Source organism: Gordonia jinghuaiqii (assembly GCF_014041935.1).
GTDB classification, from domain to species: domain Bacteria; phylum Actinomycetota; class Actinomycetes; order Mycobacteriales; family Mycobacteriaceae; genus Gordonia; species Gordonia jinghuaiqii.
This window is the reverse complement of sequence record NZ_CP059491.1, coordinates 692,059-749,729: the sequence shown is the minus strand read 5'-3', so window position 1 is coordinate 749,729 and position 57,671 is coordinate 692,059. Positions and strand designations below refer to the sequence as shown.

The window sequence follows — 57,671 nt, the reverse complement described above, 5'->3', positions numbered from 1 at the left end:
CGCCCGCGTGATCTACTCCGACGGCCTCGAGATCGGACCGCAGGCGCATGTCACCCCGATCGGCGCCGGCTGCCGGGTGTGCGAGCGGACCAACTGCGCGCAGCGCGCGTTCCCCGCGGTCGGCGCGTCGTTGAGCATCGACGAACACAGCAGCAGCGTCTCGCCGTACATGAGTCTCACCGAAAATCGTTGAGCTGCAGGTCCTCCTGCGTCAGCGCCGGCACTCGTCACGAGCGGGGATACCGCGCAGCCGGTTGTCCAACCAGGTCGCGGTGTCCGGGAAACCGGCGAACGCGCCCGACACATGCTCGGTCGGGTACTCGCGGTAGATCGCCGTCGCACCGAGCTCGCACTGCTGGTGGAAGAGTGCGCGCGCCTGCGACGCCGGAACCCACCACTCGTAGTGTCCCTGGTAGATGAGCAGCGGCATGGTTGCTGCGAGGTCGTGCATCGAGGTGACCTCGAAGAGCCGATCGGCGACCGGGGAATGGAACGGATCGGGATCGTTCGACAGCACCTGCGTCGGCAGGTGTGAGATCCCGACGTTGCCCATGTCGTCGGTGCACATGTTGCGCAACTCCGACGTGGCGAGCCAGCCCGCGAGATGATTGGCCATCCCGAGTACTTCCGGCCGCTCCCGTGCCACCCCGAGGATCGCCGAATGGAACACCCCGGACGCGAGGTTGGCGTTCATTGCCCCGGCGATGGCACGGAAGTTCGCCGGAACGCCGCCGACGGCCGCGCCGACGAAGCGATCCGCGATGTCCGGTGCGTAACTGCCGGCGAGTTTGGCCGCCCCGTGGGTGGCGATCGCGCCACCGGAATAACCGACCATCGCGATGGGCCCTCGGGCGAGTTCGGTCGGGTCGAGCCGGGCGGCGGCGCGCACCGCGTCCAGGATGACGTGAGCTCCGACGTACGGTTCGGCGTAAGCCATCCGGGGACCGGTGTGATCGGGCACGATCACGGCATAACCACGATCGAGCGCCAGCTGGGTCATCGGCGGGATCAGGTCGGTCTCGTTGGTGTTGTTGGTGAAGCCGTGTGCGTAGGTGAAGCCAGTCGTGCACTTGGTGCCCAGTGCGACGATCGGCGAGTTGTTGATGAGGATCGGGCGCGCTCCGGGGCCCGTCCACGCCTTGCGCGGGAGCAGCAGCGTGGCGGTACCGAACATCGGACCACCGGTGGCGTCGACGGTGCGGAACTTGACCTGACGAGCCGAACGCAACGGGACGAAAACCAGCTGCTGGGCCGTCCCGGTGACCCTGCGCGTGGTCAGCACCTCTCCCGGCGTGCGCTTGGCCAGCCCGGCGGGCCAGTGGTCGAAGAACCGGTCGCCACTGGGCGAGGGCATGATCGCCTCGCGCAGTTCCTGCAGCTCATGGGTGGCGCCGGCGATCCGCGAACGTTCGGGGATGCGCTGGAGCTTCTTGATCGGCGGAGGCGGGATGACAGCGTCGAGGTCTTTCGGGAGCTGCGACGGCACCTCTGCCAGATTGGGCGGCTCGGCGCGCGCCGTCCCGACACCCACGCTTCCGGTCGGATCGATCCCCGTCGTGCTCATCACCGTCGCCACGACGACGCCGGCGATCATCGCCGCGCGCAGCATCGATCGCCGCATTACACCCCTGGTCGGCATCGCCAACCCCCCCTAATCCCATCGGTGAACTCCCGGTCGTCTGTCCCCCGACAGCCCACCGCAGCAGTTCACGCCAACCGCGAACCCCGGCTAATGCTAAACGGCCGCGCCCATCTGTGCGTCCGCGATTCGCCGCAGCGGCCCCTTTTTCGTTGCCGCGACCGGCAGACGAATGAGTCGGATGGCGATAAATCACAGTTGAGTCTCGAGCGGAACACCATCAGTGCGGCATCACTGCCCGACCTGGTCATATGTCCTACTGTCGCGACAGAGCGCACGCGACGACGCGTACGCAGCGCGCGAAGGAATCCGAGGACGAGAACCTCGCACCGCAGGCGACGCGGAATCGCCGTCCACCGCCTGCCGTCGGTCATGATCTGCGTCCTGCTCGCGCTGCCACTCGGCGTCGTGTCCGCCGGGCACGCATCCGCCGACCCGCCCAACATGATGCCGCTGCCGCCGCCGGTGGCCGAGGCCGTCGACCACGCAGTTCCGCCGCCGCCGATCCCCCGTCTGCGAACCATCCCGCCGCGGGCACGCGCAGCCGGATTCGACCACCGCACAATGGAACTGCGGGAGGCGATGCTGCCCTCCCCCACCGGGGACCCGATGTTCGACCGGTGGCCGGCCGACCTGGAGGCACGCGCACCCGGAGAGGTGATCGCCACCCGCGACGTCACCGGCGCCGCCGGACCGGTGGTGACGGTCCCACTTCGTTCGGCGACACTGATCAAGTTCCGCAGCACCGACGCCACGGATGCGGCGATCTACGGCACCGCCACGTTGCTGATCCCGCGCCGGGCCTCCCGGTCCCCGATGCCGCTGCTGGTGAACAACCTGCCCATCGACTCACTCGGCGCCGCCTGTACTCCCGGTTACACACTGGCGCACGGATTCTCGATAGCCACGGGGATCACCGATCTGATCCCGCCGACCACGCAGTTCGCCCTCGCCGACGGCCACGCAGTCCTGATCCCCGACCATCAGGGGCCGCGCATGGCCTACGCCGAGCCGGTCCTGGCCGGGCACGTCGTGCTCGACGCCATCCGCGCCGCGGTGCAGCTGAAGTCACCGACGTTGGGCCGCAGCCGAATTGCGCTGACCGGTTACTCCGGTGGCGCGATCGCCACACACGGGGCGTCGAAGCTCATCGGCGAGTACGCCCCGGAGCTGACCGGCCGGGTCGTCGGCGCCGCACTCGGTGGCGTGCCCGCAGACTTCCGGATGCTGGTCGGCAGCATGAACGCCAACCTGGCCACGGGCCTGTTCCACGCGGCCACGTTCGGCATCGCCCGCGAGCGGACCGAGATCCTACCGCTGGCGAACCGGCCGGCACGCTGGCTGGCGACCTCGCCGCTGAAGAACGTGTGCGTGATCCCGGAAGCGTTGGCAGGCGGGACCTTTCTGCCGATGCAGCTGATGTCGAAGGATCCCGACCCGTTCCGCTCGCCGGTCGCCGAGCGCATCTACGAGATCACCCGGATGTCGGACCGCACGTCCGCGATTCCCCTGCTGATCTACCAGGGAACCCACGAGTGGTGGATCCCCGCGGCCGGCGCCCGCGCGCTCTACCGCCAGCAGTGCGCCCGCGGCGCGAACGCCGCGTACCGCGAGATCTTCGGCGAGCACGTCACCGGCGCTCTCCTCGGTTTCCCGGTGGCACTCGAATGGTTGAATCGCCGCTTGAACGGCGAACCGGCGGCCAGCGAGTGTCCTCGCTGACCGCCGGGAAGTGAGACTGCGAAAGCCGGAGACCGTCAGTAGACGAGAACGCGGAGGTTCTCGGCGACGCAGGCAGGCTTGGCCTCGCCCTCGATCTCGACGGTGTTGGTCACGACCATGCTGACGCCCTTGGGTGTCTCCTCGATGGAGGTGATCACCGCGTTGGACCGGATGCGTGCGCCCACCTTGACCGGGTTGGGGAAGCGCAGCTTGTTCATGCCGTAGTTGAGGACGAGCTTGGGGCCCTCCACGGTGAAGATCCGGCCTGCGAGCATCGGCAGCAGCGACACGGTCAGGTAGCCGTGGGCGATGGTCGTGCCGAACGGACCCGACTTCGCGCGTTCGGGGTCGACGTGAATCCACTGGTGATCGCCGGTGGCGTCGGCGAACGCATTCACCCGCTCCTGCGTGATCTCCAGCCACTCACCGGAGCCGAGGTCTTCCCCGATCGCGGCCTTCAACTCGTCGACACTCGTGAACGTCCGTGTGGTATCCGTCATAGTCCGCGTAGTCTACCGTGGGCCCATGAGCACACCTCGCGTCACACCGGGTGGTCTACGGGAGCTCGGACCGTTCAACTTCGTCTTCGCACGCGGCGCGGCTCGGGTGATGGGCGTCGACGACGCCCACATCTTCTCCACCCTCGGCCGGGCGAAGGGACTCTTCCGCGGCTGGCTGCACTTCAGTGCCCGCCTGATGCCCTTCGGTACCTTGTCGCGCAAGGACTCCGAGATGATCATCATCCGCGTGGCACACCTGCGCGGTTGCGACTACGAGCTCGACCACCACCGCCGCCTCGGACGGCGCGCCGGCATCGCCGACGCGGAATTCGAACGCATTCTGGAAGGCCCCGACGCCGGGTGGGGTGACCGGGAGCGCGCGATCCTGCGGGCCGTCGACGAGCTCGTCGAGAACAAGGACATCTCCGACATCGCCTGGGCCGGGATCGCCCGGCACCTCGACGAGCGCAAGCTCATCGGTTTCACCCTGCTCGTCGGCCAGTACGACAGCCTGGCCACCACCATTTCCACGCTGCGCATCCAGCGCGATACGCGCGCCTAGACCGGAGGAAGCGATGGAGTCGGTCGCGCAGCGCCTGATGCATAACGCGCACTTCGCCGAGATCTACGAGCATCTGTGGCGGCCCACCTTCACCCGGCTGTTCAGCCTCGGCGGTCGTGCCACCGAGGACTTCGACCGCGCGCTGCGCGCCTACCTCGCCCGACCAGGTGAACGTTCCGTTCTCGATGTCGCCTGCGGCCCAGGGAATTACACGCGCCGCATCGCCGACGGCCTGACCGGTGACGGCCGATGCGTCGGGCTGGACTTCTCCGCACCCATGCTCACCCGGGCGGTTCGCAGCAACAACGTCGACCGCGCCGCGTTCATCCGAGGTGACGCGCACGCGATCCCGTTCGGCGACAACACCTTCGACGCCGTCACCTGCCTCGCGGCACTCTACCTCATCCCCGACCCCCTGCCCGTCGTCGACGAACTGGTGCGGGTGGCCAAGCCGGGCGGCGAGATCGTCGTGTTCACCTCGGTGGCCACCGAGGTGACATCCCTGCCGGGCGTCCGGCGGATCGTGGGGATGAGCGGATTCCGCATCTTCGGCGCCCACGAGATCGTCGACCGCCTGCGGGCCGCAGGGGTCGTCGACATCGAGCAGAGCATCACCGGTCACGGCCAGTACGTGCTGGCTCGAAAACCCCGTTGATCGCACCTGGTAGGTGCGGCCGGCCGTGCCCGAATCCCTGACGGCGCTACCGGATCGCAACGCCATCGACGGTTCGGCCGCATCCCTGCGCCGGCACCGTGGTCAGACTTCGGCAGAGACGCTCCGACGGCCGTCTACGTCTCTCAGTACGACCAGGTCCGGGTTGAGCTCATCCACCGACTTCACCCCGAGCAGTTGCATCGTGGCCACGAACTCCTTCCTCATCAGTTCGATGGAACGGTCGACACCAGCTTCGCCGCCCGCCATCAACCCATACAGATAGGACCTGCCGATCCAGACTCCGCGAGCACCCAGCGCGACTGCCGCGGCGACGTCTGAACCCGACCTGAAGCCGCCGTCCACATAAACCTCTGCGCGCTCACCAACCCGGCGAACGGTGTCCGAGAGCTGTTCGAGTGGAGTGGCGGCACGATCGAGCTGTCGGCCCCCGTGGTTGGACAGCACGACGGCGTCAGCGCCTGCATCTACGACCATTGCCGCGTCTTCAGCGTGCTGGACACCCTTCACCACCAGCGAGCCCGACCAGATGTCGCGAAGCCACGCCACGTCGGCAACCGTCGACGACGGGTCGAAGATGAGGTTGGTGAGTTCCGCCGGCGAGCCGTCGAAGTGCGAGAGCGATGCGAATTCCAATGGTTCGGTGGTGAGGAAATTGAGCCACCAGTGCGGATGCCGAGCCCCGTCCACGACAGTGCGGAGAGTGAGCGAGGGCGGAATTGTCATGCCATTGCGCTGATCCCGTCGGCGAGAACCACCAACCGGCGTGTCGACGGTCAGAACCAGCGTGTCACAGCCCGTCTCGGCCGCGCGCGCCACGAAGTCCGCGCTCGCGGCCCGGTCCTTCCACAGGAACAACTGAAACCACCGGCGCGTCTCGGGAGACGCTGCTTCGAGGGCCTCCAGGCTGGTGGTGCCCATGGTCGACAGCACGTAGGGCAGGCCTGCCCGGCCTGCAGCCCTGGCCACCGCCGGTTCGCCGCTGTGGTGCATCATCCTCGTGTAACCGGTGGGTGCCAGTACCACGGGCAGTTCGGCGGGACTACCCAACATCGTCGTGGTCGTATCCACGCGAGAAACGTCGCGGAGCACATTCGGCCTGAACTCGATCCGCTCGAGCGCCGCACGGCTCCGCTTGAGTGCGACCTCGTCTTCAGCACCACCATCCGTGTAGTCGAATACAGCTCTGGGAGTCCGCTTCTTGGCGACCGTGCGCAAATCGTCGACCGACGTCGCCTTCCTGAGGCGACGCGCAGTCGCGGAGAGTTGCACCGGCGGCGGCTGCAGTAGGGGTTTGAACTCAGACCAGCGGGGAAAACGCCTCTTGACCATGCAGCGATTCTGCATGCAGAATGCAGAGAGGTCAACCCTCGCTGGCCGGCAACTCGACCAGACGTTTCGGAAGGTGTGCGATGCCACTCGTCCCTGTAGAGCAGCCCGCTTCATTGTCGGAGATCGCGTACACGCAGATCCGGACGAGTTTGTTGCGGGGCGAACTCGCAGAACAGAAGTCGATCAGTGTGGTCGCCCTCTCCGCGCAGTTACAGATGAGCAGGAGCCCTGTAGCCACGGCGGTCGTACGCCTGGTCAACGAAGGCCTGCTGGTACAGAACCCAAACGGTAGTGCCGCGGTACGCACGCTCGACAAGGACGAGCTCCTCGACGCCCTGCAGGTTAGAGCAACCTTGGAAGGACTGGCCGCGGAGCTGGCGTGCCCGTTGCTCGACGACGGCACGATCGACGAGTTGGATGAGATCCACTCCGAGTTCAGCCGTGCAGTGAAAGCACATGATGCGCGCACCGCCCGGATTGCCGACCTGACCTTTCATCAGTCCATCCAAAGAGCTTCGGGGAGCGCGGTTCTCGACGAGCATCTGTCCCGGCTTCAGGCTCAGGTACTCCTCACCACCTACACCGAGTCCTGGGCCGTGAGTGGACCACCGGCACTTGTGGAGCACGCTGCAGTTCTCGAAGCGCTCCGCAACGGCCGTGCAGCCGATTCGGCCAGGCTGGCCACAGAGCATGTCCTCGCTGCCCGGTCCCGCGTCAGCCGGACGTGGAACAAGTGACGCACTGACGCGCGCGGCGCGTGGTCATCGGGGCGTTGGAATGTACACCGGACCCCGTGCGGCGACGCGTGCCGTCACCTCGGCGATCTCGTCGTAGTCCGGAGTGTCTCGCAACGCCTCCTGCCCCGGATAACCCAGCGCTGCGGTGACTGCGGGGTTCAGGAAGTAGGCTCCCGCAATCATCCGTGTGACCATGTCGAAAGCCGGCTGACCAAGCCCCCGGATGGCGCCCAGGGGATCAGCAGGCGCATCAGCCGGCAGCTCCGCGAGGGTGTTCAGAAATGTCTCACTCAGGTCGTCCCGTGCTCGCAACGCGCGTGGAATCAGTTCGGTCACAATGCCGGCCTCGGTGGCTGACGGCATACCGAGGTCCTTGTCTGACGGGATCAAAGTATCCGCAACCCAGGCCAATTGCGCTCGAACATCATCGATGGTGATCATTTTCTCAGCCTCTTCCCTACGACCTCAGGCCCCGATACCGAACTTCTGCGAACTGGCGGTCTTGATCGCAGCTTCCGTGCTGCGCAGCGCAAGCGCGGCGACCGTGCCGGTCGGATTGACAGCGCCCGACGTCGGCATCACACTTCCGTCCATCACGAACAGGTTCGGCACGTCATGGGATCGCCCGTATCCATCCACAACCGATGACTGCGGATTCTCTCCCATCCGAACCGTACCCAGCAGGTGCCAGCCGGTCTCCCGCACGATCGGCGACACCAACGTCTCATAGGCACCCGCCTCGCGCATCGACTGTTCCGCCAGCGCGTGGTTGAAATCGAGTAGAGCGCGTGTGTTCTCGGAGGCCCGATAGGTGACCTTCGGGGCGGCGAGCCCACTCCCGTCGACCAACTCCGGGTCGAGAGTGACGGCATTCGATTCGTCGGGAAGATCCTCCGCGAGGATCGCCCAGTAGGCTGAGTGCGCAAAGCGGCGTTGCACCTCTTTGTGGAAGTCCGGCCCCCAGGCTCCGGCCCCACCCCAGGGGAAGGACCCGGTGGTGTTGAGCGGTCCACCTGTACCCATGAGCTGCCATTTCGCACCTCGAAGAAATCCGCGACCGGGTTGCGTCTCGGCGAATTCCAGGGAATAGGCCCGCTGCCCGAAGGGGCCCTGCCAGTTCTCGAAAGCCTCGTCGAACAGCCCGACGACGGTGCTGTAAGGGTGCATCATCAGATTCTTCCCGACCAGACCTGACGAGTTCGCCAGACCGTCAGGATGGGTCTTGCTTGCCGAGGCGAGCAGGAGTCGCGGTGTGCCGATGCCGTTCGCAGCGAGGACCACCGTGCGTCCGCCGACGAAATGGTTGGCCCCGGTGGCGAGGTCGACGTAGGTGACGCCGGTTGCCAGCCCACGCGAGTCCGTCTCGACCCGTAGCACGCGTGCCCTCTGACGGAGTGTCACACCGAGTTTCAGCGCAGACGGCCAGTGCGTGCGGTCAACCGACGCCTTGGCGCCGTCGAAACAGCCCCACATACAACTCGCCCGACGAACACACGGCTCGAGCGCGCCGTGTCGCACCGTGGCGATCGAGTTGGACCCAGGCCACCAGTGCCATCCCAGCCTGTCGTGGGCTGCGGCAAACCGTCGCTCGAGGTCACCGAGTGGGAACGGGGGCAGTGGGATGTCGAACCCCTCGGGGAATGCGGGATCGTCCGGGACCCCCGACACGGAGAAGTCATGCTCGACGCGTGCATAGAACGGTGCCAGTTCCTCGTACGTCAGCGGCCAGTCAGCCGCGACACCGTCGAGCGTCTTGACCCGGAAATCACTGGGCTTCAGTCGGTGCCAAGCGGCGGCGTAGAGAATCGAACTGCCGCCGACACCGTTCCACATCAGTGGCGCCACCTCGGACTCGGAATCGTTCACCGGGTAATCGCTGACGGCTCGACGCTTGTTCGGATTCCAGGAGAAGTGCTTGTCCTTCGTGAGCTCGAACTCAGGCTCGGCACTTCGGATCGTCGTGTAGTCGGGATACTCACCCTGTTCGAGACATAAGACCGAGTACCCGCTCTCGGCAAACCTCTTCGCGGCCACTGCACCACTCGGTCCCGAACCGACTATCACGACGTCGTAGGTGTCTGCGGATGATTCCAAGAGATTCACAGTGTCTCCAATAAGGGGCCGTGTCATGGGGCTGGAGGGGTCGCGAGACCTGGTCGCGCGGATGTAACCGCCGTCACCATATTGTGCATGCAGCACGCATTCGGTGTCAACGTTCGCGCGGAGCCACCGTTTGCACCCAACGGATTCAGCACCTAAGTAGCTGCAATTAGCCATTTTTCACGACCACATGGCAATACGCCCGTTGAGGTGGGTCAACCTCTGAAATCGGGCAATGCCGTGAGATGAATCCCCGCTGCCGTCGCAGAAACTGGACTTCAAGTCTGCATGCAGCATACGATCCAGAAATGGCTACCGATCGTCCGGCAAGAAACACTGTTGTCATCGTCGACCACCCTTTCGGCGACGTCGAAGCGGAGCGCGAGGTGGCAACCCGTCACGGCTACGAACTTCACGTCCACCAATGTGCGAGCGAATCCGAAGTCATTGAAGCAGTACGCGACTCGAAGGTTGCACTGGTCAATCAGGCACCCATGACCCGCCAGGCGATCGCAGCCATGGCGAGCGGCGGAACTATTGTTCGATACGGTGTGGGCTACGACAATGTCGATGTCTCCGCGGCCGTCGAGCACGGCGTGGCAGTCGCGAATGTCCCCGATTATGGCAGCGGGACGGTGGCAGACCACGCCGCAACTCTCCTGCTGACGATGCTGCGCAAGGTACCCGAGTACGACGACGCAGTCCGCACGCGTGGCTGGATTGCTCAGTCCGAGGTCGGCAGGGTGCGTGACTTCACCGTTGCAACCATAGGCATGCTCGGTTTCGGACGAATCGGTCGCGCACTTCATACACGTCTTGCGCCATTCGGTTTCGAGATCATCGTCCACGACCCGGCCGCCGACGAGGAGCAGTTGCGGGACTTGGGCATTGGCCTCGTCAGCTTCTCGGAACTGCTCGAGAGAAGCAATGCGATATCGCTGCATTTGCCACTCACTACCGATACCCACCACATCATCGACGAACGATCACTGCGCCTGATGGCGCCCGACGCAGTCCTGGTCAATACCGCGCGCGGCCCCCTGGTCGACTCGGCCGCCCTCGCTCAGGCGCTCAATTCCGGCACCCTGGGCGGCGCCGCACTTGACGTCTTCGAGAGCGAGCCCCTACCCAGCGACTCTCCACTGCGTACCGCACCTCGTCTCCTACTGACACCGCACACTGCCTTCTACTCCGACCAGTCACTCACCCGCCTTCAGGAATTGGCTGCAGACGAAGTCGGTCGCGCATTGCGCGCCGAACCCCTCCGTTGCAGAGTCGCGTGAACCAGTAAGGACCCAACCGGGTAGTAGGTGGTCAGCCGGCTGACGTCAGCTACGTCAGCCGGCTGATCACCGTACGTCAAGTGCGTTGTGATCAGTCAGTCCAGAAACGCCTCCGCCGCGGCCGTTGACACCGCCGCGTCGACGACACAGCGTCGCGCTCGCTGACTAACCAGATTCCTGGACAGCACGCTCTTCGTAGGGCCACACCGAACGCTTACGCAAGTTCCGTACCGCCGGACCAGTTCCTCCCTGTTCCGCAGCAACACCTCCGGGTGGTGTCGAATCACGTTGTGCCACCACACTGAGTCCGGACGGTCCGACCGGGAATGCTTCAGAGAAACCCTGTATGCCGCCCAGTGCGTCGAGCAGGTCGCGCTCGTCAGCCTGTAGCGATCGATTATCTGGGTCCCTCAGCAGAGCATGCACAATCGCAACGGCACGACGTCGAGGTATACCGAAGTCACTGATGAGGTCGTCGGGAGGCCCGCCGAAGGGCAACCAGTCCCTGAACAATCGACACAGCTCCCGCTCATATGTATCCATGCAACCAGCCACTACTCGGGACGTTCTCGGCGATCATCAGTGAATTTCGATCAGCAGGTCTCCGGGTGTGACCTGGGTGACCGATCCGATTGCCAGTCGCGCGACTTTGCCCGCGACCGGAGCGGTGATCGCGGCTTCCATCTTCATCGCCTCGATGGTGCCGATGGTGGCGCCCACGGCAACGTCGTCGCCGACGTCCACCGACAACGAGACGACACCGGCGAACGGTGCGCCCACGTGGTGGGGGTTGGATCGATCGGCCTTCTCCGCCGAGGCGACGGTGGAGTCGATGGCGTGGTCACGCACGGCGATCGGGCGTAGTTGACCGTTGAGCACACACATCACGGTGCGCATCCCGTGCTCGTCGGGTTCGCTGATCGCTTCGAGTCCGATCATCAACTCCACACCCGGTTCGAGTTCCACGCGATCTTCCTCGCCGTAACGCAGACCATAAAAGAACTGGTTCGCCGACAACCGGGAGGTGTCACCGTAGATCTCGTAGTGTTCCTCGAATTCCTTGGTGGGACCGGGGAACAACAGATGATTGAGCCGTACCTGACGGTCCTTGCCCGGCTTGTCGAGGATCGCCTCGTCATCGGCCGAGAGTTCGACCACCTCGGGCGCCGGTGCACGCCCCTCCAGTGCGAGGGTGCGCAGTGGTTCGGGCCATCCGCCGGGCGGGTCGCCGAGTTCGCCACGCAGGAACCCGATCACCGAGTCCGGGATGTCGTAGGAACCCGGGTCGGCAGCGAAGTCCGAGGCGGTGATCCCGCGGCCGACCAGCGCCAACGCCAGATCACCGACGACCTTCGACGACGGCGTCACCTTCACCAGGCGACCCAGCATCGCATCGGCGGCGGCGTAGGCCTGCTCGACGGCCTCGAACCGGTTACCCAGCCCCAACGAGATGGCCTGTTGCCGCAGATTCGACAACTGCCCGCCGGGGATCTCGTGGGAATACACCCGCCCGGTCGGGGCCGGTAGCCCGGACTCGAACGGCGCGTACACCTTTCGCAACGCCTCCCAATACGGTTCGAGGTCACACACCCGCGCCAGCTCCAGGCCGCTGTCACGCTCGGTGTGGGCGGTCGCGGCCACGATCGCCGACAACGGCGGCTGACTCGTCGTGCCGGCCAGTGCCGCACTCGCCCCGTCGACGGCATCGGCACCGGCCTGCCACGCCGCCATATAGGTGGCGAGCTGCCCGCCCGGGGTGTCATGGGTGTGGACATGGATCGGCAGATCGAAGTTGGCGCGCAACGCCGTAACCAGCGTGGCCGCCGCCGGAGCCCGCAACAACCCGGCCATGTCCTTGATCGCGATGATGTGCGCACCGGCGTCGACGATCTGCTCGGCCAGACGCAGATAGTAGTCGAGGGTGTAGAGATCCTCGGCCGGGTCCGACAGATCACCGGTGTAGCTCATCGCCACCTCGGCCACCGCGCTACCGGTCTCACCGACCGCGTCGATCGCCGGGCGCATCGCATCAACATTGTTCAGCGCGTCGAAGATCCGGAAGATGTCGATACCGGTCGCCGCAGCTTCCTCGACAAACGCCGTCGTCACCTTGGTGGGATACGGGGTGTACCCGACGGTGTTGGCGCCGCGCAGCAACATCTGCAGACAGATGTTGGGAATCGCCTCGCGCAGCTGCGCCAACCGATCCCACGGATCTTCCTTCAAAAAACGCAGCGCCACATCATAGGTGGCACCACCCCAACACTCGACCGACAACAACTGCGGGGTCAACGCCGCCACATACGGGGCGACGTTGAGCAACCCGTTGGTACGCACCCGCGTCGCCAGCAACGACTGATGGGCATCACGGAAAGTGGTGTCGGTGATCCCCAACCGCGGGGACTCCCGCAGATCCCGGGCAAACCCCTGTGGCCCCAACGCCAGCAGCCGCTGCCGCGAACCCTCGGCCGGCGAGGCGAGCACCGACCGCTCCACCAGGGGCAGCTTGTCGCGCGGGTACGCCCTCGTCGGACGCTCACCGTGAGGCTTGTTGACCGTGACATCAGCCAGAAACGACAAGATCTTGCTGCCACGATCGGCCGACGAGCGTGAGGTCAACAACTCCGGGCGTTCATCGATGAACGACGTCGTCACCCGCCCGGCCCGAAAATCCGGGTCATCGAGCACCGCCTGCAAGAACGGAATGTTGGTCGCCACACCACGAATCCGGAACTCCGCCACCGCCCGCCGGGCACGACGCACCGCGGTCGGGAAATCCCGTCCCCGACACGTCAACTTGACCAGCATCGAATCGAAGTGACCACTGACCTCCGCACCCAGATTCGCCCCACCATCCAGACGCACACCGGCACCACCCGGGCTGCGGTAGGCGGTGATGCGCCCGACATCCGGACGGAAACCGTTCGACGGATCCTCAGTGGTGATACGGCACTGCAACGCCGCCCCCCGAATCCGGATCGCGTCCTGACTCAACCCCAGATCGGCCAGCGACTCACCCGCCGCGATCCGCAACTGCGAACTCACCAGGTCCACATCGGTGATCTCCTCGGTCACCGTGTGCTCGACCTGGATACGCGGATTCATCTCGATGAACACATGCCGACCCTGCTCATCGAGCAAGAACTCCACCGTGCCCGCACACGAATACCCGATATGGCGAGCGAAGGCCACCGCATCGGCACAAATCTGCTCACGCAACTCCTCCGACAGATTCGGGGCCGGCGCCAACTCGATCACCTTCTGATGCCGACGCTGCAAACTGCAATCACGCTCATAGAGATGGATCACCTCGCCGTGGGTGTCGGCAAGGATCTGCACCTCGATATGACGCGGATTGATCACCGCCTGCTCCAAGAACACCGTGGCATCACCAAACGCCGCCTCGGCCTCCCGAGACGCCGCCGCGATCGCCTCGGCCAGATCCGCACGCTCGGCCACCCGCCGCATACCCCGGCCACCACCACCGGCCACCGCCTTCACAAACACCGGGAACTGCATGTCCTCCGCAGCGGCGAGCAACTCATCGTGATCAGCCGACGGCTCCGAAGACGCCAGCACCGGAATACCCGCCGCCTTCGCCGCGGCCACCGCAGTCGCCTTGTTACCGGTCATCTCCAAAATCTCGGCACTCGGCCCGACGAAAGTGATACCCGCCTCCGCACACGCGGCAGCCAAACCCTGATTCTCCGACAGAAAGCCATACCCCGGATAGATCGCATCAGCACCACACCGCACCGCGGCACCGACCACCTCCTCCACCGACAGATAAGCGCGCACCGGATGACCAGGCAACCCGATCTGATACGACTCATCAGCCTTCAACCGATGCACCGAATTGCGGTCCTCATAAGGAAACACCGCAACCGTTCGAGCGCCGAGCTCGTAGGCGGCACGAAAAGCACGAATCGCGATCTCGCCGCGGTTGGCGACCAGGACCTTCTCGAACATCTGGTGTCTCTCTTCTCTCAGCGGTTCAACCGCCGATGCGGCCGGTCTTCGAGATCGCTACGGGCCCTCCTCAGACGACGAGTTCGTCGTCAGGCGGGGATGTACACGGACTTCGTCTCCAGAAATTCACGAAGACCGTGCGCTCCGAATTCACGACCGTTCCCGGAGTGCTTGTACCCACCGAATGGAGCTCGATTGTCGAGGGGCGCACCGTTGATGTGGACCATGCCGGTCCGTAGACGACGCGCGAGATCCCATGCCCGATCTTCGCTGGCGGAGTACACCTTTCCGGACAGGCCATACTCGGAGTCGTTGGCCATGGCAACAGCCGAGTCCTCGTCGGTGTAACCGGCAACGACCAGGACCGGCCCGAACACTTCCTCGCGCCAAATCCGCATCTCGGCCGTCACGTGACTAAATACGGTCGGTCGCGCGTAGTAGCCCTCCTCCAGGCCATCGGGTCGCCCCAGTCCGCCCACCACCAGCTCGGCCCCTTCGCGTATGGCCGAGTCGATCAGGTCCTGCACCTTGTCGAATTGCTGCTCAGACACCACTGGGCCCACGTCCGTGGCGGCGTCCCGAGGATCGCCCACCACGACTGCGGCAGTGGCCTTTCGCACGATGGCTTCAACCTGGGATACGAGATGCGCGGGAACCAGCATCCGTGATCCGGCATTGCAGGACTGACCCGAATTCTGGTACATCGCCTGAACCTCGGCGGTGACGACCTGCTCCAGGTCCGCATCGTCGAGAATCACCGTCGCCGACTTGCCACCGAGCTCCTGCGAAACTCGCTTGACCGTGCGCGCGCTCGTGCGGGCCACCTCAATGCCTGCACGTGTGGAGCCGGTGAACGACATCATTGCCACGTCGGGATGTTCCGCCAAGGCTGTACCCACGGTCGGCCCGTCGCCGTTGACGAGATTGAAGACGCCGGCGGGCACACCCGCCGCGGCAAGCACTTTGGTGAACACGATCGCGTTCAAAGGTGCGATCTCCGATGGCTTCAGGACCATCGTGCATCCGGTGGCCAACGCCGGGGCCACCTTTGCCGCGATCTGGTTGAGCGGCCAGTTCCACGGCGTGATGAGGCCACAGACGCCGATCGGTTCGTGCACCACCCGGGTCGTACCGATTCGCTCTTCGAAAGCGAAGCTCTTCAGCGCTTCGAGCGTGGCGACGAAATGGCCGAGACCGGAAGGCACCTGCGCCCCGGCAGCCAACGTCACCGGCGCTCCCATTTCTGCGCTGAGGACAGAAACCAGCTCATCTGAGTGAGCCTCGTACGACCTGATCACTGCTTCGAGCAAGGCGATCCGTTCGTCGACGCCGATTCGACCGAAACTCTCGAATGCCGTGCGGGCAGCTGCAACCGCACGTTTGACGTCGGCGGCGTCACCCATGGACACAACTGCGCACACCGTGCCGTCAGCCGGATTGATGACATCCAAAGGTGTACCGGTCAGCGGACGGGTCCACGTGCCATCGATGAATAGTGAGCGGTCGACCTGCATAGGGCCCTCCATCGTCGTCCCTACGTAGCCTGCGGCACGTATTGTCAAGGATTAACAATCAGCCTAGAGTGATCCCAGCACTCGGTCAAGAATTAATCGGTGGATCACTGATTCGGATTCCGAACGCCACTCGACATGCGGTCCGGACGTTTCAGCGACGAGTGCTGACTTGTAACGAACCACGGAGGACACATGAAGATAACCTCGGTCGAAACCTTCGCCTGTGATGCGGGGTGGCGTAACTACCACTTCCTGAAGATCGTCACAGACGAAGGCGTCACGGGATGGGCGGAGTTCGACGAGGCGTTCGGTCCGCCGGGACTGACCGGGGTGATCGAGAACTACGGCCGTCGACTGATCGGTCGTGACGCGTTCGCCCACGAGCAGCTGCACGTCACTCTGGCCTCGACAGCACGGCCAGCGCCACACGGGATGACCGCGGAAGCGTTCGGCGCGATCGAGAACGCCCTGCTCGACATCAAGGCCAAGGCCCTGGGCGTGCCGGTGTATGAGCTGTTGGGCGGGAAGGTGCGCGATCATGTACCGATCTACTGGTCGCACTGTGCGAGTTGGCGGATCAATCACCCGCAGTACTACAGCCCCCAGATCCGGGATCTGAACGGTGTGCGAGAGGCCGGCGTCGAGGCGCGGGAACGTGGCTTCAAGGCAGTCAAGACGAACATGTTCGTTCATCATCCCGACGGAGCGCGAGCGTGGATGGCCGGCTTCGGGGCGCCGTTCGAGCCGGGCCTGAACATCGACCGGAAACTCATCTCGAGCGTTGTCTCCCACATGGAGGCACTTCGCGACGGCGCCGGTGACGACGTTGAGCTGCTGCTCGACCTGAACTTCAACGCTCGCACCGAGGGGTTCCTGAAACTGCTGCGCGCGCTCGACGACTTCGACCTCTTCTGGGTCGAGCTCGACCTGCACAACCCGGAGGCTCTGGCCTATATCCGCCAGCACACCAAACATCCGATCGCCTCGCTGGAGACACTGTTCGGAGTCCGGCAGTTCAACCCGTATCTGCAGGCCCAGGCTGTCGACGTCGGCATCGTCGATGCGATCTGGAACGGCACCTGGCAGGCCATGAAGATCGCAGCCGCGGCGGAAGCACACGACGTCAACATCGCGCCGCACAACTTCTACAGCCATCTCGCGACCATGACCAATGTGCACTTCGCCGCAGCCGTCCCGAACCTGCGGGTGATGGAACACGACGTCGATCGTCTCCCCTGGGACGATGAGCTGTTCGACACGGCTCCGCAGATCGTCGAGTCGGCACTCGTCGTGCCCGACGCACCCGGCTGGGGCATCACACCCAACGAGGAAGCCATCCGCGCACATCCACCGAAGGTTCACGCCGACTACCTCGGCTTCTCGACCACGTGATCGGCAGCCTATTGACTTCCAATAGTGATACACGTAACACTCACGTTGTTAACTGTTAATTCTCGACAAGGAGACGGTTTTGAAGACTCAGGGAGCTATCTGCTGGAACCCGGGCAAGCGTGAGGGGTGGAGCGTCGAAGAGATCGAGATCGACGACCCTCAGCCCGAAGAGGTGCTGGTGCGACTTGCCGCTTCAGGACTGTGCCACTCGGATGACCACATCGACGCGCCGGTCTACCACGATGGCTTGGGCCCCACGCTCGGCGGTCACGAGGGAGCCGGCATCGTAGAGAAGGTCGGCTCCGCGGTGACAACCCTCAAGCCGGGCGATCACGTCGTGTTGGCCTTCATCCCCGCCTGCGGCCGTTGCGAACCGTGCGTCAACGGCCACTCCAACCTGTGCGTTCTCGGCCAGCACAACCTCACCGGCGTCGAGATCAGCGACCTCAAGCCGCACGTGCATGCCCGTGGACAGGGCATCGGAACCATGTGCCTCCTCGGCACATTCAGCCCGTTCGCGCTGGTACACGAGGCCTCCGCGGTCAAGATCCGCGACGACGTCCCCCTGGACAAGGCCGCGCTCGTCGGCTGCGGCGTGACCACCGGGTGGGGTTCGGCAGTCAATGCCGCGGAGACGCGGGCGGGTGACACCGTCGTGGTGATCGGCGTGGGCGGTGTGGGCATGAATGCGGTCCAGGGCGCGCGGATGGCCGGTGCCCGTCGGATCGTCGCGGTCGACACCGAGGCGTGGAAGGTCGAGAAGGCCAGAGAGTTCGGCGCGACGCATACCGCCACCAGCATCGCGGAGGCACACGAGCTCGTTCGGGAACTGACCTGGGGCAAGATGGCCGAGCGCGTCATCCTGACCGTCGGGTTGGCGGAGAGCCATCTCATCAACCCGGCGATGGAACTTGTCGGCAAACGGGGAACCCTGGTCGAGACCTCGGTCGCCCCGGCGAGCCAGAAGACGATCGAACTCGATCTGTTCACCTTCGGGACATACGAAAAGCGTCTGGTCGGAACGCTTTTCGGAAGCGAGAACGCTCGCACTGCGATCCCCAAGTTGCTCGACTACTACATGGACGGTCACCTCAAACTGGACGAACTGATAACGCGGACGTACAAGCTCGAGGAGATCAACGAGGCCTACAAGGACATGGCGGACGGAAAGCTCATCCGAGGCGTCATTTCCTACGATTCCGCGCTCTGACATCTCGAGGAAGACACTCACATGAAAACTATTGCGTCAGAACGTGACGTCTACGATGCATACGACGTCGGAACACCCTCGGACCGGATGAAATGGGTCTGGATCCTCGGTCTCGGCGGCGTCTTCTTCGAAGCGTACGCCGGGGCGGCGCTGGCGACCGGCCTGGACCCGCTTCAGCGTCAGTTGAACCTCAGTACCACCGAGGTCTCGCTCATCACCAGCTCGTACATGCTCGTCGCAGTCTTCCTCTGCCCCTTCGCAGGTGCGTACTCCGACAAATTCGGCCGTGTCCGCATCATCATCCTGGCAAAGGTCATCGCCTGCGCCTCGATGATCATGGCGCTCAGCGCGCCGAACTTCGAAATGCTGCTGGCGAGTCGGGTCCTGCTCGGCGTGGCGTGGGCCATGGACTTCGGTGTCGTCCTTGCCTACATCGCGGAATTCCTTCGGCGACGGGATCAGGCAAAGCTCAGCCGTTGGCAGGGCGTGTGGTACGTCGCGACGACCGCAAATCTCTTCGTCGGATTGATCATCTTCCAGTTCCATGTCGGCGACTCCATCTGGCGCTACCTCATGGGCACAGGCGCGGTTATAGCCGCCGCGCTGGCTGTGGCCCAGATCGCGCTGTTGCCGGAGTCCCCGAGATGGTTGGCTTCGCGCGGCCGCTACACCGATGCCGTCGCTGCACTGAAGAAGGTGTACCACGTCGATGTCGTCGCAGGGGACTCCGCCCCGGTTGGCGGTGAGGTTGCCACTGCGACACCGTCTGCCGACAGTCGTCAGACGAGCCCGATGCAACTGTTCCAACGACCGCTGTTGGGACGCACCGTCCTTTCCACGGTCAGTTTCAGCATGCAGGCGCTGCAGTACTACGCGATCGGGTGGTTCCTGCCGGTCATCGCATTGCAGCTCTTCGGTGAGAGTTTCCAAGCAGCAACAGTCGGCGCAATGGTGTTCAACGCAGTGGGAATCATCGGCGGATTCAGTGCGGCCGCGATCTACCACCGGTTCGGGATTCGCCGGTCGGTCCGTGTCGGGTTCGCTGCGTGCGCGGCCATTCTGGTCATCTTCGGTGTCGGGTTCGATCACCTACCACTGTGGGCCGCTGTCCTACTGCCCACGGCGTTCATCTTCTTCCACTCGGCATTCGCTGCTTCCGGTGGAGCGGCCTTCTCCGCGTTGGCCTATCCGAGCGCGGTGCGCGGATTCGGCATGGGATTGTCCACGACCGCTTGCAACATCGGTGCGTTCGTCGGCTTGTTCGCCTTCCCGTTCCTGCAGGAGAGTTTCGGCGACGGCGGCGCCATCCTGCTGACCGCAGCCGTCCCGCTCGTCGGATTGGTCGTCGCCTCGGTGATCCGATGGGATCCCGAAAAAGACCTCGACTCGGAACACGACGACCTCGCCGTCATCGCACACTGAGCGCAGGTCCTCATCCCCCGCCCGTGGTCGCCCCCGGGCCGGCATCACAGCCGGCTCGGGGGCGACGAACCGACACTTGACAGAGCTTCGATGATCACAGACACTTCGGGCCTCGAGAACAGCCGGACGGCATCACGGTCCCTCACGCAGAGAGCCCTCATCGCGCTCGCGCAGGTTCTCGGACTGGCCGTCTGGTTCTCCGCGTCTGCGGTTCTTCCTGCGGTACAACGTGATTGGAACATCGGCTCGGCGGCTTCGGTCTGGCTGACCACTTCGGTCCAGCTGGGCTTCGTGGCGGGCGCCATCCTCTCGACCGCTTTGAACCTCGCAGACCGTATTCGTCCGCAGGTATTACTTGGGATCAGCGCCCTCGGTGCAGCGACGTGCACCGCGGCGCTCGCCGTGTCACACGGCCCCTGGGCAGGCATCCCGCTGCGTCTGCTGACCGGAGTCTTCCTCGCCGGCGTCTATCCGGTGGGGATGAAGTTGATGGCGTCGTGGTCGACCGTCGACAACCGGGGACGGTCGCTCGGACTGTTGATCGCCGCCCTCACACTCGGGTCAGCACTCCCGCATCTGATCAGCAGCCTGGGTGACCTTCCGTGGCGGACAGTTCTTCTGGTGGCCGCCACGATCACCGCCCTCGGTGGAATCCTGGCACTCACACTGATCCGAACCGGGCCGTTCACCACGGGCGCCCCCGCCGCCTTCCGTCCGCGTTACGCGCTTGAGATGTTTCGCTCCCGCCGCGTTCTGTTGGTCAACCTCGGCTATTTCGGCCACATGTGGGAGCTGTATGCCCTGTGGGCATGGCTACCCGCTTACCTTGCCGCCAGGCAAGAGTTTTCAGAGTCACCGCTGAGCCCGTCGCTGACCACTTTCCTGGCAATCGGTGTCGCCGGCATCGCCGGTTGCCTGGCCGGCGGCTGGGCAGCGGACCGATGGGGTCGCGCACCCGCCGCAATGACGGCGCTGGCGATCAGCGGCGCGTGTTGCGTCTTCTCCGGACTCTTCTTCAGAGCACCGTTCGCGGTGGTACTCATATTTCTCGCCGTCTGGGGCGCTGCGGTGATCGCGGACTCCGGGGTGTTCTCCGCCAGCCTCACCGAAGTCGCAGACGCAAGGTACATCGGCACCGCCCTGACCGCGCAGACTGCGATCGGATTCCTGTTGACGGTGGTCTCCATTCAGATCGTCCCGTACTACGCAGAGCTGGTGGGGTGGAGGTACGCGTTCACGATCTTGGGTCTGGGTCCGATCGTCGGGGTCGTAGCGATGGCAATCCTCAGACGAAGCACACTCAGAACTGCTACGCTCTGCTGTTAACAATTAACTCAAACTGGAGTAGGTGAGTCGTGACCGGCAACACTTCTCGCGTCCGCTCTGTTCCAAGGCGTGAGAGCTTCGACAAACAGGCGGCAGAGTGGTTACGCGGCGCCATCATCGATGGCCACTACGTGCCGGGTCAACGTTTGACCGAGGCGTCGCTGGCTCAGGATGCGCAGGTGTCCCGCTCCACGATGCGCACAGCGCTACTGCACCTGGCTGCCGAAGGTCTTGTCGTGCAAGAGGCGTACTCCGGGTGGAAGGTCACCGAACTCACCGCCGTCGATGCGCGCGAGGTCTACACGCTTCGCTGTGCGCTCGACGGGCTGGCCGCACAGCTGGCCGCCCAGCGCATGACCCCGGCCGGTGCTGACTATCTGCGAGAGCGACTGGACACCCTGCTCGACGCAGCCCGGGAGCGCATCTCCACTCGCCAGCTGGCTGAAGCGGACATGGCATTCCACTCGTGCATCGTCGATCTCGCGGACAACCGCAGACTCCGTGACCACTACAACCGCGTCACGGGCGCCGTGCTGCTCTACGTCCATGCCACCAATGTGCGCGCATCGACCGAGACAATCGTCGACGAGCACACCGCCATCTTCGAGGCCCTCCGCCAGGGCGATCCGGTGGCGGCGCGTCGCCTCGCCGAAGACCATGTGATGGCCCACGGGGCCGCCCTCGAGGCCGAGCTCGCCGGGTCACAGCACCCGCACTGAGGCAACCTCCAAGCAGGCGGAGGTCGTACCGCGGTCACTCCTGATACGCATACTGCCGGTCGACGGGGATGTGGTGCGCCATAAGTAATTTGCCGTAAGGTTCTCCTCGAAATAGGAGGTCAGGTATGACCAACGAACATGCGGCCACTGATGCGGGCCTGCCTTTCGCCCAGCGGAAGATCGAAGACATGCCGGGACCCCGGCTGCCGGCCCGGCTGGGAAAGCGGGTGCTGCGGCTCGGCGGACGCGAGCTGACCGAGAGGCTCCTCGACGACGCGGCCAAGTACGAGTCCCACCTGGCGGCCATCGAGGTCATCGCGACCACGCCGAGTGAAGCCGCATGAGCGACTGGACTGTGATCGAAGGCCTGACCGAGAACACCGGATCGGCCGGCGACCGGCCCGACATCACGGTGCTCTCGCGCAATGCCGGGGCCAATGTCGTCCGCATCTCGTTTCGCGTGGGGCAATCGATGCCCGACCACCGTGCGGGCCGTCCGATCCTGGTGATCGGGCAGACCGGTGAGATCGACTTCACCGTCGGAGACGCCACGACGCGCCTCGAGCACGGTGTCGCGATCCACGTCGACGCCCAGATCACCCATGCGCTCGACGCACGGACCGACGCGGTGGTCACGCTGTTGGTCTTGGAGAAACCTGCCACGCACTGAGTGATCAGGGCCCACGCGCCCGAGACGTCGGCACCGAGAGGAGCCCTCATGGCGACCGATCAGCGCGAGAAGATCATCGCCCTGCTGGCGGACTCGAGTTCGCCGATGGCCGCGGCCGACATCGCCGAGCGCCGACGGGGCACTTCTCACCCACTGATGACCCAGCTGGGCAGCACCGAGGCGGCGCGTGAGCACGCCGGGGCCGGTGTGAGATCGTCCCGCGGCTGGCTCCGCTACGCCGAGCGACGCCGCCGAATTCCACCTCTCGCCGAGATGAGGCTCGCCTTCGTTGATCGGGGATCGACTTACTCGAAAGGCGTTGAGGATCGACCCTCGCCGAATACCAATCGACGACCCAGGAGCGGCCACCGCAGAACGCAGTGAGGCGACGATCTCGCACGCCACTTCTCGGTTGCGTCGCACTGTCGGTGCGCGTCAGAAGGATCGGTAGTCGCGCACCGTCATCCGCGGTCCGCGGCGCTCTCGCCGGACGCCGCACACCTCGACCATCCTGATGATCCGGCGGCGTTGTCCCGCATACGGTTCGAGCAGTTCGAGCATGCCGTCGTCGTCGACGGGCTCGCCGATGAGGGTCATCCCGACCAGCGTCGGGATGTGGTAGTCGCCGACGGACACCGCGTCGGGGTCGCCGACGGCGCGCGCCCGGGTCTCGGCCTCGGTCCAGCGACCCACTCCGCGTAGTAGCCGTAGACGGTCGTGGTGGCGCTCCACATCCAGCGCCGTCGCCCCGCGGATGGTCCGCATGCGCACCGGTTCGATACCACTGCGGTGCCATTCCCAGGACGGGATCGACGGCCACTGCGATTGCGGCATCGGCACCCGCATCGTGTCGGGCACCGGCCCCGGTGCCGGTTCCCCGTACCGCCGCAACAGATAGCGCCACGCGCGGAAGGCCTCGGCCCCGACGACCTTCTGTTCCAGGATCGCCGGCACGAGTGCCTCCCAGACCCGGTCGGTGCGCCCGATCCTCAGCCCCACCGACCGCTGGACGAGACCTGCCACCGCGTCGTCGTGGACGGTCATCGCCTCCGGCTCGTCGGAACCACCGAGGAAATCCGGTAGTTGTTCGAGCAGCCAGTCGGCGCCGGGTCCCCATGCGCGTCCGAGCACCCGGGACCCGTCGATCCGCAGGGTCACGGTGCCGGGCCCGTCGGGAGTGTGCACGGCCCGCCAGATCGATCCGTCGTTGCCGTAGACGAACGCCGGATCGCCCGCCCCGCGCCGGAGGTGCCCCACCGTGGCCCGGAGATCGAGCGGCCACGGCAGCTCCCACTCCCGGACACGCTCGACCGCTCTCACGGGACCGAGGGTAGTCGGAGTACTCGCGCGCGGCCTCGCCGCCGACCTGGCCAGATCGCGGCGTCGGTCAGATCGCGCGTCGGTCAGATCCCGTAGTCGCCTCGGTTGCTGGCGGTCTTGCCCTCCTTGATGACCAGCAGGATGTTGTCGTGGTCGGCCAGAGAGTCGATGTCGACGAGCGGATCGCCCTTGACGACGACCACGTCGGCGACCTTGCCTGCCTCCAGGGTGCCGAGCGTGTCGGCGACGTCGCAGAGTTCGGCGGATGTGCGCGTGCCTGCGACGATGGCCTCCATCGGGGTCATGCCACCGAACTTCACCAGGCAGCCGAGTTCGGCGAGGGTCGCCCCGTGGTCGGGGACCAAACCGGCGTCGGTGCCGACGGCGACCTTGATCCCGGCCTCGATCGAGGCCGCGATGGACTCGTGAGCCAGTTTGTGCCACTTCTCGGACTTGGCCACCGCCTGCGGGGTCGCGGTGTCCGGCTTGAGTGTCTCGATGAGGGTGGGAACCAGGAACTGGCCGCGCTCGACCATCTCGGTGCGCAGTTCGTCGGTGAGGGCGTAGCCGTGCTCGACGCTGTGCACCCCGCCCTGGATGGCCGCCCGGATGCCCGCAAGACCGATGGCATGGGCGGCGACCTTGCGGCCGCCGTAGTTGTGGGCCTCCTCCACCAGAGCCGCGACGATCTCGGTGCGGGCGCCCAGCCAGTCCGGGTCATCGCTGGGTGAGGAGACACCGCCGCTGGAGGCCACCTTGATGACGTCGACGCCGCTACGCAACAACTGGCGGACCTCGCGTCGCGCCTCGTCGACGGAATCGACCAGCAGGCCGCCGATCAGGCCGGTGCCGTCCAGACCGGACGGGATGTGGAAGTCGGCGTGGCCACCGGTCTGACTGATCATCTTGTCGGCGACCAGTAGGCGCGGGCCGGGCACCAGGCCGTGGGCGACCGCGTCGCGGACCCCGACGTCGACGCCCATGAGGTCACGCACGGTGGTCACACCGGCACCGATGGTCGTCTTGAGCCGGTCGATCAGTTCGAAATAGCGGTACGACGGCGGCACCATCGCAGCCGAGATAGGAGACCCCTTGGTGCCGGGCAGCGAGAGATGCACGTGGCAGTCGAAGAAGCCGGGGCAGACGGTGTTGCCCCCGACATCCACCTTCCGCGGCTTCGCCGACTCGTCGATCCGCGGCGCACCGGAGGCCGCCCCGGCGTAGGTGATCGTGCCCTCGTCGATCACGACGACCGCGTCAGAGATCGCGTCGGCCCCGGTCCCGTCGATCAGACGAGCGTTGTGCAGGATGGTTGTCGTCATAAACCTTGGTTATACCGTGGATTCGACCGCCCTCAAGGAGGCGCTGAAAGCGCCCACACCAGCGCCGGACTGCTCTGCGGAACAGCACACATCAGCGAAAGTCGCTGCGCCCCCGCCACATTCGATCGCCGACCCACAAGCCGGGTGCGAGCAGTCCTCGCGCCCCGGCCGGTGTCACCCCTCACGTGTGCACAAATTTGCCCCTCCGTGCCGAGAACACGTCACGAAATTGCCTGCCCGGACGGGTTCGACGCACGTTCCCGCCGGGTGGCTTCCCTCCCGCTTATTGGATCCAATAAGCGGGAGGGAAGCCACCCGGCGGGAAGGAGATCAGCCCTTCGTGGCTCGGATCGCGAGCACCCTCGGGAGACGAAAACTACAGGTTGATCATGTGCCCGATCGCGCCGTGGAACGTCTCCTGCAACGCCTCGGACATGGTCGGGTGGGTGTGCACGTTGCGGGCCAGTTCCTTGGCGGTCAGGTCCCACTTGTGAGCCAGCGTCATCTCCGGGAGCATCTCGGAGACGTTGTCGCCCACCAGGTGTCCACCGAGCAGCTCGTCGGTGTCGGCATTGGTGACCAGTTTGACGAAGCCGGCGGTCTCACCGAGTCCCTGCGCCTTGCCGTTCGCGGAGAACGGGAAGGTCGTCGCCTTGACGTTGTAACCCTCGTCCTCCGCTTGCGCCTGGGTCAGACCGAAGGACGCGACCTGCGGCTGGCAGAAGGTGGCGCGCGGCATGAAGCGGTAGTCGCCCAGCGTCATCGTCTCGACGCCGGCCATGGTCTCGGCGGCCACCACTCCCTGAGCCTCGGCAACGTGCGCGAGCTGCAGCTTGGCGGTGACGTCACCGATGGCGTAGATGCCCTCGACATTGGTGCGCATGTAGTCGTCGATCGCGATGGCACCGCGGTCGGTGAGCTCCACACCGGTCTTCTCCAGACCGAAGCCCTCGACACGCGGGGCGAAGCCGACGGACATGAGGACCTTGTCGACGGTCAGCTCGCCTTCTTTGTCCTTGGCGTCGGAATAGGTCACGGTGACGCTGTCACCGTTGTCGGTGACCGACTGCACCTTGGTGGAGGTGAGCAGCTTGATGCCGAGCTTCTTGTATTCCTTGGCGACCGCCTTCGACGAGTCGGCGTCCTCGTTGGGGAGCACGCGGTCGAGGAATTCGACGATCGTGACGTCCACACCGTAGTTGGCGAGCACGTAACCGAACTCCATCCCGATGGCGCCCGCGCCGACGATGACGATGGATTCGGGCAGCTCACGGGTGAGGATCTGGGTCTCGTAGGTGACCACGTTCTCCGACAGTTCGACGCCGGGGAGCAGCTTGACCGTCGACCCGGTGTCGACGATGACGTTGTCGAAGGTGATCTCGCGATCGCCCACCGTGATCGTCTTGGCGTCGGTGAACACGCCATACCCGTCGATCTCGGTGATCTTGTTCTTCTTCATCAGGAAGTGAACGCCCTTGACGATGCCGTCGGAGACCTTGCGACTGCGGTCGAAGGCGGCCCCGAAGTCGAAGGAGACGTCACCGCTCATGCCGAAGGTCTTGGCCTGATGGTTGAAGATGTGCGCGAGCTCGGCATTGCGGAGCAGCGCCTTGGACGGGATACATCCGACATTCAGACACACACCGCCCCAGTACTTCTCCTCGATGACGGCGGTTTTCATGCCCAGCTGAGCCGACCGGATCGCGGCAACGTACCCACCTGGACCTGCACCCAATACAACTGTTTGAAAGTGTTCAGCCACGACTGCCAGCCTACGTCGCGTCCCGGCATCGCCGCAGAGTGTCCCACTACTCGCCGGTAGCAACCGCCGGAATTCAATCACTGATTGAAACGGTGATTGAGATGTGGTTTGATCGACGGTGTGACCCAGACCACCGATACTCCGGTGGGTCCGATACCCCAATCGCACCCGACGGCCACCCGCGACGCCCTCCTCACCGTCGCCGAGCGCCTGTTCCTGACCGAGGGTTACGACCGCGTCTCCGTCCGCGCCATCTGCGCCGCGGCCCAGGCGAATCCGGCTGCCGTGCACTACCACTTCGGCACCAAGGACGACCTCACCATCGCTCTGCTCGAGTCCCGGCTGGCCCCGCTGTGGGCCGATCCGCTGGGCGCGATCGATGCCACGGGCTGTTCACCCGCACAGCTCGTCGACGTGCTGGTCGCGCCCTTCGTCGAGCTGCAACGCGATCCGACGGGCCATCTGCATCTGCGCCTGCTCTCGCGGTTCGTGCTGACGCGCCCGACGGCGAACTGGAGCTCGCGCTGGTTTGATCTCGGCCCGTTCGCCGACATCCTCACCGACGCGATACCGGGGCTGAGTGCAACCGAGGCCCGCCGGCGCTGGGCGCTCGCCTTCCAGCTGATCCTGTTGCGCTTCGGCGGCACCGAGCCGCTGGGCAAACCAGCGGTGAGCGCCCTGACCGGCTTCGTCAGCGCAGGCCTGTCCGCGCCGCCGCACTCCACCTGAAGCCGACCCACTGATCTCACCCGCCTGATCCCACTCACGCCGACAGCCCCGCCGACACCGACACCCGACGAGAGGACCTGTTGTGGACAGCCCCACCACCGGACCGTTCAGCCCCGCGAAGCTGGGACCGCTCACCCTGCGGAACCGCCTGATCAAATGCGCCACGTTCGAGGGCATGACGCCCGACGCGGTGGTGACCGACGAGTTGATCGAGTTCCACCGGGAGGTCGCGGCCGGCGGCGTGGCGATGAGCACGGTCGCCTACTGCGCGATCTCGCCGGAGGGCCGGACCGACCGCCACCAGATCTACATGCGCCCCGAGGCGGTGCCGGGCCTGCAGAAGCTGACCGACGCCATCCACTCCGAAGGCGCACTCGCCGCCGCTCAGCTGGGACACGCGGGCGCGGTCGCCAACTCGGTGTCGAACCGGGCCAAAGCGCTCGGGCCGTCGCACATCCCGGCACCGATGGGCATGTCGGTGACGCGCAAGGTCACCGCCGACGACATCGCCGAGCTACGGGTAAAGTTCAGACGCGCAGCGCGCCTCGCCGTCGACTCCGGCTTCGACGGCCTCGAGATCCATTGCGGCCACAACTATCTCATCTCCAGCTTCCTCTCCCCGTTGTTGAATCGTCGTCGCGATTCCTACGGCGGCAGTCTGGTCAACAGGGCGCGCATCGCCCGCGAGGTGGTGGAGAGCGTGCGAGAGGAGGTCGGCGACGAGGCCGCGATCTGGGTGAAGCTCAACACCTATGACGGTGTCGGCCGGCCCGACATCGAACGGTCGCCGAAGGCGCGGGCGCGCGGACGCGCGAAGCTGAGCGGTTTCAACATCGACGAGGCGTGCCAGGTGGCGCAGCTCCTGGAATCCGACGGCCACCTCGACGCCATCGAGCCGACGGCGGGCAGTTCACTGCTCAACCCGATGTACCTGTTCCACGGCGACGCTCCCCGCAAGGAGTTCGCCGACGCGTTCTCCGGAGCGATGAAGTACGGGCTCAAGGCTTTTGCGCCGGTCTTCCTGAAGAACTACCAGTACCACGACGGCTATCTACTGCCTCTGGCACGTGAGCTGCGCAAGGCCGTCGACCTGCCGATGATCCTGCTCGGCGGCATCACCGACCGCCCGTCGATGGATCTCGCGATGGCCGAAGGCTTCGACTTCATGGCGATGGGTCGCGCCATCCTGCGCGAACCCGACCTGCCGTTGCGACTCGCCCAGGACCCGGCCACGCAGTCCAAGTGCATCCACTGCAACCTGTGCATGCCGACGATCTACTCGCAGACCCGATGCCCCATCCGCACCGGTGAGGTGCCGGACCCGCTGGCCGCCGTGTCGTCGTAGGTGGGCGGCGCAGCGAGCTGAACAGAACGTCAGCGCCTGAGGAAGACCCCGTCGCTCTCCTCGTCGTCGTAGTACTCGACCGTCATCCGCGGGCCGTCGAACCTGACCTGTGAGATGGTTCCGGGTTCGGCGTTCTCGTCGTGCAGGGTGAAGGTGAAGGTGTTGCCGTCCCAGTGCGTGAGTTGGTGCTTTCGGACGCCGCCGGGGCCCATCTCCAGGACCAGTGCGCCGTCGCGTTCGACGACCTCCGCGGGCCCGTACACCGTGTTGGCGTAGGTGCCCACATACGACGGGAGCGGCTGTGCGGGAGCCGCGTCGGCGGACGGTTGCTTGCCCACGAGATCACCGCTGGGTTCACTCATCGCCGCGTAGGCGTTGCCGTACAGCGCCCGCCAGTCGCTTCGGATCTCGCCGAACTGCACCAGGTCCATGAACTCGCCGGCAAGCGCGTCGACCGCCCCGACCGGAGCCGCATTGGAGAGCACCACGATCGCGGTGTCCGCGGACGGCAGCACCGAGAACACGGTTCCCGCACCCGAGGCGAACGCCCCGGCGTGACTGAACTGCGTTCGCGCGTCCTCGGTCACCCCGACGTTGAACCCGAAGCCGTACGACCCGGGCCGAGCCCCCGGGGACTGCGGCGGATTGGACACGATCTGTGGCGACACCGCAGGGAGCAACGCGTCGGGTGCGACGATCTCCTGGCCGTCGTGTTTGCCCTGCGCGAGCACCATTTTCAACCAGATGGCCATGTCGTTGACCGAGGAGCTGACACCGCCCGCGGGCGACTGTGCGTCGGGTTCACGAGGGATGGGCGACTTCACCCAGTCGCCGTCGACCTTGACGTGTCCGACCGCACGATCGGGCCGCTTCGCGAAGTCGACGAAGCGAGAACTCGTGCTGTTCATGCCCAACGGGCCGTAGATGAGGTCCTGCGACAGCGTCGCCCACTCCTTGCCCGCTTTGACCGCCACCGCCTCACCGCCCGCCGTGACGCCGTAGTTGGTGTAGGCGTAGCTGATCCGGAACGGATCCAGCGGCATGAAGCGCAGGCGCTGGAGGATCTCGTTGCGCGAATAGCCCATGTCCTCCAGCTTGTCGCCGGCGTGGTCCGGCAGTCCCGACCGATGGGAGTACATGTCCCCGACGGTCACGGTGCGGGTGACGTACGGCTCGGCGAGCGCGAACCACGGCAAGGACTCGACGATGGGCATGTCCCAGGTGACCGTCTTGTCGGTGACCGCGGCGCCGACGACCGTCGAACCGACCGACTTGGACACCGAGGCGAGCTGGAACACCGTGTTCGGGTCGACCTTCGCGCCAGTGGTCACGTCCTTGACGCCGAACCCCTTGGCATACTTCGTTTCTCCACCGGACACCACCGCGACCGCGATACCCGGGATCTTCGTCGACTCCATGAGCGAGGCGACGAGACCGTCGAGCTGCCCGACGGCCTTGTCGACGGCGTCGGCCGGCAGCGGCTGGGCGGCCACGTCGTTCGGGTTGACCATCGCAGACGACCCCGACGGCTCCGACGGTGCCGCACCGGTACCCGATGACCCGCTGTCGCATGCGGCGACGAGCGCGATCACCGACAGGGCCGAGCAGGCCGCCAATGACAGTCGACCCCACCTCGGCGCGCTCGGCGCCGGGTGTCCGGCGCGGCGGGCGGGGGCGGATTCAGCAGGGGCCATGGGGATCTCCTCGAGTCGCTGGGTCACACTACCCGCCGATCGGACCGTATATCGGCGATTCGCGCAGTTCACACTCGGTTTACGCGAAGGCACCAACGGCCGTGTCCGATGTGCCCGCGTAAATTGGACGCCATGACCGCGCGCGACGATGCCAGTGCTCCCGACGTCTCCACCGACGATCCCTACCTGTGGCTCGAAGACGTCACCGGCGAGGAGGCGCTGGCGTGGGTCCGGGCGCACAACGAACCGACCGTCGAAGCACTGACGTCATCGGATCGGTTCCGGGAACTCGAGGCCGCGACCCTTGCCACGCTCGACACCGACGACCGCATCCCCTACGCCAGGCGCCGCGGCGAGTACCTCTACAACTTCTGGCGCGATGCGGCCAACCCGCGCGGGCTCTGGCGCCGTACGACACTCGAGTCGTATGTGACCGACGCGCCCGAGTGGGACGTCATCATCGATGTCGATCAGCTCGCCCGCGACGAGGACGAGAACTGGGTCTGGGCGGGCGCGACCGTGCTGCGTCCGGAGTGGGAGCGCGCACTCATCTCGTTGTCCCGCGGCGGCGCCGACGCCAGCGTGGTCCGCGAGTTCGACATCCCGTCCCGCACCTGGGTCACCGACGGGTTCGTGCTGCCGGAGAACAAGTCGAGTGTCGGCTGGATCGACCGGGACACCGTCTTCGTCGGAACCGATTTCGGTGAACAGCCGGACGGCATCGGCTCGCTGACCGATTCCGGGTATCCGCGCGTGGTCAAGCGCTGGACACGCGGCACCTCGCTCGACGACGCCGTCACCGTCTTCGCCGGCGAGAAGAGCGACGTGTCGGTGGGCGCCTACCACGACAGCACACCGGGATTCGAACGCGACTTCGTCAGCCGTTCCACCGACTTCTTCAACTCGCTGACCTACGAACTGCGCGACGGGGTACCCGAGCTCCTCGACGTCCCCACCGATGCGCACGCACATGTGCGGATGAACTGGTTGCTGGTGATGACCCGCTCGGAGTGGGCGGTCGACGGCACCACCCACGCGCCGGGAACCCTCCTGGCCTTCGACTACGAGTCGTACCGGTCGGGCAACCGCGACGCGGCCGTGCTCTTCACACCCGACCCGCACACGAGTCTCGTCGACTATGCCTACACGCGTTCACATCTCATCATCGTGACGTTGCACGACGTGCACACCAGGGTCGAGGTCCGCGAGCTCGGGACGTGGCGGGAAGTCGACATGCCCGGCCTCCCCGACCTCGCCACCGTCTCCGTTCTCGACACCGACGCCGACGAGAGCGACGAGGTGTTCTGGTCGGCCTCGTCGTTCACCGATCCCCCGAGCCTGCTGCACGGCACCAGCGGCAGCGCCCCCGAGGTCATCAAGCGAAGCCCCGCGTTCTTCGATTCCGACTCCGTGGTGGCCGAACAGTTCTTCGCCACCTCCGACGACGGCACCGCGGTGCCGTACTTCGTGGTCCGACGCCGGGACGTGACCACCGGCCCGACCCTGCTCTACGGGTACGGCGGCTTCGAGAACGCCCTGACACCGGGCTATGTCGCCGTCGCCGGGCAGAGCTGGATCGAGCGCGGCGGCATCTATGTCATCGCGAACATCCGCGGTGGCGGCGAGTACGGACCGTCGTGGCACACCCAGGCGCAGAAGTCGGGCCGGCACAAGGTGTACGAGGATTTCGCCGCCGTGGCGCGCGCACTCGTCGACGCCGGACTGACGACGCCGGCACAGCTCGGCGCGCAGGGCGGTTCCAACGGCGGCCTGCTCATGGGTGTGATGCTCACCAGGTACCCGGAGTTGTTCGGCGCCTTGGTGTGCCAGGTTCCGCTCATCGACATGAAGCGTTACCACCTGTTGCTGGCCGGGGCGTCGTGGGTTGCCGAGTACGGCGACCCCGACGACCCCGAGCAGTGGGAGTTCATGAAGCCGTTCTCGCCGTACCAGAACATCGACGCCGACGCGACGTACCCGCCCATCCTGGTCACCACGTCCACCCGGGACGACCGTGTCCACCCGGGCCATGCGCGCAAACTCGTTGCGCGGCTGGAGGAAACCGGTCACGACGTCCGATACTACGAGAACATCGAAGGTGGTCACGGCGGGGCCGCCGACAACAAGCAGGCCGCGTTCAAGTCCGCGCTCGCCTATGAATTCCTTTGGCGGACACTGTCTCCCGAGTCCTGATACCGATCGAACACCCACCGGTGCCGAGGCGGCGAGCGGATCGCGTCGAACGCACCGGGCACGCGGGTGAACGAACCACCAGATCGTCGGCAGGGACCGGCCTCGCCGAGCTGCATGTGAGGCCGTCGCGCCGGCCGAGTCGCACCGCGCCGCCCGGGTGCGGGCCCGCAGGCCCACACCCGGGCGGAAGCGAGCGAGGCCGCCGGCCAACTCCGTTCCACTACCCTGGAGCGGGAGATCACGTGACCGACGACGATGTCACAACGACGAGATGAGGAACCACAATGGGGATCGACTACACCAAGCGACCGAAGGCGCAGCCGCCGCAGCCGCCCGCCCAGCCCCCTTCGGCACCGCCGGCGCCGAGTCAGAGTCAGCAGCCGCCCGCCCAGCCGATCTCGCTGTCGAAGATCACGCTGACCAAGTCGGCGCCGAGCATCTCGCTGAGCAAACAGGGCGCGACCACCGGCCAGGTGCGCGTCAACCTGAACTGGACGACGAACTCCAGTGGCGGCGGATTGTTCCGCAAGGCCAAGGGCATCGACCTCGACCTCGCGGCGATGTGGGAGTTCACCGACGGCAGCAAGGGCATCGTCCAGGCCCTGGGCAACTCGTTCCAGGCACCGCGCCAGGGCAAGCCGATCATCTACCTCGACGGTGACGACCGCTCCGGCAAGGGCGGCGAGAACATGTTCATCGACCTCTCCGCCACCAACCAGATCCGGCGCATCCTGATCTTCGCCTACATCTACGAGGGCACCCCCAACTGGGCGACCGCCAACGGCGTGGTCACCTTGTTCCCCGCGAGCGGACCGGAGATCGAGGTCCGCCTCGACGAGGCCGACCAGTCCGCCATCTCGTGCGCGATCGCACTGTTGGAGAACCGTGGCGGCGAGCTCGTCGTCAACCGCGAGGTGCGCTACATCCGCGGCGCCCAGGACAAGGTCGACGAGGCGTACGGCTGGGGCATGAACTGGCGGGGCGCACGCAAGTAGACGTCTCGCCCCACTCGTCTCGCCCCACTCGTCTCGGCGCGGTCGTCTCGGCGCGGCTCGTCGCTGCGCTCGTCACCGGCTCAACGGGCAGAAAGATGGTACGGCCCAACGCGCAAGGCCGATACGAGTGCGCGGGCCGGCCGTCGGCCTGGCATCATCAGCGGAACCCCGTAAGGGATTCCGCCGAAAGGACTTCGCCATGACCGCCACTCCCCTGTCCGGCTTCGTCGACGGGCTCGCCGACGGTTCGCTCCGCGTGATCGACCTGACCACCCCGTTGAGCAGCTCGACACCGGCACTGCGGTTGCCCGCCCCGTTCGCGAACCTGATCGACTTCAGCCTCGAAGAGGTCAGCGCCTACAACGAGCCGGGACCTTACTGGCGGCACAACAACATTCACACCGGTGAGCACATCGGCACCCATGTCGACGCACCCATCCACTGGATCAGCGGACGCGACGGCGACGACGTCTCGCAGATCCCGGTGCAGCGCCTCATCGGGCCCGCCGCGGTTCTCGACCTGACCGCCGCGGTGGCCGACGACCCCGACTACCTCCTCGCCGTCGCCGACATCGAGTCCTGGGAGGCCGAACACGGCACTCTGGCCGCAGGCGCCTGGCTACTGCTGCGCACGGGCTGGGAGGTGCGGGGCGGATCCGAAGCGGAGTTCCTCAACGCCGACGACACCGGCTCGCACACCCCCGGGGTGTCGGTCGAATGCGCGCAGTGGCTGGCCACCGAGCGTCAGATCGCGGGCCTCGGCGTGGAGACCGTCGGTGTCGACGCCGGCCTCGCAGGCGGTTTCGATCCCGCCTTCCCGGTGCACTACTTCTTCCTCGGCAACGACAAATACGGCCTGACCTCCCTGCGCAATCTCGGCTCCCTGCCGCCGACCGGCGCGGTCGTCGTCGTCAGCCCTCTTCCCATCGTCGGCGGAACCGGAAGCCCCGCACGGGTTCTCGCGATCGTCGAGGACACAGTGGCGTGACGGCCACCGCCGCACACGATTCCACCACCTCGTCGGACGCCTACGGCCCCACGGTCGCCGATGTGGTGGGGCGCGTGCTCGCCGACCTCGGCGTCGGACATGTTTTCGGGGTCGTGGGCAGCGGCAACTTCGTGATGACCAACGCGCTGCGCGCCGGCGGCGTGCCGTTCACCGCCGCCCGGCACGAAGGCGGCGCGGCGAGCATGGCCGACGCGTACTCGCGCATGTCGGGGCGGGTCGGCGTGCTGTCGGTCCATCAGGGCTGCGGGCTGACCAACGCGGTCACCGGCATCGGCGAGGCGGCCAAGAGCCGAACGCCGATGATCGTGCTCACCGCCGACGCACCGGCGGCGGCGTTGCGGTCGAACTTCCGGATCGACCAGTCCGCCCTGGCAACGAGTGTCGGTGCGGTGAGCGAACGAGTCCATGGCCCGGGCACCGTGGTCGCCGACGTCACCCGGGCCTTCCGCACCGCGGTGACGCAACGACGCACCGTCGTGCTCAACGTCGCGATCGACGTCGCGGCCGCTCCCGCGGAGGTGGCCGGCCCGATCGCGATCGCCGTCGAAACACCACACTTCAGGCCCGACGCCGCGTCGGCCGCCCGGCTCGCGGACGCGATCCGCACCTCCGCGCGTCCGGTCTTCGTCGCCGGCCGAGGCGGCCGGGGTGCGGGTCCCGAGATCGCGGCACTCGCCGAGGCGGCGGGGGCGCTGGTCGCGACATCGGCGGTGGCCAACGGCCTGTTCGCCGGAAACCCGTTCTCGCTGGGCATCTCCGGTGGTTTCTCCTCGCCCACCACCGCCGAACTCATCAGCGACGCCGACCTCATCGTCGGCTGGGGTTGCGCACTGAACATGTGGACGATGCGGCACGGACGCCTCATCGGCGACGGGACCGTGGTCGCCCAGGTCGACGTCGACGTCGATGCCATCGGCGCGCACCGCGGTGTCGACCTCGGCGTGATCGGCGACTGCGCGTCCACGGCGGCCGACGTCCTCGCACTGCTCGCTCAGGACAGCCCGCCGACCGGGTACCGGACCCCGGCGGTTGCCGAGCGGATCGCGACTTCGGCTCGCTGGCAGGATGTTCCGGTCACCGCCGAGCCGGATACCGGTCGGGTCGATCCGCGCGCGCTGACGATCGCGCTCGACGAGATCCTGCCCGCCGACCGCATCGTGTCGATCGACTCGGGCAACTTCATGGGCTATCCGTCGACGCATCTCTCGGTCCCCGACGAATTCGGTTTCTGTTTCACCCAGGCATTCCAGTCGATCGGCCTGGGCCTTGGCACCGCGATCGGCGCGGCCTTCGCACAACCGTCGCGCATCCCGGTTCTCGGCACAGGAGACGGCGGATTCCTCATGGCCATAGCCGAATTGGAGACCGCCGTCCGCCTGGCCCTCCCGCTGGTCGTCGTCGTCTACAACGACTCCGCCTACGGCGCGGAGGTCCACCACTTCGGGAACGCCGACATGACCACCGTGACCTTCCCGGAGGTCGACATCGCCGCCATCGCCCGCGGTCACGGCGCCACCGGCGTCACGGTCACCGGCCTCGACGACCTGGACGCGGTCCGACGCTGGGTCGAGACACTCTCGTCGCCAGAGCCTTCCGGTCCCCTGGTCATCGACGCCAAGATCACCGACGACGGTGGCGCATGGTGGCTGGCCGAGGCATTCGCCGGGCACTGATCCTTCAGGAAGCAGGCAGAGTGAGGGATGCGTATCGCCAAACCGATGCACATCCCTCACTCTGACTTCAGAAGTCAGACCTGTGCACGGATGCCGCGGGCGGCGAGTCGCGGCATGACCTCGGCGGCAAAGTACTCGAGTTCACCGGCGTAGTCGACGAAGGCCATCGTGATGCCGTCGAATCCGGCGGCGGCGAACTTGACGATCTCGTCGGCGACATCGTCGGGGGTGCCGATCATCGGGCAGGTGCCGTGGCCGGCGGCGAAGCGACCGCGGAACGTCGCCAGCATCTCCTTGGTGAACGACTGAGCATGCATGCCCTGCAAGGTCATCAGGTTGTCCACGGCCTCCCAGTCGGCGTTCTCCTCGGCGTAGTAGTGCAGGTACTCCTGCGCCTCGCTGCGGGTCGGCCTGCACACCACGTGTGTCGGCGAGACGACGCCCGCGCTGCGCCCCAGCGCCGCCGACTGAGCCCGGATCGAGGTCACGACGTCGGCCCCCTCTTCCGGGCTGCCCACGATGGTGAAGACGACGTCGGCGTTGCGGGCCGCGAATGCCTTGCCCTGCGCACTGGACCCGGCGTTGAGGACGGGGACACGACCGCCCGCGGGCTTGGGAGCTCCCTCCAGACCGTGCAGCGTCCAGAACTTGCCGTCGTGGTCCCAGCGACCCTCCCGCGTCCACAGGTCGGTGATGATGTCGAACCATTCCTGGGCCATCTCGTAGCGCGCGTCGTGGTCGGTGGGCAGCTCCGAACCCATGGCCACGTACTCCGGTTGGTTCCAGCCCGCCACGACGTTCAGCCCCGCGCGGCCGGGCGCCACCTGATCCATGGTCGCGATCTGCTTGGCGGTCACCACCGGATGGTTGAACGCGGTGTGGACGGTGGCGAACGCCCGAAGCCGGTCGGTCTTGGCGAGAATGGCCGTCGCCCACGGGATCGGTTCGAGTACGCCCTCGTGGAAGTTGGTCTCGCCGCCGTACCCGATCCAGCGTGCGATCGGCAGCATGAAGTCGATGCCCACCTCGTCGGCGATGCTCGCCAGACGCAGATTGTCCTCCCAGGATCCCGACCATCGTTCGGGAACCTTGGTCACGGCCAGACCGCCGGAGCAGTTCGAGGAGAACAGCCCCAGCTGGAAGTGGTGAGAGGCAGGGTCAGAGGAGGGCATGGGGTTCCTTCGTCGAGTTCGCGAATCGGACTGCGCGCCAGTCTGACACGGGCACCAGCCGAACGCGGCGCAGACCTGCGGACCGGACCGCATTGGACGTTCGTACCACTTTGAACGCCCGAGCCGACGGTTGGCTCAGCGTCGTCCCGCGAAGACCAGCCTGCCCAGGACACCCACCGCGAACATCGCGACACCCACACCGCCGACGATGAGCGCCACCCTGGTGACGTCGTCGTAGGCGCCGTCGATGATCAGTTCGGCCACCTCCCGGCCGGACCGCTCCGCCCCGGCGACCTCCTGCTTGGCCCGATCGGCGAAGAACACTCCGATGGCCCACGTCGACGCGCCCGCCGCGACGACGCCGACACCCAGCCACGCGAAGACGGTGCCGCGGCGTCGTGCGACCAGCAACGCGACCAACGCCGCGAGCACGGCGACCGCCGCGGCCGACCAACCGAGGAGCGTGATCTGCTTGCCGACCTCGGCGTAGCGTCCCGCTTCCAGACCCGAAGCGCCGTTGGTCAATTCGACGACCACGGGGCCGGAGATCTCGTTCCCGGTGCCGGTGAGGTTGAGCGCGCGGTTGATCATCGCGGTGATGTCGAGCTGCATGACGGAGGTGTCGGCTCCCGGCGCAGGCTCGGTGAACAGCCACTCGTGCTGCTGGCCCACCACGTCGGCGAAGTCGAGCCGGAACTGCTCGGTGTCGGTGTAGCGCGCGGCCAGCGGCCGCACCAGCGCCCCGGCGATCGGCAGGTCGGTGCGCGCGGTCGCCTGGGCGGCGATCTCGTCTGCCAGGTAGTCCTTGACCTTCTGGTTCTGCGCCATCGGCGCCACCGTGGAGACGAATCCCTCCTGGTCGACGATGCGCTGATCCAGCCAGATCGACGGAACCGCGACCACGGTCGCCGCCATCGCGACGAGCGTCAACAAGAAACTCAGAAAGCTACGCACAGCCACGAGGCTACCGAGCCCGCGAAAGTAGCCGTCGCCGTTACTCCCCGATCACGTCCGCGGCGCGCCCGACGATCAGCGGGTCCGGTGTGCCGACGAAGTCCACGTTCTTGCCGTCGTAGTCGAACAGGCTCAGCACATGACGCATCGCGTTGATGCGGGCACGTTTCTTGTCGTTGGACTTCACCACGGTCCACGGCGCGTGCTGGGTGTCGGTGGCGGCGAACATCGCCTCCTTGGCCTCGGTGTAGGCATCCCACTTGTCCAGCGACGCAAGGTCCATCGGCGACAGCTTCCACTGGCGCACGGGATCGATCTGCCGGATGGCGAAGCGGGTGCGCTGTTCGAGCGGGGTGACCGAGAACCAGAACTTGACCAGGTTGATGCCGTCGTCGACGAGCATCTTCTCGAAGGCAGGCACCTGCGAGACGAACTGTGTGTACTGCTGGGGGCTGACGAACCCCATCACCCGTTCGACGCCCGCGCGGTTGTACCAGGACCGATCGAAGAAGACCATCTCACCGCCGGCCGGCAGGTGCTGGACGTAACGCTGGAAGTACCACTCGGTGGCCTCGCGCTCGCTGGGTTTCTCCAGCGCGATGGTGCGCGCGCCACGGGGGTTGAGGTGTTCGTTGAACCGCTTGATGGTGCCGCCCTTGCCCGCGGCGTCACGCCCCTCGAACACCAGCAGGTGCCGCTGACCGGTCTGCTTGGACCACTTCTGCAGCTTGAGGAGCTCGATCTGCAGGCGGCGTTTGGTCACCTCGTACTCGCGACGACTCATGCGCTCGTCGTAGGGGTAGTCCTCACGCCAGGTGTCGACGACGTTGCGCTCGGGCAGGGTCAGCAGGACGGGATCGTCATCGTCGTCGTCGTTCACCGTGAAATGGGTGGTGTCATGCAGGTCGACGAGCTGCTGAAGGGCCTCGCGGCCGTTGAGCACACTGAAGTCGGGGCCCATCTGGGCGTCTGCGGAGTGGAGGTCGGTCACCACCCAACGATAGGGCCAACCACGAAACAACGCCCGACCCTCCGGTGAACGGAGCGTCGGGCGTGTTCCGGGCTTCTCGCGTGTGGAGGTGACCGGTCAGATCAGTTCTTCAGATCGATGCTCCCCGAGCGCAGGCATGCCTTGCCGGTGCTGCTGTCGAACGCTGCGGCGAACCCGCCGCTGCAGTGGGCGCCGTCGGGGCCGCCGTATGCCTGTCCGCCCCAGCCACCGACCGACACCGTGGTACCCCCACGGCGGGCCTGTGCGATCGAGAGGGCGCTCGGTCCGGTCGTGACCGAGATCGCCGTTCCGCGACTGTTGGCCCCGGCCAGTGCCGTCGACCCGGGCTGCAGGTTGTACGCCATCGCGTTCGCGCCGTTGTCGGAGACCGCGACGGCAGTACCGCTGTTGCTGTAATCGTCGGCGCTCGCCCGACTACCCGCGCCGGCCTTGGCGCCACACCCGCTACGTCCCTCGACCCGCTCGACCTGATGTCCGTTGGACACCGAACAATGCGCCGACGCCGCAGCGACGCCCTCCCCGGACAATCCGGCGAATGCGACACATCCGGCGATTCCGGTCATGAGAAGCACGCTTCGCGCGGCAAACTTCTTGATTTTCAACTGATTTGGCCTCCATTGCACGGGCACCGGGTAGATGAGCCCTCAGCGTACCTGCGGCGCGCGCCACGGTCCGGCCATCACCCGGTCACGTACGGGTCACGAAATTCCTCAGCCCGCCGCCCGCTTCTCCGCCTCGGCGGTGAGTCCCTTGCGCGCGGTGTCCACGGCCATCTTCTGGGCACGCCTGACGATGAGCCCGGGCAGTTTGATCTTGAGGTCGACGGCGAGATCGAAATGCACGCGGGTACCTGTGTCGGTCTCGGAGACGGTGTACTTGCCGCGCTGCTCGCTCAGTTGGTTGGACTCGAGCAGATGCCATTCGCAGGAGTTGTCGGTCCACTCGTAGGTGCACGTCTGCTCGTCGGAGATACCTGCGGCGGTGACCACCATGCGTACCTTCTCCGGGGTGCCGTCGGAATACTCGGTGAGGATCTCGGCCTCCTTGTGGGGACCCGACCACTCCGGGAGGGACTCGATGTCCATGAGCACTTCCATCACCACCGAGACCGGGGCGGCTACGTCGAATTCGATATTCGCTGAGACAGACATGGGGCGAACCTACCGCGAGCTCATCCCGGTCATGCAACGAACGTCTCGAAGTATGCGGTGGGCGCTCAGTTCTCGCGGTCGACGAGGTTGACCGGCCACGCCTCGTCGGGGATGTCGCGCAACGCGCAGGCCTGGTCCACCGCGGTGAACCAGCCACGGAAGTGCATGATCTCGCCGATCACCGGGTTGCGGACGGTCATGTCGCAGCGGAACCGCTCCCGTCGCTCATCCCAGCCCTCGATGTACTTCATCTGCGCGGTGAACAACCCGCGCATACCCACCTTGGGGCCGCGGCCGAGCCAGCGCATGGGTCCGGTCTCGAGGAGCAGCTCACCGGACGGGGTCACCGACGGTTCGATCGGATACAGGAACTCGGGGCCGTCGCCGAAGTAGTCGACGATCCCGCTGCGGCCCGCGACCAGCAGCGAGTTCAGTTTGCGCGGGCCCGTGGTGTACCGGAAGGTGCGCAGCACCGCGAGCGACTCCCGCTCGAGCTCGTCGCTGTAGCAGTAATACCCCTGGGTGAACGGCACCATGCGACTCGTCTTCGAGGGCAGCGCATTGCGTTTCGCGTAGTGCCAGAGCGCGGGCGGCGGTAACGCCGAGGAGATGTAGACCGACTCATAGATGCCGGTGCAGATCTGGGCGACCCCCGACGTGGAGTCGATGCCGTAGCGCCATGCGACGTTGGGGTGGAGCCGATCGAATTCCGAACCCAGCGCATGCCGGAAGACCGGCGTCATGGCGTCACCCTCCCCGAGCTCGGCGCAGTGCGAATCACTGCGGCCCACTCACCGCAGGTCGTTTCACCCCGGCGGGGACGACACCGTGAACCTACTACGAACCGGACGCCGGTCCAACGCCCCCGACGATCAGCGCCGATCGACCGCGGCGTCGCACAGTGCGGCGAGTTCGGCGATGACGCGATCGAGCGGTTCGACACTGCGCTGCGTCTGACAGAGCCCGACAGCGCCTTCGACGGCCGCGATGGTGAGGTTGGCCAGCGAATCGGCCCGGTCGCTCTCGACTCCGTCGACGATGAGCCGGGCGGTCACGACCTCACGCCAGCGGTCGAGGACCTCGGCGGAGACATCGGCGACCGCGGGCTCGCTGCGCCGGGCGAGACCACCGGCGAGGACCGGGCACCCGAACTGGAAGTCCGTGTTGACCAGCAGTCGACGCCACACTCCGCCGATCTCGCGCACCGTCTCGGCCGGTGTCATCGTGGTGCGACGACCGATCCGCTCGGCGATGAATTCGCCCGCGTAGCGCACGGCCTCGGTCATGAGCTCGGTCTTGCCGCCCGGGAAGTGGTGATAGATGGAACCGCGCGGGGCCGAACTCGCCGTGATGACGTCACCGATGGATGTGGCCGCGACACCGTCACGCCCGATGAGGTCCGCGGCGTGGACGATCATGCGCTCGCGCGGACCGCGTTCGCCAGAACCGGTGGTCACGGACTCGGCGGGGTGTGTCGCCATGGACAACTCCTATGCAGGACTTCAACTACCGAGCTTCTATGCCAGCTTACATAGGGCGGCGTCGAACTGTCCGATTCACCGGGCGCCCGGCCCGACCTATGCAGGCCTTCATAATCGCAGCGGAGTATGCAACCATGCATAGTCATGACGACTTCCACAGATTCACACGCCGACGCCGAGCCGACAGCGATGTCGGGCCTGGAACTCCTGCGGGCGTGGCAGGCCGGCGGCGCCGGAGCCGACCGCCCCAGCATCGGCCGGCTGCTCGGCATGGTCCCCAAACAGATCGACGAGGGATCGGTGACCTTCGCGGTCACGCCGCAACCCGACTTCGCCAACCCGCTCGGAACCGTCCACGGCGGCATCTGCGCCACCCTGCTCGACTCGGTCATGGGGTGCGCCGTGCACACGACACTGCCCGCCGGCGTCGGGTACACGACGTTGGAACTGAAGGTGAACTACATCCGCTCGGTCGCCGTCGATGCCGGGGAACTCACCGGGGTGGGCACCGTCGTCCACGCCGGACGCACCACCGCGACCGCCGAGGGCAAGGTCTTCTCGCACGACGGCAAGCTCGTCGCGCACGGCACCACGACGTGCATCGTGTTCCGCTGAGAGACAGCCTGCTTCGCGCAGGCCAGTCGGCAGTCGAGCCGAGCGCCGGGTTCAGGTGCTGAGGAATCGCGCGCGCAGCTTCTCCTGCTCGTCGGCGCCGAGCCCGAGAGCATCGTCGAAGTAGCCCTCGATCCCGCCGAAGCGCACGTGCACCTCGTCGAACGCGGCGTCGAGGTAACCGGCGTCGACGCCGAGGACGCCGACGAGGAGTTCGGGGTCTCCCCCGGCTGCGGCGAAGCCGTCGAAGATGGGCTTGAGCGCGGGGATCAGGCGCTCGTTCGTGAGGAGGTAGTCGCGGTAGACGTCATCCTTCGACACCCCCATCAGGGTGAGGAAAGCGGCTGCGGCCCAACCTGTTCGGTCTTTGCCGGTGGTGCAGTGCACGAGCGCCGGGGTCGGGGTGTCACCGGCCAGACCCCGGAAGAACTCGGTGTACGCGGCGGTCGAGCTCGGCAGGGTGATCATCTCGCGGTAGGTCCCGCAGATCATGTCGCGGGCCTTGCCGCCGGACAGCGCCTCGTCGGCCTGGGCGACGACGGCCGGGTCGGCGAGCACCGCACCGATGTTGGCCGGAATCGACATCTGCGCGTCGGCGAGGACGTCGAGTCCGATGTTGGCGACGCCGGGCAACGCGGGGTCCGGGATGGCCTCACGTTCGTGCGCTGAGCGCAGGTCGAAGATCGTGCGGAGGCCGAGCGCCTCGAGCGGGGCCACGTCGGCGGCGTCGAGCGAGGAGAAATCGGTCGACCGGAACAACATGCCCGAACGCACCACCCGCCCGTCGACCGTCGGCCATCCGCCCACGTCGCGCAGGTTGGGCAGGCTCGCGATCGGGCTGGGCGCGCCGGGGGTCGCAGTCACGTGCCTCATCGTGTCAGACGTCCGACGGAAAAGCATCGGCCCGGTGTGCGGTCAGCCGAGTGCGTGTTCGCCTGCCACCGGGACCGGGAACATCGTCCGGGGATTCTGCAGCAGTGCCGGCGGGGTGACGTCGGCCCGATCCAGGGTGCCCGTCCACTCGACGGGCCGTCGGTGCGGCACGAGGGTCCGGGTCGGCTGGTGAACTCGTCCGCTTGCGGCGAAAAGAATTTCGCGCCTTGGTGGGCGCGGGTGGAAGACATACGATCGGAGGTGCAAAGCGAACCGGGACCAGGACTGTTCCCAGTGCGGCGTAGCCGCTTCCGATCCAGGTGACGGCGCAGCCGGGCAGGGTCACGCTGCACCTGCCGTACTGCCAGCAGTGCAGCTCGACGCAACCACCCCGGACGCAACCCCGCAGTCGGGATTTTGCGGGAGCGACGCGGGTTCGGGAGGGCTTGGTGTCGCGGCAGCGCTGATCGTTTGGGTGATACTACTTCGCATGGGAATGACGTGGACTGACTGGGTTCGGTTCGTGCTGGCACCGCTGGCGTTCGCGCTCATCGCGGCATATGTTTCGACACGAAATGCTCGAAAGACCCCTCATGAGCGTTTGAAGAACCTGGTTGATATCCATGACAAAATGTCGCCGGAGATGGACCAGAGAAGGGTAGTTGAGGCCGCCATCGCGCGCGAGCTTGTTGACTTTGATCGTCGAGTGGCGGCGGACCAGCGAGGCTTATGGGCGGGGATAAGGGAGAGAATCGCGCAGTATTCCCACTTGACTATCCCGGTGTTTGGGTTCGGAGGTGCGGTCACTGCCTTTGTTGTTGTCGTTCTTGACGGCGAATCGACGGACGGGAAGTACGCAGCTACGGTCGCCATGGCCGCTGCCCTTAGTGCGCTCGTCGGAGTTATTGTCTCGGCGGTTGCGGGGCTCTTAACTAAGCGACCGAAGAAGGAATTATCAATGGAACGAGTTTCGGCCCAGATTCGCGCCACCCTCCCTCGGATGGCACTCCAGGACGTCGTATTTAATAGCCCATTCACGACCCGGCCGGGTGAGTACCATTATGAAGTAGGTGAGCGGCTAGAACAGTTAGGCGTAATGAGCCGAGCTGACGGCCCAACAGGTGGATCCGTGGTATTTTCCGCAACCCAGTTTGGTAGAAATGCCTTGAAGAAGAGTCTGGAGCAAGCCGATCGCGAGCACATAGCGCATTGGGAGTCGGTAGCCAGGGAGAGTGCGGCGGAGGGTGATGAGGGCGACTCGAACGGAGAGGATGGGCGCGGAGCGCCCATCCAGTGAGTTGGAGCGGTCATAGACCACCGGACGGACGGCGCCAGGCTCCCTCGCTGAGAGGCCGCTTCGACGGAATCCACTTCCGACCCCACGACTCCCGCCGCCCGTTCGCCACCGAACTGGTCAACAACGGCCTACCCATCCACATCGGCGCTGCCCTGCTCAGGCATCTCGATCTGGAAACCACCCGCGGCTACGTCGCCGTGTTCAACGAAGACGTCACCCGCCACTACCAAGCCCATCTACAACGCCCGCGCGCGCTACGTCCTCCGGACGAGTACCCGCCCGTCACCGCCGCCGACTGGGTCGAGTTCGAAGCGCACTTCGACAAACGCAACGTCGAACTGGGAGGTTGTGGCCGCCCCTACGCCAGCCATGCAGCCACGAACACGCCTGTATCCGCTGCCCCATGCTCCACGTCGACCCCAAGATGCTCCGCGCCTCGACGACATCGAAGCCAACCTTCTCGAACGCCGAGACCGTGCCCACACCGAAAACTGGCTCGGCGAAATCGAAGGGATCGATCTCACCCCCTCATTCCTCCGCAGCAAGAGAACCGAGGTGCAACGCCGACTCCAGCGGCATACTGCTCTCGAACTACCCATGATGCCTGCTGAAGCGATTAGGCGAGCGCCTTGACGGTGGCGCCGCAATCGTCCACCGAAGTGGCTGTGTCCACTAGAGGCGGTAAGTTCCCATAGATGGCTAGTGACTGGGCATTCGAAGAACTCGGGCCACGTGCATTCGAGCAGCTCGCAGTAGCCCTCGCCGTCAAACTGATTGGTCCCGAGGTCGCCGTGTACGGGTCGGGCAGAGACGGCGGCCGCGAAGCCACCTACACCGGCGTCATCGAATGGCCAGAGATCCTAGACAAGAAGACTGGACCCAGCCAACGGTGGACCGGTTACACGGTCGTCCAGGCCAAACAACGCGAACGCGTCGGACCCCCGGCGCAGGATCTCGGATGGCTCAAGGGGCAGATCCGTAGCGAGCTGGATGACTGGGCCGCGGGCGGACGAAGCAAACTCCCCGACAACCTGCTGTTCGTGACCAACGCGAGGCTGTCGGCCGAGGACGACGCGGGGGGCGTGGACCAGATCAACCGGTATATCGCTACGAAACTCGATGAGCATCGACTTGACGCGTACGGCGAGCCAGCAGAAAGTCTGCGGATTCGTGGGCTACGCAACGCATATGTGTGGCACCGCGACACCCTCAACGCTCTCGTGTCCGATCAAACGGCCATCCGGGACGCCTTCCCCGCTCTGATCACGGTCGGTGATTTGCTCACGCGGTTGACGACACTTCTCCCCGGCGTAATCGATCCCGAACAACTTGCCCCTCTGCTCGTGGACCACGCTCAAAACACCCTCCGCCACGAGCAATGGCTACGGTTCGACGAAGCTGGCGATACCCCCGAAACCCGCCATCAGATCGACGGCGCCATCGTCGATCTCCCGGCTATCTACGACAGTCGCCGAGTCCACTCGCTTCTATCGCGGATCATCGAGCGCGCAGACCAAGTCACTCGGCCATCGGTATGGCAGTCCCCGCACCCTCGTCACCTTGTCATCACTGGTGCACCCGGAAACGGCAAAAGCACGGTGGCCAAGTACATCACCCAGGTCTATCGCGCGCACTTTGCCCGTCACGAAGCCAACCAGGCCGGAGTGCGGGAGATTATCAACCGCACCAACGAGTCACTCGAACGAATCGAAGTCAGGAGCCCGAAGAGCCCTCGATGGCCACTACGGGTCGATCTAGCCACCATGGCTAGCGACATGGGCCCTGAAGGCGGGCCGGGTATAAAGCGGTGGCTGGCCACCGTCGTCACCAGCAATACCGACCTTGCAGTTGAACCAGCCTCCCTGACTAGATGGATGAAGGCTTGGCCGACCCTGCTGATATTCGATGGATTTGACGAGGTCACCATGCCTCAACACCGTCAACGGATCGTCGATGAGATCGGCAGTCTTTTGGACTGGGCAGACAGCCAGGAGGCCGACCTCCTCATGATCATTACTACCCGAAGAACCGGCTACACCGAGCGTCTGCTTCCCGACCACTTCGATCAGATCGACCTTGACACCTTCACCCCTCAAGAATCGCTCCTCTACGCTCAGCACATCACGGCGCAACGTCTCAGCGACGATGTGCCCCATCGTGACCACGTGCTCGCCCAATTTGGCGATGCCATCAAGAACCCATCGATCGAACGCCTACTCAAGACCCCGCTGCAGGTGTTGATCCTGACCATCATCCTTGGAGGCTCCGGATCACTCCCCACAACTCGGTATCAGCTCTTCTGGAACTACTTCGACACGGTATTCAGGCGCGAAGCGAACAAGAACACCGCCAATAGGACGTTCTTTCGCGATCACCGCACAGCGATCATTGAACTACACCAGATGGTCGGTGCGGTACTACATATTCGTTGCGAAACAACGGACGAAGTGGTCCCTAAGATGCCCCGATCCGAGCTTTCAGCGCTTGCCGCGCAGTACATGCGCGAGGGAGGACATGACGAGGACACGGCGACAGCATTCGCGGGAAGGATCTTTGCTGTCGCTACGCAACGGCTCGTGCTCCTCACCGCGGACGAGAACGACACTGTCTCGTTCGACGTACGCAGCCTGCAGGAGTTGATGGCCGGACGACGACTCGTTGATGGCAGCGACGCCGAAATTCGCTCCAACCTCGAGATAACAGCGCTGAGTCCTCACTGGCGAAACGCCTGGCTATTTGCGGCGGGCAAGCTCGCGACCGACAGCCGGCACCGCAGTGAGATGCTGATCGACATCGTTGAGCACTGTGATGATGCGAACCGCTGGCCGGCATGGCTATGTCCTGCGGGCCCCGAACTTGCCGCCTACCTGCTCGACGACGGCCTCGCCGCCGAAAGGCCCTACGACCAGACTCGCCTCATCGACGTCGCCCTGCGCTGCCTTCAAGGCCCGTTTCCGCAGGAACCGCAGACCATCGCCGCGGCGTTGCAAATTGCCTCCAGCAGAAGGACACTCGACAGTCAGCGCATTCGCAACGAGATCGGCAGAGCACTAGAATCTAGTGGAGAGCGAAGAGCGATCGCCCAAACTCTCGTTTACCACGGACAGTATGGATCAAGCCGTGTCCCAGGGCACTACACCCCCGAGGACCTCCAGCGCACCGTCGACATGTGGAAGGTGCAACTCCCCGGGCCCCAGGCCAAGACCTCGATTGGAGAACTCATTCGCCCTGTCTTCGGCGACATGGCCGGCGCTATTGACCCATCGGATGCGCAGCTCGTCGAGAGCGCAATAGCCGACCTCACGAACCTCATATTGAAGCGCACAGACCACGGCGATCTCTGGCCGGTTACGGCTATCCGTGCTGGACAAGCACCACGTCTCGACGCAGCCCTTGACAACACCGAGGCAGCCGAGCTTCTCAGAGTCTGCCTAGGATCACTACCACCACAAGAATGGACGGCACAATCGATGGTCGCGCGCCTCATTGCTGCCACGCGATCACGACAACCGGTCGGTCATCTCCTAACAATCGGCGGCCTAGCGGAGCAACTCACAACAACTGCTACCCGTCAGAGTTGGGGTACTGGACTTTGACGCCGGACAGACTGTTATCGAAGAGTCGCGATCATTGCGATGGAGGAGTCCAGCGCCCCCAAATTGGTCGCGACATTGTCGCACTCGTAACGCACTCGGCTACCGATTAGCACACCGATCGTTCGATCGCAACCTGCTCTCGTCCAATCATCATCTATGATGATCCGTCCACAAAGCTTGGGACTGCTGCACGCGTAGGTGACATCTGATCTGGCTTGCCTTCGGGCGGTCGGGAAGGATGTAGCTGTGCCCAAGCGGTACCCCCAGGAGTTCCGTGACGACGTGGTCCGAGTGGCCCGTGACCGTGGAGACGGCGTCACGATCGATTTCACCGCCGACAGACCGAATCGATTGTGGCTCACCGATATCACCGAACATCACACCGGCGAGGGCAAGCTCTACCTCTGTGCGATCAAAGACGTCTACTCCCGACGGATCGTCGGCTACAGCATCGATTCCCGCATGAAGTCGTGGCTGGCCGTGGCGGCACTGCATAGCGCTGTCGCCCGTCGCAGTGAAGTCGCCGGCTGCATCGTTCACTCCGATCGAGGATCGCAATTCCGGTCCCGAAAGTTCCAGCACGCCTTGAACACTCATGGACTAACGGGGTCGATGGGCAAAGTCGGGGCCTGCCGGGACAACGCGGCCATGGAGAGTTTCTTCGCGCTTCTGCAACGCAACGTCCTCGACCGCCAACGCTGGGACACCCGTGAGCAGCTGAGGATTGCGATCGTCACCTGGATCGAACGGACCTACCACCGCCGGCGCCGACAAGCCCGTCTCGGTCGGTTGACGCCCGTCGAGTTCGAAGCAATGATCAACACCGCCGCTGCCGCGGCATAACACCCCAACTGTCACCTATCCGTGCAGCAGTCCCACCCACACGCCAGACACCGTTCCGATAGCGGCTAGCCATGCCGGCAGCGTTCCCCAGTCGAGTGACCCCACGAACCCAGTATCGTCGCGGACTCGACTTAAACCTACTCCCGCGCCGGGGCGACCAGGACAACCAGTTCGGTACGCACATACGTTCGAACCCCTGGTAGTCTCAACACCGGCTGGGCGCGACCACGCCGAACGACGGGGAGCGAGAGGTGACGGGAGCGCCCAGCCACTCGAAGCGTCGACTCACTCCCGCATCGTGCAGTCGGATGTCTTCCACTCTTCACCGACGAGCACCCAAGGCATCCCAGTGTCGTTCTGACTCGTGTCATTGAAGTGCAGATCCACCGTCCCGGTGTTCCCCTTAACGGTGGCATCCACATGCTGGAGTTCCCGAGTCGGCTCGCTGTCGTTGAAGTCCGACATGGCCTTGAACTGGTCTTCCGTTAGGTCTTGCTTGCACTCATCGGTGAACAGGGCGTATGCCTCTACCCCGTCACCACCATAGAAAGACTCCGACCACTCCCGTGCCGCGTCCTCGAGTGAAGCCTGCGGGTCTTGGGTCGCCACAGTTGTAGGGCTCGAAATGTCACTACCACCCCCGCAGCCGGTCACGATGAAGCCAGCAGCAACGATCAGCAGGCAGATGTACTTGAAGTGTCGCAATACGTTCTCCTCAGTTCTCGGTCCAGGTGATGACCTTGTCGCCCATCGGACTGTCGCACTTATAGTCGTAGCCCGCCGAGTCGGACACCGCCGCGCCAGCGATATTGCACGCATACTCGGTCACGCCATTGACCTCGTAATAGACGCCTTTAGCCCCTTCCGCTACGAGCTGCTTCCAAGAGTCGATGATGACTTGCTTTGCCTTGTCACAGTCCACCTCGCCGACACGAACCTCGATCGTGCCCTTCTCACCTGAGTCGTTCAGCGCCAGTTCTCCACAGTCGACAGGGATCGGAGGCGCTTCACCAGCCACATCCGGGCATAGAATCTTCGAGCCCATGACCGAGAGTCGCAGCGCAGCCGCTTCCTGATCTTCCTCGGCTCCCATGGCGGCAACAGACTCTCCGCTCGCACGAGCGCCCGCACATACAACAAGAGGAAGAGCCACCCTGACGACCACATACTCGTCGGTTACTTCGACGACCTCCTTGCCGTAAGCATCGAAGTCGACGTGCGCATACTGCGGGTCTTGTTTCATTTTCTCAAGCTGTTCCAGAGCTTGATCAGCTCCATCACGACCCAGCTTCACGAGGGCCGGGTCGAAATGGCCTGGATCGCACAGGAATTCAGTGTATCGCTGGAACGAACCCGCAGGCGACCGCGGAATCTCTTCCGCGAGCGTATCGTAAAACCCGGACGCCTCTCTCTCCGCAAGGTCGCCCATGTCATTAAAGCCAGGCATGCCGTACTTCTGACCGATAGCGATCTGTTTTTGCGCAAGCTCCAACTGCTGTTGTCGGAGTTGATCCACCGTGAGATTTGGACCTTCGTAGGTCACACATTGCGACTCCACTGGTATGCCTAAACCCCCGGCCGCGTTCCCCCCTCGGTCCGGCGTCGAGCTGGTATCTCCCCCACCACACCCGGCCAGGAGAAGTGCGACGACCAAGAGCGTTAGACTGGGATACTTAAACTGCCGCACAACCGCTCCTTAGTTCGCCGACCAGGTAATGGTCTTGTCGTTACCCGCGGTCTCGCATTTATAGTCGTAGCCTTCTTCTGCAGACTCACCGACTCCCGCCATTCCGCAGGTGTACTCCGCACCATCGACTTCGTAGACGATGATCTTCTGTTCTATGGCCAGCAGCCGCGTCCAGGATTCACGGATGATCTTCGTTGCGTCGTCGCAGTCGACATCGCCAGCGACAACTCTGATCGCCCCCGACTTCGATACGCTCTCCAGAGACGTTTCACCGCAGTCGGCTGGAGCGGCCGGAAGCTCACCGGCTTCATCAGGACACACGATCGTTGATGACTCGACAACAAATCGTGTATTGTCATCGACTTCCATACCATCGCCGCTGTACATCCCAGCGATTGTCGTTCCAGCGGCGCGAGCCTGTGCACAGGTACTAAGTGGCGTCGTGATAAAGGTAACCAGATACCTATTGTGTAGCTCGTTTTGCTCTCTGGCGTAGCCAACGACGTCGATGCCCTGATTCTTGGGATCGTTCTTCATCTGCTCAATCTGCTCGGCAGCCTTTCCCCTGGCCTCGTCCGGTGCCAGCGCACATTCCGTGCTCGACTCTTCAGCAATCCACTCGCATACGAACTCGAAGTGTCGTTGAAATGAGCCGGCCGGCGCATTTGGGATCTCTGACCTCACTTGATCTATCGTGAGGTCCACGCTCGACTCAGGGTTGCTGTTCATCTCCGCAGCACCCGGGAACTTGTACTTTCGTAGAAGCTCTTCACGTTCATAGTGAGCTTCCACAATCTGCGCGCGAAACTCTTGCGCAGTCAGGTTCGGACCCTCATAGGTCGCGCAGTTCGACCCACCTGACGAATCTCCCCCACGGGCGATGTCAGGGACAGGGTTGTCGATGCCGCACGCGGACGTAACCAACATGACGGCGAAGCAAGTGCCCGCCAGCGAGTGGAGTTTCATCGGCTCTCCCAGACCTCGGCCCGAAGAAGGCGAGGCTAGCACGTGGCGACCGGTGAAAGCACTGGCTCGCAACAGGTTCGCCTGTTTGGTGGAACGTCGAGGAAGTCTGTGGATAACCCGTCGAGCGATGGCCTGTCGGGACTGCTGCACGCATAGGTGACATCTGATCTGGCTTGCCTTCGGGCGGTCGGGAAGGATGTAGCTGTGCCCAAGCCGTACCCCCAGGAGTTCCGTGACGACGTGGTCCGAGTGGCCCGTGACCGTGGAGACGGCGTCACGATCGAGCAGGTCGCCAACGACTTCGGGGTGCACCCGATGACGCTGCACAAATGGATGCGACGCGCTGACATCGAAGAGGGCCGCAGCCCAGGCGTGAGTTCGACCGAGTCCGCTGAACTGCGCGAGGCCCGCAAACGGATCCGGTTACTCGAGCAGGAGAACGAGGTGCTGCGTCGCGCCGCGGCGTATCTGTCCCAGGCGAACTTGCCGGGAAAAGGCTCTACCCGCTCGTGAGAGAGCTCGCCGCCGACGGGGTTCCCGTGGCGGTGTCGTGCCGGGTCCTCAAGCTCTCCCGCCATCCCTACTACCGATGGATGGCCAATCCAGTCACCACCGCAGAGTTGACCGCGGCGTACCGGGCGAATGCCCTATTCGATGCCCATCGAGACGATCCGAGTTCGGATACCGGTTCCTCGCCGGCGAAGCAGAGCGGGTCAAGGAGCCGATGAGCGAGCGGACTGCGTGGCGAATCTGCCGCGACAACGGTTGGTGGTCGGCATTCGGAAAGAAGCGAGGCCGCAACGGCCGCCGATCGGGTCCACCAGTTCACGACGATCTGGTCCAACGCAATTTCACCGCCGACAGACCGAATCGATTGTGGCTCACCGATATCACCGAACATCACACCGGCGAGGGCAAGCTCTACCTCTGTGCGATCAAAGACGTCTACTCCCGACGGATCGTCGGCTACAGCATCGATTCCCGCATGAAGTCGCGGCTGGCCGTGGCGGCACTGCATAGCGCTGTCGCCCGTCGCAGTGAAGTCGCCGGCTGCATCGTTCACTCCGATCGAGGATCGCAATTCCGGTCCCGAAAGTTCCAGCACGCCTTGAACACTCATGGACTAACGGGGTCGATGGGCAAAGTCGGGGCCTGCCGGGACAACGCGGCCATGGAGAGTTTCTTCGCGCTTCTGCAACGCAACGTCCTCGACCGCCAACGCTGGGACACCCGTGAGCAGCTGAGGATTGCGATCGTCACCTGGATCGAACGGACCTACCACCGCCGGCGCCGACAAGCCCGTCTCGGTCGGTTGACGCCCGTCGAGTTCGAAGCAATGATCAACACCGCCGCTGCCGCGGCATAACACCCCAACTGTCACCTATCCGTGCAGCAGTCCCACCCACGCCGCCGCACCGACCGAGTCCGTACGAAACACGACTGACCTAGGGAAGCGCGATCTGATGACCTTCGTGATCGCGAAGATTGTTGACCATCATGCCGGTCGAGTTATGTTGCTTGCGGACACCAAAATGACGCACCGCAACGATGAGAAGCTGACAAGGCATGCTCTGGTCAACCCCCTGCAGAAGGTCGTCATCGTCAACGACAATGTCGCTGTCGGCTTCGCGGGTGATAATCCGGAGAATGCAATCCGCGCAGTTGTCGACCTGCGCGGCAACACCGTAAATGACATAAAAACGGGCCTGCTTGACTACACACGCAGCAAGGCAACAGTAAAGGATGCGTCGACTAGCTTTCTGCTGACCACCCGTGGCCCTGCACCTCAAATCGTTGAAATCAGTAATGGGATTGTCGAGGACCGTACCGCTGTCGGGACGGGCTGGATCGGGGACGCTGACGCGCACCGCGCATATACCAAGACGTTCCTCGACCTGCAGCATATGCCCGATCTTGGCGGGCGGTTTGTCGGCGCAATGGCGTCAGTTGTCACGAGGGAGGAAGTTGCCTCTGTAGGCGGGCACATGGTCCGGGCTACAGGCTGCAGCGAGACGCCCATGCGCTTCCACGGAGATCCCGGCTTCGTCATGCCTTGGAGCATGGCAGCTAGCCTCACAGCGCTCGCACCGGGACAGGTCAATATGAAGTTCTCCTTACCCAAAGGTCATGACCCGACACGCAATTCGCGGATTCCCGTCGCGGGAAAATGGCCTACTTTTAGCGCGTTGGCGCACTTCGTTCCGGAACTTAATACAGCTTGGCTACATACTCACGAGCAGCCATGGCAGGCGCCCATCCGAATCGAAGCATCCTCGGTTAGCGACCTCGGCGATATTGCCAAGTCAGAGTATCGTCAGCTCCTTGACACCGACCGAGCCGCGACAATCCTCGAGAAGAATCTCGGTGACCGCAGCTAGAGGCACCGAATCGATCGAGGGCGGTTGTTCTTGCGGAGCAGCGGATAGCCCGACCCGTGCACAGCCCTGACTTCCCCGACCCTGCCTGCAGGCGCCGCTCAACCTGGACTCCTCATGTACTCTCCTAGTTCGAGAGCGCACCGCTCTCCGTGTGGCACATCAAGGGATGCGCTCTGCCGCACGCTAGGACACTAGGAGTTCCGATGACCCTCTCTTTCCTGGCCGCGCACATGGCCGCCGAGATCAACGCCCACGACTGGAGCGACGCTCCGTACCGCTTCGACCGGGCGGGTCACCGACGTGAGAAGGACACTCCCTCACGACGCAGTGGTTTGGCGCTCACCGCCGACGAGACTCAGCTTGTAAAGGCGAACGCGGCCATGGTTGCTGCCCAGGTCATCGGATACCTGGAGGGTGAGAGCTTCGACCCTCACGAGTTCGCACTGATGGCGGGAGTCTCGCGGGAGATCCGTCTCACCGCGAGGGGACAGAGGTCTGGATCCATCGATGCCGCACTGCGCAAGGACAACGGTTGTTTCGACACTCCAGGGAGCACCCTGCGACACGTGGACGGCCTAGCGTACTCCTTGGAAGACGCCATGGCGGGGGTGCTCCGGTTCCCCGAGGGAGACGCTCACAGTCTCTCTGCCCGCACCAGCGTGACCCTCTTCTTCAAGGGTCAATGCTACGGCCATGGAGTGGTGAGCCGCGTGGAGTTACGTCATGGCTGGCAGGTCGTAGTTTGGGATCGATATACCACATACGCCATTCCGCGCTGACCTGGAGTCCGGAGTCGGCTACCGACAGCGAGAAGGTGGACCGCTGGGCCGGCCGTCAGCAGCGGGCGCTCGCCGAGACCTCCATCCGCTCGGTGCTGTCGTTCCAGCTCTTCGCCGGCACCACGACGATCGGCGCGCTGAAACTGTTCGCCGACGACCCCGGCGTCGTCTTCGCGACACACGCCGCGATCACGTGGAACACCTGTGCACCTACCGGAACTCCGCATACTGGTCGGGCGACGTCGGCCTGATCACCCACACTCTGCGCCCGGATGTCTCGACTCGGGTCGCCGTGACGGGCGGCCCCGGCCAGAAGTACGGGAGCTCGTCGGGTGTGTCCCCGAACTCCGCGGCGTAGAAATCCGGATCCTTGCGCAACAATGCCGACCGGTGGCTCCGATGGAGACGCTCATCGCCGAGCCACGGCGGCATCAGTCCCTCGGCGGTGAGCTCGGACTGTGAGCGGTCGGCGACGTCGGGCGCGAACTCGGCGATCATCGGCGCGGTGGTGTCCGCGCGTCCCTCGCGCGTCCACACGTCGACGAACGCGAGGCCGTAGCAGACCAGGGCGGGGGTGTGACCGCGCCACATCGTGACCGCCGGGTGGTTGCCCCAGCCGTAGTCGAACAACTCCAGCGCCCGCAAGATCTGCAGGGTCTCCACCCGCGGTTTACCGAGCCGTGCGGCGTCGAGAACCTCTGCGGATCGACGGAAGTCCGCGTAGGGCAGGAACGTCTGCATGGCGCAGGTCTACCCACTCACCCCCGCGGCCCACACACCGAACCTGCGCGGTCAGTCCTCGGTCTGGTCCTCAGCAGCGGTCTCGACACCGGGGACCGCACACACCCCGTCCACGCACACCGCCGCGTCGGCGTCGCCGATCATCTCGAACTGCGGGTGCGGCTCAGACATGACTGGACTCTTCGGCATCGCTGCGTTCGGCGCGAACCTTCGCGAGCACCTCGGTGAACGTCTCGGGTGACTGGGCGCCGGAGACGCCGTACCGGCCGTCGAGCACGAAGAACGGCACTCCCGAAATGCCGTACGCGCGGGCCTGATCGATGTCGGCGTCGACGTCCGCCGCGTACCGGCCCGATGCCAGCACTTCCAGGACCTCGTCCCGATCGAGCCCGACATCTGCGGCCAGATCGGCGAGCACAGAGTCCTTGCCGACGTGCTCGCCCTGCTCGAAGTAGGCCTTGAACAGACGTTCGGCGTACTCGAGTTGCTTGCCCTGTGCCTTGGCGTGATGCAGCACCTGATGCGCTTTGAGTGTCTTGGTCTGCAGTACCGCGTCGAAGTCGAAGGCGAGCCCGACCTCGGCGGCGATGTCGGTGACGCGTGTGAGCATCTCGCGAACCTGGGCAGCGGGCATGCCCTTGTGCTGCACCAGGAAATCGACCGACGAGCCGGCGAAATCCTCCGGCGTATCCGGCGAGAGCTCGTAGCTGTGGTACGTCACCGCGACGTCGTCGCGGCCGTCGAATTCGGCGAGGCCGGCCTCGAACTTGCGTTTGCCGATGTAGCACCAGGGGCAGGCGATGTCGGACCAGATGTCGACGGTGATGGGAGCAGGCATACAGCCTTCAACTCCTCGCCGGCACTCGCCATTCCGCAGTGCCGCAGGCCCCATACCGCAGGGCCGGATACACCAAACCGGCCCACCCCCGAAGGAGTGGGCCGGCCTGTGGTGATGGAGAGCGGGAGAGCGTGGACTAGAAGCCCATGCCACCCATCTCGTCGCCACCCGGCATTGCCGGTGCGGAGTTCTTCTCCGGCTTGTCGGCGACGACGGCCTCGGTGGTGAGGAACAGAGCCGCGATCGAGGCTGCGTTCTGCAGCGCCGAGCGGGTGACCTTCACCGGGTCGTTGATGCCGGCGGCCAGCAGGTCCTCGTACACACCGGTGGCGGCGTTGAGGCCGGTGCCGATGGGCGAGTTCAGGACCTTGTCGGCGACGACGCCCGGCTCGAGACCGGCGTTGATCGCGATCTGCTTGGCCGGAGCCGAGAGCGCGACGCGCACGATGTTGGCGCCGGTCGCCTCGTCACCCTCGAGG

General features: G+C 65.0%; 53 protein-coding genes and 2 pseudogenes (2 of these 55 only partly in view). 29 read left to right on the top strand and 26 right to left on the bottom strand.

Features of this window, described 5'->3' with window-relative positions; genetic code table 11:
* Positions 1-193, top strand: partial view of an acetate metabolism transcriptional regulator RamB gene (gene ramB / locus H1R19_RS03275; RefSeq protein WP_188329403.1) — the final stretch only. Its footprint begins 1,238 nt before the window's first position; 193 of the gene's 1,431 nt are visible here — the last part of the coding sequence; its start codon lies beyond the left edge, outside the window; it ends in the stop codon at positions 191-193.
* Positions 194-211: 18 nt separating this feature from the next.
* Here ramB and H1R19_RS03270 read toward each other — a convergent pair whose 3' ends face one another.
* On the bottom strand, positions 212-1,639 hold the full coding sequence (locus H1R19_RS03270) for a lipase family protein (RefSeq protein WP_188329402.1): 1,428 nt from the start codon (positions 1,637-1,639) through the stop codon (positions 212-214).
* A 444-nt stretch (positions 1,640-2,083) separates the two neighbouring features.
* On the opposite strand from H1R19_RS03270, the gene H1R19_RS03265 reads away from it, so the two are divergent.
* Positions 2,084-3,361, top strand: coding sequence for a lipase family protein (locus H1R19_RS03265; protein ID WP_372631865.1), 1,278 nt, complete (start codon positions 2,084-2,086; stop codon positions 3,359-3,361).
* Between the two features lie 35 nt (positions 3,362-3,396).
* Here the strand turns inward: H1R19_RS03265 and H1R19_RS03260 are convergent, their stop codons facing one another.
* On the bottom strand, positions 3,397-3,861 hold the full coding sequence (locus H1R19_RS03260) for a MaoC family dehydratase (protein ID WP_188329400.1): 465 nt from the start codon (positions 3,859-3,861) through the stop codon (positions 3,397-3,399).
* A 25-nt stretch (positions 3,862-3,886) separates the two neighbouring features.
* Here H1R19_RS03260 and H1R19_RS03255 point away from each other — a divergent pair, with 25 nt between their 5' ends.
* Positions 3,887-4,423: a carboxymuconolactone decarboxylase family protein gene (locus H1R19_RS03255; RefSeq protein WP_188329399.1), complete on the top strand. Its 537-nt coding sequence runs from the start codon at positions 3,887-3,889 to the stop codon at positions 4,421-4,423.
* Positions 4,424-4,436: 13 nt separating this feature from the next.
* Positions 4,437-5,078, top strand: coding sequence for a class I SAM-dependent methyltransferase (locus tag H1R19_RS03250; RefSeq protein ID WP_219850563.1), 642 nt, complete (start codon positions 4,437-4,439; stop codon positions 5,076-5,078).
* 102 nt (positions 5,079-5,180) lie between these two features.
* Here H1R19_RS03250 and H1R19_RS03245 read toward each other — a convergent pair whose 3' ends face one another.
* Complete coding sequence (locus H1R19_RS03245) at positions 5,181-6,515, bottom strand: alpha-hydroxy acid oxidase (RefSeq protein WP_280527226.1); 1,335 nt, start codon at positions 6,513-6,515, stop codon at positions 5,181-5,183.
* Here H1R19_RS03245 and H1R19_RS03240 point away from each other — a divergent pair.
* Positions 6,509-7,165 carry a GntR family transcriptional regulator gene (locus tag H1R19_RS03240; RefSeq protein ID WP_219850562.1) on the top strand — a complete coding sequence of 219 codons (657 nt, stop codon included), beginning with the start codon at positions 6,509-6,511 and terminating at the stop codon, positions 7,163-7,165. The two genes, H1R19_RS03245 and H1R19_RS03240, sit on opposite strands and share 7 nt — an antisense overlap.
* Positions 7,166-7,189: 24 nt before the next feature.
* Here H1R19_RS03240 and H1R19_RS03235 read toward each other — a convergent pair whose 3' ends face one another.
* Entirely contained in the window at positions 7,190-7,606 is a 417-nt protein-coding gene (locus H1R19_RS03235; RefSeq protein WP_219850561.1) for a hypothetical protein, read from the bottom strand.
* 24 nt (positions 7,607-7,630) lie between these two features.
* Entirely contained in the window at positions 7,631-9,268 is a 1,638-nt protein-coding gene (locus tag H1R19_RS03230; protein ID WP_244970852.1) for a GMC family oxidoreductase, read from the bottom strand.
* A 305-nt stretch (positions 9,269-9,573) separates the two neighbouring features.
* Between H1R19_RS03230 and H1R19_RS03225 the strand changes: the two genes are divergently transcribed.
* Positions 9,574-10,548, top strand: a complete 975-nt coding sequence (locus tag H1R19_RS03225) for a C-terminal binding protein (protein WP_219850560.1) — start codon at positions 9,574-9,576, stop codon at positions 10,546-10,548.
* A 579-nt stretch (positions 10,549-11,127) separates the two neighbouring features.
* Here H1R19_RS03225 and H1R19_RS03220 read toward each other — a convergent pair.
* On the bottom strand, positions 11,128-14,517 hold the full coding sequence (locus H1R19_RS03220) for a pyruvate carboxylase (RefSeq protein ID WP_219850559.1): 3,390 nt from the start codon (positions 14,515-14,517) through the stop codon (positions 11,128-11,130).
* Positions 14,518-14,606: 89 nt separating this feature from the next.
* Complete coding sequence (locus H1R19_RS03215; RefSeq protein WP_219850558.1) at positions 14,607-16,031, bottom strand: aldehyde dehydrogenase family protein; 1,425 nt, start codon at positions 16,029-16,031, stop codon at positions 14,607-14,609.
* A 192-nt stretch (positions 16,032-16,223) separates the two neighbouring features.
* Between H1R19_RS03215 and H1R19_RS03210 the strand changes: the two genes are divergently transcribed.
* The 8 genes from H1R19_RS03210 (at position 16,224) to H1R19_RS03175 (ending at position 23,154) form a co-directional block, all read left to right on the top strand.
* A complete protein-coding gene (locus H1R19_RS03210) occupies positions 16,224-17,423 on the top strand; it encodes a mandelate racemase/muconate lactonizing enzyme family protein (RefSeq protein WP_219850557.1) in 1,200 nt (399 codons plus the stop codon).
* A gap of 79 nt (positions 17,424-17,502) precedes the next feature.
* Complete coding sequence (locus tag H1R19_RS03205) at positions 17,503-18,633, top strand: NDMA-dependent alcohol dehydrogenase (protein ID WP_219850556.1); 1,131 nt, start codon at positions 17,503-17,505, stop codon at positions 18,631-18,633.
* Positions 18,634-18,720: 87 nt separating this feature from the next.
* Positions 18,721-20,055, top strand: coding sequence for an MFS transporter (locus H1R19_RS03200; RefSeq protein ID WP_219850555.1), 1,335 nt, complete (start codon positions 18,721-18,723; stop codon positions 20,053-20,055).
* A 90-nt stretch (positions 20,056-20,145) separates the two neighbouring features.
* A complete protein-coding gene (locus H1R19_RS03195; protein ID WP_219850554.1) occupies positions 20,146-21,381 on the top strand; it encodes an MFS transporter in 1,236 nt (411 codons plus the stop codon).
* 29 nt (positions 21,382-21,410) lie between these two features.
* Positions 21,411-22,100, top strand: a complete 690-nt coding sequence (locus H1R19_RS03190) for a GntR family transcriptional regulator (RefSeq protein WP_219850553.1) — start codon at positions 21,411-21,413, stop codon at positions 22,098-22,100.
* A 125-nt stretch (positions 22,101-22,225) separates the two neighbouring features.
* Positions 22,226-22,444: a hypothetical protein gene (locus H1R19_RS03185; RefSeq protein WP_372631574.1), complete on the top strand. Its 219-nt coding sequence runs from the start codon at positions 22,226-22,228 to the stop codon at positions 22,442-22,444.
* Entirely contained in the window at positions 22,441-22,770 is a 330-nt protein-coding gene (locus tag H1R19_RS03180; protein ID WP_219850552.1) for a cupin domain-containing protein, read from the top strand. The genes H1R19_RS03185 and H1R19_RS03180 overlap by 4 nt, the downstream gene beginning before the upstream one ends.
* Positions 22,771-22,818: 48 nt before the next feature.
* A complete protein-coding gene (locus H1R19_RS03175; protein WP_219850551.1) occupies positions 22,819-23,154 on the top strand; it encodes a hypothetical protein in 336 nt (111 codons plus the stop codon).
* Between the two features lie 51 nt (positions 23,155-23,205).
* Here the strand turns inward: H1R19_RS03175 and H1R19_RS03170 are convergent, their stop codons facing one another.
* The 3 genes from H1R19_RS03170 to lpdA form a co-directional block, all read right to left on the bottom strand.
* Complete coding sequence (locus tag H1R19_RS03170) at positions 23,206-24,090, bottom strand: DNA-3-methyladenine glycosylase family protein (protein ID WP_219850550.1); 885 nt, start codon at positions 24,088-24,090, stop codon at positions 23,206-23,208.
* Between the two features lie 83 nt (positions 24,091-24,173).
* Positions 24,174-25,412, bottom strand: a complete 1,239-nt coding sequence (locus H1R19_RS03165; RefSeq protein WP_188329395.1) for a metal-dependent hydrolase family protein — start codon at positions 25,410-25,412, stop codon at positions 24,174-24,176.
* 376 nt (positions 25,413-25,788) lie between these two features.
* The gene (gene lpdA / locus H1R19_RS03160) at positions 25,789-27,174 is read right to left on the bottom strand and encodes a dihydrolipoyl dehydrogenase (protein WP_219850549.1); all 1,386 of its coding nucleotides are present in this window, start codon (positions 27,172-27,174) and stop codon (positions 25,789-25,791) included.
* A 120-nt stretch (positions 27,175-27,294) separates the two neighbouring features.
* Between lpdA and H1R19_RS03155 the strand changes: the two genes are divergently transcribed.
* A complete protein-coding gene (locus H1R19_RS03155; RefSeq protein WP_219850548.1) occupies positions 27,295-27,903 on the top strand; it encodes a TetR/AcrR family transcriptional regulator in 609 nt (202 codons plus the stop codon).
* A gap of 82 nt (positions 27,904-27,985) precedes the next feature.
* Positions 27,986-29,248, top strand: coding sequence for an oxidoreductase (locus H1R19_RS03150; protein ID WP_219850547.1), 1,263 nt, complete (start codon positions 27,986-27,988; stop codon positions 29,246-29,248).
* Positions 29,249-29,277: 29 nt separating this feature from the next.
* Here the strand turns inward: H1R19_RS03150 and H1R19_RS03145 are convergent, their stop codons facing one another.
* Positions 29,278-30,942 carry a serine hydrolase gene (locus tag H1R19_RS03145; RefSeq protein ID WP_219850546.1) on the bottom strand — a complete coding sequence of 555 codons (1,665 nt, stop codon included), beginning with the start codon at positions 30,940-30,942 and terminating at the stop codon, positions 29,278-29,280.
* A 132-nt stretch (positions 30,943-31,074) separates the two neighbouring features.
* On the opposite strand from H1R19_RS03145, the gene H1R19_RS03140 reads away from it, so the two are divergent.
* The 4 genes from H1R19_RS03140 to H1R19_RS03125 all read left to right on the top strand — a co-directional run bounded on the left by H1R19_RS03140 (position 31,075) and on the right by H1R19_RS03125 (position 36,812).
* Complete coding sequence (locus H1R19_RS03140) at positions 31,075-33,135, top strand: prolyl oligopeptidase family serine peptidase (RefSeq protein WP_219850545.1); 2,061 nt, start codon at positions 31,075-31,077, stop codon at positions 33,133-33,135.
* A 284-nt stretch (positions 33,136-33,419) separates the two neighbouring features.
* Positions 33,420-34,130 (top strand): TerD family protein, encoded by a 711-nt coding sequence (locus tag H1R19_RS03135; RefSeq protein ID WP_188329389.1) that lies wholly within the window; start codon positions 33,420-33,422, stop codon positions 34,128-34,130.
* 199 nt (positions 34,131-34,329) lie between these two features.
* Entirely contained in the window at positions 34,330-35,118 is a 789-nt protein-coding gene (locus H1R19_RS03130) for a cyclase family protein (RefSeq protein ID WP_219850544.1), read from the top strand.
* Positions 35,115-36,812 carry a thiamine pyrophosphate-binding protein gene (locus H1R19_RS03125; protein WP_244970851.1) on the top strand — a complete coding sequence of 566 codons (1,698 nt, stop codon included), beginning with the start codon at positions 35,115-35,117 and terminating at the stop codon, positions 36,810-36,812. Before H1R19_RS03130 ends, H1R19_RS03125 begins: the two co-directional genes overlap by 4 nt.
* A gap of 74 nt (positions 36,813-36,886) precedes the next feature.
* Here the strand turns inward: H1R19_RS03125 and H1R19_RS03120 are convergent, their stop codons facing one another.
* The 7 genes from H1R19_RS03120 to H1R19_RS03090 form a co-directional block, all read right to left on the bottom strand.
* Complete coding sequence (locus tag H1R19_RS03120; RefSeq protein WP_188329387.1) at positions 36,887-37,984, bottom strand: LLM class flavin-dependent oxidoreductase; 1,098 nt, start codon at positions 37,982-37,984, stop codon at positions 36,887-36,889.
* 135 nt (positions 37,985-38,119) lie between these two features.
* A complete protein-coding gene (locus H1R19_RS03115; protein ID WP_219850543.1) occupies positions 38,120-38,938 on the bottom strand; it encodes a hypothetical protein in 819 nt (272 codons plus the stop codon).
* A gap of 40 nt (positions 38,939-38,978) precedes the next feature.
* On the bottom strand, positions 38,979-39,929 hold the full coding sequence (gene ppk2, locus H1R19_RS03110; RefSeq protein ID WP_188329385.1) for a polyphosphate kinase 2: 951 nt from the start codon (positions 39,927-39,929) through the stop codon (positions 38,979-38,981).
* A 101-nt stretch (positions 39,930-40,030) separates the two neighbouring features.
* Positions 40,031-40,552, bottom strand: a complete 522-nt coding sequence (locus H1R19_RS03105; RefSeq protein ID WP_188329384.1) for a DUF6764 family protein — start codon at positions 40,550-40,552, stop codon at positions 40,031-40,033.
* A 108-nt stretch (positions 40,553-40,660) separates the two neighbouring features.
* Positions 40,661-41,101, bottom strand: coding sequence for an SRPBCC family protein (locus H1R19_RS03100; RefSeq protein ID WP_188329383.1), 441 nt, complete (start codon positions 41,099-41,101; stop codon positions 40,661-40,663).
* 65 nt (positions 41,102-41,166) lie between these two features.
* Positions 41,167-41,844, bottom strand: coding sequence for a DUF4166 domain-containing protein (locus H1R19_RS03095; RefSeq protein WP_188329382.1), 678 nt, complete (start codon positions 41,842-41,844; stop codon positions 41,167-41,169).
* A 129-nt stretch (positions 41,845-41,973) separates the two neighbouring features.
* Positions 41,974-42,582: a TetR/AcrR family transcriptional regulator gene (locus H1R19_RS03090; protein WP_188329381.1), complete on the bottom strand. Its 609-nt coding sequence runs from the start codon at positions 42,580-42,582 to the stop codon at positions 41,974-41,976.
* Positions 42,583-42,708: 126 nt separating this feature from the next.
* Here H1R19_RS03090 and H1R19_RS03085 point away from each other — a divergent pair, with 126 nt between their 5' ends.
* Complete coding sequence (locus H1R19_RS03085) at positions 42,709-43,197, top strand: PaaI family thioesterase (RefSeq protein WP_188329380.1); 489 nt, start codon at positions 42,709-42,711, stop codon at positions 43,195-43,197.
* 51 nt (positions 43,198-43,248) lie between these two features.
* On the opposite strand, the gene H1R19_RS03080 is transcribed toward H1R19_RS03085, so the two are convergent.
* Together H1R19_RS03080 and H1R19_RS23335 are read right to left on the bottom strand one after the other, a co-directional pair.
* Complete coding sequence (locus H1R19_RS03080; protein WP_188329379.1) at positions 43,249-44,058, bottom strand: tyrosine-protein phosphatase; 810 nt, start codon at positions 44,056-44,058, stop codon at positions 43,249-43,251.
* 51 nt (positions 44,059-44,109) lie between these two features.
* The gene (locus H1R19_RS23335; protein WP_257865659.1) at positions 44,110-44,238 is read right to left on the bottom strand and encodes a hypothetical protein; all 129 of its coding nucleotides are present in this window, start codon (positions 44,236-44,238) and stop codon (positions 44,110-44,112) included.
* A gap of 319 nt (positions 44,239-44,557) precedes the next feature.
* Between H1R19_RS23335 and H1R19_RS03075 the strand changes: the two genes are divergently transcribed.
* The 4 genes and pseudogenes from H1R19_RS03075 to H1R19_RS03060 form a co-directional block, all read left to right on the top strand.
* Positions 44,558-45,364, top strand: a complete 807-nt coding sequence (locus tag H1R19_RS03075; RefSeq protein ID WP_219850542.1) for a hypothetical protein — start codon at positions 44,558-44,560, stop codon at positions 45,362-45,364.
* The gene (locus H1R19_RS23440; RefSeq protein WP_219850541.1) at positions 45,361-45,975 is read left to right on the top strand and encodes a tyrosine-type recombinase/integrase; all 615 of its coding nucleotides are present in this window, start codon (positions 45,361-45,363) and stop codon (positions 45,973-45,975) included. The genes H1R19_RS03075 and H1R19_RS23440 overlap by 4 nt, the downstream gene beginning before the upstream one ends.
* Positions 45,976-46,059: 84 nt before the next feature.
* Complete coding sequence (locus H1R19_RS03065) at positions 46,060-48,960, top strand: NACHT domain-containing protein (protein ID WP_219850540.1); 2,901 nt, start codon at positions 46,060-46,062, stop codon at positions 48,958-48,960.
* A 309-nt stretch (positions 48,961-49,269) separates the two neighbouring features.
* Positions 49,270-49,803: pseudogene (locus tag H1R19_RS03060) on the top strand (IS3 family transposase); the annotation flags it as partial.
* 285 nt (positions 49,804-50,088) lie between these two features.
* Here H1R19_RS03060 and H1R19_RS03055 read toward each other — a convergent pair.
* The 3 genes from H1R19_RS03055 to H1R19_RS03045 all read right to left on the bottom strand — a co-directional run bounded on the left by H1R19_RS03055 (position 50,089) and on the right by H1R19_RS03045 (position 52,456).
* A complete protein-coding gene (locus H1R19_RS03055) occupies positions 50,089-50,508 on the bottom strand; it encodes a hypothetical protein (RefSeq protein ID WP_219850539.1) in 420 nt (139 codons plus the stop codon).
* Positions 50,509-50,518: 10 nt separating this feature from the next.
* On the bottom strand, positions 50,519-51,346 hold the full coding sequence (locus tag H1R19_RS03050; RefSeq protein WP_219850538.1) for a hypothetical protein: 828 nt from the start codon (positions 51,344-51,346) through the stop codon (positions 50,519-50,521).
* A gap of 153 nt (positions 51,347-51,499) precedes the next feature.
* Complete coding sequence (locus tag H1R19_RS03045) at positions 51,500-52,456, bottom strand: hypothetical protein (RefSeq protein ID WP_219850537.1); 957 nt, start codon at positions 52,454-52,456, stop codon at positions 51,500-51,502.
* 204 nt (positions 52,457-52,660) lie between these two features.
* Here H1R19_RS03045 and H1R19_RS03040 point away from each other — a divergent pair.
* The 4 genes and pseudogenes from H1R19_RS03040 to H1R19_RS03025 all read left to right on the top strand — a co-directional run bounded on the left by H1R19_RS03040 (position 52,661) and on the right by H1R19_RS03025 (position 55,864).
* Positions 52,661-53,822, top strand: a pseudogene (locus H1R19_RS03040) (IS3 family transposase).
* 97 nt (positions 53,823-53,919) lie between these two features.
* Positions 53,920-54,834: a hypothetical protein gene (locus tag H1R19_RS03035; RefSeq protein ID WP_219850536.1), complete on the top strand. Its 915-nt coding sequence runs from the start codon at positions 53,920-53,922 to the stop codon at positions 54,832-54,834.
* 203 nt (positions 54,835-55,037) lie between these two features.
* Positions 55,038-55,613, top strand: a complete 576-nt coding sequence (locus H1R19_RS03030; protein WP_219850535.1) for a hypothetical protein — start codon at positions 55,038-55,040, stop codon at positions 55,611-55,613.
* Positions 55,614-55,648: 35 nt separating this feature from the next.
* Complete coding sequence (locus tag H1R19_RS03025; protein WP_219851872.1) at positions 55,649-55,864, top strand: hypothetical protein; 216 nt, start codon at positions 55,649-55,651, stop codon at positions 55,862-55,864.
* On the opposite strand, the gene H1R19_RS03020 is transcribed toward H1R19_RS03025, so the two are convergent.
* From H1R19_RS03020 to groL, 3 genes are all read right to left on the bottom strand, one after another.
* Positions 55,824-56,354, bottom strand: a complete 531-nt coding sequence (locus H1R19_RS03020; protein ID WP_219850534.1) for an MSMEG_6728 family protein — start codon at positions 56,352-56,354, stop codon at positions 55,824-55,826. The two genes, H1R19_RS03025 and H1R19_RS03020, sit on opposite strands and share 41 nt — an antisense overlap.
* 163 nt (positions 56,355-56,517) lie before the next feature.
* The gene (locus tag H1R19_RS03015) at positions 56,518-57,192 is read right to left on the bottom strand and encodes a DsbA family oxidoreductase (RefSeq protein ID WP_219850533.1); all 675 of its coding nucleotides are present in this window, start codon (positions 57,190-57,192) and stop codon (positions 56,518-56,520) included.
* 136 nt (positions 57,193-57,328) lie between these two features.
* Positions 57,329-57,671: the 3' portion of a chaperonin GroEL gene (gene groL, locus H1R19_RS03010; RefSeq protein ID WP_188329377.1), read on the bottom strand. 1,283 nt of this gene lie beyond the right edge of the window; 343 of the gene's 1,626 nt are visible here — the last part of the coding sequence; its start codon lies off the right edge, out of view; its stop codon occupies positions 57,329-57,331.

Excerpts from the sequence above, each read along its gene's own strand:
- H1R19_RS03270 (WP_188329402.1), bottom strand. The coding sequence starts at position 1,639 with ATGCCGACCAGGGGTGTAATGCGGCGATCGATGCTGCGCGCGGCGATG.
- H1R19_RS03265 (WP_372631865.1), top strand. The coding sequence starts at position 2,084 with ATGATGCCGCTGCCGCCGCCGGTGGCCGAGGCCGTCGACCACGCAGTT.
- H1R19_RS03260 (WP_188329400.1), bottom strand. The coding sequence starts at position 3,861 with ATGACGGATACCACACGGACGTTCACGAGTGTCGACGAGTTGAAGGCC.
- H1R19_RS03255 (WP_188329399.1), top strand. The coding sequence starts at position 3,887 with ATGAGCACACCTCGCGTCACACCGGGTGGTCTACGGGAGCTCGGACCG.
- H1R19_RS03250 (WP_219850563.1), top strand. The coding sequence starts at position 4,437 with ATGGAGTCGGTCGCGCAGCGCCTGATGCATAACGCGCACTTCGCCGAG.
- H1R19_RS03240 (WP_219850562.1), top strand. The coding sequence starts at position 6,509 with ATGCCACTCGTCCCTGTAGAGCAGCCCGCTTCATTGTCGGAGATCGCG.
- H1R19_RS03235 (WP_219850561.1), bottom strand. The coding sequence starts at position 7,606 with ATGATCACCATCGATGATGTTCGAGCGCAATTGGCCTGGGTTGCGGAT.
- H1R19_RS03225 (WP_219850560.1), top strand. The coding sequence starts at position 9,574 with ATGGCTACCGATCGTCCGGCAAGAAACACTGTTGTCATCGTCGACCAC.
- H1R19_RS03220 (WP_219850559.1), bottom strand. The coding sequence starts at position 14,517 with ATGTTCGAGAAGGTCCTGGTCGCCAACCGCGGCGAGATCGCGATTCGT.
- H1R19_RS03215 (WP_219850558.1), bottom strand. The coding sequence starts at position 16,031 with ATGCAGGTCGACCGCTCACTATTCATCGATGGCACGTGGACCCGTCCG.
- H1R19_RS03210 (WP_219850557.1), top strand. The coding sequence starts at position 16,224 with ATGAAGATAACCTCGGTCGAAACCTTCGCCTGTGATGCGGGGTGGCGT.
- H1R19_RS03200 (WP_219850555.1), top strand. The coding sequence starts at position 18,721 with ATGAAATGGGTCTGGATCCTCGGTCTCGGCGGCGTCTTCTTCGAAGCG.
- H1R19_RS03195 (WP_219850554.1), top strand. The coding sequence starts at position 20,146 with ATGATCACAGACACTTCGGGCCTCGAGAACAGCCGGACGGCATCACGG.
- H1R19_RS03185 (WP_372631574.1), top strand. The coding sequence starts at position 22,226 with ATGACCAACGAACATGCGGCCACTGATGCGGGCCTGCCTTTCGCCCAG.
- H1R19_RS03180 (WP_219850552.1), top strand. The coding sequence starts at position 22,441 with ATGAGCGACTGGACTGTGATCGAAGGCCTGACCGAGAACACCGGATCG.
- H1R19_RS03175 (WP_219850551.1), top strand. The coding sequence starts at position 22,819 with ATGGCGACCGATCAGCGCGAGAAGATCATCGCCCTGCTGGCGGACTCG.
- H1R19_RS03165 (WP_188329395.1), bottom strand. The coding sequence starts at position 25,412 with ATGACGACAACCATCCTGCACAACGCTCGTCTGATCGACGGGACCGGG.
- H1R19_RS03145 (WP_219850546.1), bottom strand. The coding sequence starts at position 30,942 with ATGGCCCCTGCTGAATCCGCCCCCGCCCGCCGCGCCGGACACCCGGCG.
- H1R19_RS03140 (WP_219850545.1), top strand. The coding sequence starts at position 31,075 with ATGACCGCGCGCGACGATGCCAGTGCTCCCGACGTCTCCACCGACGAT.
- H1R19_RS03135 (WP_188329389.1), top strand. The coding sequence starts at position 33,420 with ATGGGGATCGACTACACCAAGCGACCGAAGGCGCAGCCGCCGCAGCCG.
- H1R19_RS03130 (WP_219850544.1), top strand. The coding sequence starts at position 34,330 with ATGACCGCCACTCCCCTGTCCGGCTTCGTCGACGGGCTCGCCGACGGT.
- H1R19_RS03120 (WP_188329387.1), bottom strand. The coding sequence starts at position 37,984 with ATGCCCTCCTCTGACCCTGCCTCTCACCACTTCCAGCTGGGGCTGTTC.
- H1R19_RS03100 (WP_188329383.1), bottom strand. The coding sequence starts at position 41,101 with ATGTCTGTCTCAGCGAATATCGAATTCGACGTAGCCGCCCCGGTCTCG.
- H1R19_RS03095 (WP_188329382.1), bottom strand. The coding sequence starts at position 41,844 with ATGACGCCGGTCTTCCGGCATGCGCTGGGTTCGGAATTCGATCGGCTC.
- H1R19_RS03090 (WP_188329381.1), bottom strand. The coding sequence starts at position 42,582 with ATGGCGACACACCCCGCCGAGTCCGTGACCACCGGTTCTGGCGAACGC.
- H1R19_RS03085 (WP_188329380.1), top strand. The coding sequence starts at position 42,709 with ATGCAACCATGCATAGTCATGACGACTTCCACAGATTCACACGCCGAC.
- H1R19_RS03075 (WP_219850542.1), top strand. The coding sequence starts at position 44,558 with ATGGGAATGACGTGGACTGACTGGGTTCGGTTCGTGCTGGCACCGCTG.
- H1R19_RS03065 (WP_219850540.1), top strand. The coding sequence starts at position 46,060 with ATGGCTAGTGACTGGGCATTCGAAGAACTCGGGCCACGTGCATTCGAG.
- H1R19_RS03045 (WP_219850537.1), bottom strand. The coding sequence starts at position 52,456 with ATGAAACTCCACTCGCTGGCGGGCACTTGCTTCGCCGTCATGTTGGTT.
- H1R19_RS03035 (WP_219850536.1), top strand. The coding sequence starts at position 53,920 with ATGACCTTCGTGATCGCGAAGATTGTTGACCATCATGCCGGTCGAGTT.
- H1R19_RS03030 (WP_219850535.1), top strand. The coding sequence starts at position 55,038 with ATGACCCTCTCTTTCCTGGCCGCGCACATGGCCGCCGAGATCAACGCC.
- H1R19_RS03020 (WP_219850534.1), bottom strand. The coding sequence starts at position 56,354 with ATGCAGACGTTCCTGCCCTACGCGGACTTCCGTCGATCCGCAGAGGTT.
- H1R19_RS03015 (WP_219850533.1), bottom strand. The coding sequence starts at position 57,192 with ATGCCTGCTCCCATCACCGTCGACATCTGGTCCGACATCGCCTGCCCC.